Below are 57,671 nucleotides of genomic sequence, written 5' to 3'. Positions count from 1 at the left end.
GAATTCCAGATCTTCCGGTTCGAGCGCACGTAAAAAAATGGTATTGCCTTTTAGTGTATACATTCTTTGTTATAAAAGATCCTTCGACAAGCTCAGGATGACATTGAATTATTAGATTTTTTTTTGTAGCATCACAGACAGCCCATTAAAACATCTCTGCCTTCTGCCTTTTGCCTTCTGCTTTCTATTCTACTGAAATTTCTCCTTTGAAAACAAACGTTGCCGGTCCTTTCAGAAAAACATGTGTAAAAAAACCATTTTTCTCGGTAAACGAAACTTCCAGATTTCCGCCTTCGACCTGCAATTCGATTACAGAACTGTTGGTTTTCCCAGTGGCTCTCATGGCAATTGCTACAGCCGTAGCGCCGGTGCCACAGGAAAGCGTTTCATCTTCCACACCGCGTTCGTAGGTGCGCAAACGAAATTTATTTTCATCGGTTTGCGAAACAAAATTCACATTACTTCCCGCCTTCCCGTACAAATCGCTGTATCGGATTTTAGAACCTTCATTCCGTACATCGAAAATATGCAAATCCTCTACTAATTGAACATGGTGTGGTGAACCGGTATTCAGAAAAACATGCGTATCGTTTTGCTGTACTTCATCAACATCTTTCATTTGCAAGGACACGATATTTTCATTGGAAATCGTCGCAAAATGTAAACCGTCTGTTGCAATAAAAGTAGTTTCGGCTTCAATAATCCCCAATTGTTTTGCAAAAGCGACCAAACAACGACCACCATTACCACACATAGAGCTTTCATTTCCATCGGAATTATAATACACCATTCTGAAATCGGTCGATTCGTCATTTTCCAATAAGATGAGTCCGTCGGCACCAATGCCAAAACGACGGTCGCACAATTTCTCTATTAAATTGGTATCATTTTTGGGGAAATGTAAATCACGATTATCAATCATGACAAAATCGTTTCCGGTTCCTTGATATTTGTAAAAAGTATAGCGCATCTGAAAGTCAAATTAATAACAAAAGTACGAATATTAACGAGAAGTTAAAGAGTGTTAAACGGGCGTTAAACCCTTTTTTCTAATCGATGAAGTTTTTAATTTTACTGTTAAATAATTAAACATACTTTGTATTATGAATAAATTTTCAAGCTTATTAGTCGTATCTCTGTTAAGCGGAACAATAACGCTTGGCGCCTACAAATTACTTTTTGATACAAATTCTGCTTCAGGAAGCAAATTATCCGTCGCCTCCGACAACTATTCCAGAAACGTAGGTTTGGGAGCAGAAAACGTTGATTTCACTACTGCGGCTGAAAACGCCGTACATTATGTGGTACACGTAAAAAACGTTTCGGTTTCTGAAGTCCCTTCTAACCCGATTATGGAATATTTCTATGGCTATCGTGGCGGACAACAGCAAACGCAAATCGGAACCGGTTCTGGAGTAATCATTTCCGAAGACGGGTATATCGTTACCAATAACCACGTGATTCAGAACGCTACCGAGCTGGAAGTCACTTTAAACAACAACAAAACCTACAAAGCAAAATTAGTGGGAACCGACAGTAAAATGGATGTTGCCCTTTTAAAAGTGGAAGCCGATGAAAAACTGCCGTATGCCACTTTCGGGGATTCCGACAACATAAAAGTGGGCGAATGGGTATTGGCCGTTGGAAACCCGTACAACCTGAATTCTACGGTTACCGCGGGAATTGTATCGGCGAAAGCCAGAGATTTAAGCAATACCGGTATTCAGTCGTTCATACAAACCGATGCTGCCGTAAACCCCGGAAACAGCGGTGGAGCATTAGTTAATACCCGAGGAGAACTAGTGGGTATCAATACGATGATTTCTTCACAAACCGGCTCTTATGTAGGGTATTCTTTTGCAGTTCCTTCAAACATTACCCGAAAAATCATTGAAGATTTAATGGAATACGGAAACGTACAACGCGGTGTATTGGGTGTTGCCGGTGGCGAACTGAACAGTATGGCCGCAAAAGAATTCGGCGTAAAAGAAACACAAGGTTTTTACATCAATTCCATTTCCAAAAATTCGGGTGCTGAGAAATCCGGTTTGAAAAAAGGCGATATTATTGTACAATTGGACAACCAGCAAATTAAAGGTTATTCGGATTTAACCGCTTACATTAACACCAAACGTCCTAACGATGTGGTTCAGGTGGGTATTCTCAGAGAAGGAGACCGAAAAACCATTCCGGTAAAATTAACCAAAAAAGAATTGGTCAATGTAGATTATGAAGGCTTTGAATTTGAAGAAATTGATGCCGCCGATAAAAAACGATTCAAATTAAATGAAGGCGTAAAAATTAAAGATGTGACCAACGAACGTTATCTCGAGTATGCCAATATATTGAAAGGAAGTATTATTTTGAGAATCGATGGCGCAAAAATCAGCTCTATGGAGCAGGCCTCCCGAATTTTAAACTCGAAATCCAACAATCAGAAATTCCGCGTCGAGGTAATTACACAATCCGGAGAACGCTTACAAATGCTATTATAAAAATTAAAATTATCCACCAAAGCCCAATCGTTTGATTGGGCTTTTTTTATAACAATTTCACAAAATAATTTTCTGCAATCTGATTAAAAATCAATATTTTTGCACCAAATTTTAACAACACACTTTAATATATGGACAATTCAGCTTTATACGAAAAAGAATTGGCTTTTCAGGCAGACAGAAGAAGAGCTGGCGTAGAATTAATTAAGATTATCAGCGATTTATGGTATGACAAATCTATCGAATTGGTGCTTTTCAGAAACCAGTTAATCGACAGAAACGTTAGCGACATCATCAATTTGCATGAATATGCGGTTGAATTCGTTCAAAAACCAATCAATGTTTTTGACTCTGTAGAAATAGCAAGAGCTATTCAGGCTTTAGACTTACCTCCTTCCCGAATTGATATTGGTAAATTAACCTACGAATACCATTTAGAAGACGACAAATACAACGATGCTACAGCATTTGTAATCGACAAATTAAAACACGCTAAAGACACTTCTGAAATCAAACCAAAAGACGTAGTATTATACGGATTTGGACGTATCGGACGTTTATTGGCTCGTGAAATGATGTCGAAAATCGGAAAAGGACAACAATTGCGTTTAAGAGCAATCGTTACCCGCGATAAAAGTGATGCGGTTTTATTAGAAAAACGTGCTTCATTATTGCGTTATGATTCGGTTCACGGTGACTTTGAAGGATCCGTTTCTGCCGATGTTGAAAACAATGCCTTAATCATCAACGGATCTACCGTTCACATCATTACTGCAAATGCTCCGGAAGAAATTGACTATACTGCTTACGGAATTCACGATGCTTTGGTAATTGACAATACCGGCGCTTTTACAACCGAGGAAGCCTTAAGCCGTCACTTAACTTCAAAAGGTGTTGAGAAAGTATTATTGACTGCTCCTGGAAAAGGAGTTCCGAATATTGTTTACGGTGTAAACCACGAAGATTACAATCCGGATGAAGTAAAAATCTATTCTGCTGCTTCTTGTACTACCAACGCAATTACTCCGGTTTTAGCTGCAATGGAAGAAACGTTAGGGGTTGTTAAAGGACACTTGGAAACCATCCACGCGTATACAAACGACCAGAATTTGGTGGACAACATGCACAAAAAATACCGTCGTGGTAGAGCTGCAGCTTTAAACATGGTTATTACTGAAACGGGTGCTGGAAGCGCTGTTGCAAAAGCATTACCGAGTTTAGCCGGAAAACTAACATCGAATGCTATTCGTGTTCCGGTTCCAAACGGATCTTTAGTGGTTTTAAATCTTGAAGTTGGTAAGAACACCACTAAAGAAGAACTAAACGCTATCATGAAAAAATATGCTTTAGAGGGTAACTTGGTAGAGCAAATCAAATATTCTCTGAATAACGAATTAGTATCGTCGGATATCGTTGGAACTTCGGCTCCGGCTATTTTTGACAGCAACGCTACGATTGTTTCTGCCGATGGTAAAAACGTGGTAATGTATGTTTGGTATGATAACGAATATGGTTACAGCCATCAGGTGATTCGCTTGGCGAAATACATCGCTAAAGTAAGACGTTACATGTACTATTAATCGTCAGAAAATAAATAATAAAGAAATCCGCTTCGAGAAATTGAGGCGGATTTTTTGTTACTTTTGAAAGACATCATCAATTCCTTTCAGATGAAAAAAATACTATTTTTATTTATACTCCTTTTCGGAACATCCATCACATTCGCACAGAAGAAAAGCGACAAAAGTCAAGCAGAAAAAAAGCCTTTCGTTTTGGGTGAAATCCGGACAATCGACTCCAAAATCCTTTCCGAAAAAAGAACCTTAAACATTTATTTACCCGAAAGCTATAAAGAAACGGACACGATTAAATATCCGGTTATTTATTTGTTGGACGGTGCTGCTGATGAAGACTTTATTCACGTGGTAGGATTGGTGCAGTACAACACGTTTCCTTGGATTAATCGCATTCCCGAATCTATTGTGGTCGGAATTGCCAACACCAACCGAAAGCGTGATTTCACTTCCCCTGCCACTATTGAAATACTGAAAAAACAAATGCCGAACAATGGTGGTTCTGAAAAATTCATTTCCTTTCTGGAAAAAGAACTTCAACCTTATATTGACAACCATTTCAAAACTTCGAATTCCAAAACCATTATCGGACAATCGCTGGGCGGACTACTGGCAACAGAAATCCTCTTTACCAAACCAATGCTTTTCAACAAATACATTATCATCAGTCCGAGTCTTTGGTGGAATGACGGCGCATTATTAAAAACAAATCCTTCGCTTTTAGAAGATACTTTTTCAAACCAAACCGATATCTATATCGGCGTGGGTAAAGAAGGCTTGAGTCCGTTTTTCGACAACCATGTAATGGAAGTCGATGCTAATATTTTATGCGACAAAATTAAGTCGGGCAAAAGCAAATCGGTAAAAGTTCATTTTGATTATTTACCCGAAGAAGATCATGCCACGGTTACCCATCCGTCGATTTTTAATGCTTTCCGAATATTGTATCCTAAAAAAAATTAGCGAATGAACCTTCAACCCATTCTAGAAAACGAAATCGTACAACTAGTTCCGTTGCAGGAATCGGATTTTGAAATTTTGTTTCAGGTTGCCTCCGACCCGTTAATCTGGGAGCAGCATCCTAATAAAGACCGCTACAAAAGAGAGGTTTTCCAAAACTTTTTCGAAGGAGCGATACAATCTGAAGGAGCGTTTAGAATTATCGATAAAGCTTCAGGGGAAACCATCGGAAGCAGTCGTTTTTATGATTATGACGAAGCGAATAAAAGCGTTCTCATCGGCTATACCTTTTACGGAAGAAACTATTGGGGTTCCCATTACAATCCGTCCGTAAAAAAACTGATGTTGGAGTATGCGTTTCAGTTTGTGAATACTGTTTATTTCCACATTGGAGCCGAAAACATTCGTTCGCAAAAAGCCATTGAACGATTAGGCGCTGTAAAAGTGCGAGAAATCAGCGTTGCTTATCACGGCGAACCCGAGAAACTGAATTTTGAATACCGAATTGAAAAAGAGCACTGGACTTAATTCAACACGCGGTTTATCTGTACAAAACGTTTGGAATAATACGGTTCTTTCGTTGAGGAAATTATCACACCGGCACTGGTGGAAGAGTGAATAAATTTGATTTCATCATCGGTGATTTCCGTAATCATCCCCACGTGACCAACCCATCTTCCGCGGGTGGCAAAGAATATCAAATCGCCTTTTTGGGCCTGACTTCTATCAATTTTTACTCCCGAATTGGCGGCCATATCGGATGATGATCTGGGCAGAGTCATGTCCAGATTTCTGAAGGTAGTAAACATTAATCCGGAACAGTCAAAACCATTTTTATCGGTTCCGCCGCCACGGTAGCGCACCCCTAAATTTTCAGAAGCTTTGGCAATTAAGAAATCAGCTTTCATGGCTGCATCTGCTGACAAAGGCAAAACCTCTCTTTTTGCTTCCACAAAATCAGCTTCAGAAGTCGAAGCAACATCATTGGCATCAGTAGTTGTCAAAATTTCTTTAGTCGTTTTAACCTCCTCTTTTTTAACTTCACCTCTAACAACTAATTGTTGTCCGACTTCTAAACCATTGGTAATTTGCGGATTTAATTTTTCCAATTCAGCGATTGAAATCCCGTAACGTTTTGAAATTCCGTATTTGGTTTCTTTGGCTACTACTTCATGAATTGTTCCGAGAGTTTCATTGCCTGTGCTCTTTTTTTCTTCCGTAACAACAACAGGGGTTTCAACTTTTATCTTTTCAACTTCTTTCTTCTTTTCTTCTTTAGCCTTCTTATCTTTTACAACAACATTTTCAGTACCGGGAATAAACACAACATCCTTAATATCCAATTTATCATTTTCAACTTGCGGATTAGCCTTTTTTAATTCCTCTACTGAAATATTGTATTTTTTGGCAATTACATAAAACGATTCCCCTGAGGCTACGGTATGTTTCTGTAATTTACTTTGAAGCTTGGCAATTTTGGCACTTTCAGCTTTTGAAGGTTTATCCTCGACTTGCTTTTTAATTCCTTTTGGCAATGCCAGCAACTCACCCAATTGCAGATTATCCGAATCCAGTTGCGGATTGGCTTCCCTAAGCTTATCCATTGGAATATCGTATTTTTTGGCAATTGTATACAATGATTCACCCGACTCTACTTTATGAGAAGGTCCTTTAGGAACAAATTTAGCCTTTTTGTCTTCTGCCTTTTTTTTAGAATTCTTAGGAATCGAAAGCACCATATCCAACTGCAGTAACCCTTTGGCTTTAGGATTGATTTCGATGATTTCAGCCTCCGTTACATTGTACTTTTTGGCAATGCTGTAAACCGATTCACCACTAACAACCTTATGACTGATTGTTTTTTGCGCAAAACCGGACACTGACAGCAGCAGAAAAAGAAAGAAAAGTGATTTTGGAAATCTCATTAATCTGGTATTTATTTAAACTTCAAACGCAATGTATTGAAATTTGTTTTGTGTAAAATATTAAAAATCAATATTTTCAGGTTTCAGTTATTTTTTGTTTTTTATCAACTCATCTAAAAATGCCCTGAAATTCTTTGAATTCCAATTGGCAGCTCCAGTATGATTTACGACAATTCTGCCTTTTTTAGTAATCATATATGTTTTAGGAGCTTTGTCAAAAACCATGGAACGCAAAGGAGTACCGCCCGAATAATACATTGGAAAAACATACTCCTTTTCTTTAAAAAGTTTCGTTGCGTCAACCTGTGAATCCTTGGTTACAAAGATAAAAAACACATCGTTTTTGTAATCTTCGTACAACTTTGCCCATTGTTCCAGCTCTTCAACCGATTCGGGTGAATTAGCAGACCAATAGTTTATAATTACATTTCGATTCATATATTCCACAAATGAAATCGCTTTTCCGCTAGGCCCTATTAATCTCCAATCGTATGAATATAATGGCAACTGCTTTTCAAATTGAATTGTGGTTGGTTCGGGCAAATCTGAAGAATCGAAAGCTTCCTTAATTTTATCAATATAAAGAACTGTTACAAGTCCGATCAGGACAATTCCAATCACAAGTATTTTTTTCATTGAATTCAGAAGTTAAAAGTGTAAATATAGAAACTACCATTTAGACCAACAAAAAAACGCTCCAAAACGGAGCGTTTTTAATATAATTTTAATACAATTAAGCTTTTCCGGCTGCAATCAGGTTCAAAGCAGAACCGGCAACAAACCACCCAATCTGACTGTCATTATAGGTATGATTTGCCAAGATTACATCTTTGGCACCGTCTGCATGAAGAAATTCCAATGTTAATGGTTTTCCCGGTGCAAATTCGGTCAAATCCAAGAAATTGATTGTATCGTCTTCCTGAATTTTATCGTAATCCGCTTCGTTAGCAAACGTTAAAGCCAGCATTCCTTGTTTTTTAAGGTTCGTCTCATGAATACGGGCGAAGGATTTGACTAAAACCGCTTTCACCCCTAAGAAACGAGGTTCCATCGCGGCATGCTCACGGGAAGAACCTTCTCCGTAATTGTGATCGCCCACCACAATGGAAGGAACTCCAGCCGCTTTATACACTCTTTGTACTTTTGGCACCTCATCGTAGGCTCCGGTCAACTGGTTTTTAACCGAATTCGCTTTTCCATTAAACGCGTTTTCCGCACCAATTAACATATTGTTAGAAATATTATCAAGGTGACCACGGAAACGCAACCATGGACCCGCCATAGAAATATGATCCGTAGTACATTTTCCATACGCTTTGATTAACAACTTCGCACCAGTAATATTTTTTCCGTCCCACGGATCAAATGGCGCTAACAATTGCAAACGCTCCGATGTTGGCGAAACAATTACGGAAACAGAAGAACCATCAGCGGCAGGTGCCTGAAATCCGGCATCTTCTACATCAAAACCTCTTTTCGGCAATTCGTCCCCGGTTGGCGCTATTAATTTAACTTCTTCCCCTTTATCGTTTAACAAGGTATCGGTAATCGGGTTGAAATCCAATCGTCCTGAAATCGCTAAAGCCGCCACCATTTCCGGTGACGTTACGAAGGCATGGGTGTTCGGATTCCCGTCGGCTCTTTTGGAGAAGTTACGATTGAACGAGTGCACAATGGTATTTTTCTCCTGTTTGTCAGCTCCTTCTCTGTCCCATTGTCCGATACAAGGTCCGCAGGCGTTGGTAAACACTTTGGTTCCCATTTTTTCAAAATCAGCAATAATGCCGTCTCTTTCAATGGTGTAACGAATTTGTTCGGAACCTGGATTTATTCCAAATTCTGCTTTCGGAGTAATGCCGTGTGCAACCGCTTGTCTGACAATGGAAGCGGCACGCGACATATCTTCATAAGAAGAATTCGTACACGAACCGATTAGCCCCCATTCTACTTTGATCGGCCAACCGTTCGCAGCAGCTTCTTCCTTCATTTTAGAAACCGGTGTACCTCTATCCGGCGTAAATGGTCCATTGATGTGTGGCTCTAATTCAGATAAATTGATTTCGATTAATTGGTCGAAATATTGTGTTGGATTCGCATACACTTCGGCATCTGCAGTTAAATATGACGCTACTTTATCGGCAGCATTTACTACATCCTGACGACCGGTTGCCGTTAAATATCTTCGCATGGAATCGTCGTAACCAAATGTAGAAGTTGTTGCTCCGATTTCCGCTCCCATGTTACAGATGGTTCCTTTTCCGGTACAGGACATCGACTCGGCACCTTCACCGAAATATTCTACGATGGCACCGGTTCCTCCTTTTACAGTAAGAATATCCGCCACTTTTAAAATAACGTCTTTTGGGGCAGTCCAACCGTTAAGTTTTCCTGTCAATTTTACACCGATCAGTTTTGGAAATTTCAACTCCCAAGACATTCCGGACATTACGTCTACAGCATCGGCACCACCGACACCAATCGCCAACATCCCTAACCCTCCGGCATTAACCGTGTGTGAATCGGTACCGATCATCATTCCGCCCGGAAAGGCGTAGTTTTCCAATACAATTTGGTGGATGATCCCGGATCCCGGTTTCCAGAACCCGATCCCGTATTTGTTGGATACCGACGACAAGAAATCGAAAACTTCTTTGGATTGTGTATTGGCCACTTGCAGGTCTGTAGCAGCACCCACTTTGGCTTGAATTAAGTGGTCACAGTGTACCGTTGTCGGAACAGCGACTTTATTTTTTCCGGCATGCATGAACTGTAACAAAGCCATCTGAGCCGTTGCATCCTGACAGGCTACTCGGTCAGGCGCAAAATCCACGTAATCTTTTCCTCTTGTAAACGCCTGTGTAGGCATCCCTTCCCAAAGGTGAGAATACAAAATCTTTTCCGACAAGGTAAGCGGACGTCCTACCAACTCTCGTGCTTTGTCTACACGGGCAGCCATAGTCGCGTACACTTTTTCAATCATTTCAATATCAAAAGCCATAGTATCTAATAATTATGTTGTTATTGTTTTAATCCTACAATTTACGAAAAATAGCTTTTCGGTAACAAAAAAAGCCCAAGTTTCTCAACTTGGGCTTTGGGATTAACAGCAAATACTCACTGCAATTATTTCACCAACAACTTGTGTGAAGGCGCGAACTTGGTTAAGTTAATTCCTTCCACTGCTGCTGTATATTCTTCAATGGTTGGGGTTCTTCCCAAAATTGTAGACAATACTACAACCGGTGTAGATGAAAGTAAGGATTCCCCTTTTTTCTCCTCCGAATCTTCTACTACACGACCTTGGAAAAGACGTGTTGAAGTCGCCATTACCGTATCTCCCTTAGCCGCTTTTTCCTGGTTCCCCATACAAAGGTTACAACCCGGACGCTCTAAGTACAACATGTTCTCATATTCGGTACGTGCTGCTCCTTTAGGCGCATCATCGTTAAATTCGAAACCGGAATATCTTTGTAATACTTCCCAGTCGCCTTCCGCTTTTAATTCGTCAACGATGTTATAAGTTGGTGGCGCTACAACCAATGGAGCATTGAATTTCACTTCTCCTTTTTGTTTTTCCACATTCTTAAGCATTTGTGCTAAGATTTTCATATCCCCTTTGTGTACCATGCACGAACCGATAAAGCCTAAATCGACTTTTTTCGTTCCGCCGTAGAAAGAAAGCGGTCGGATGGTATCGTGTGTATAACGTTTGGAAACATCAGCATTGTTTACATCCGGATCGGCAATCATTGGTTCTGCAATTTGATCTAAATCCACCACAACCTCAGCGTAGTATTTCGCATTGGCATCAGGGCGCAACGCTGGTTTTTCTCCTGAACGGATTTCAGCAATTCGCTTGTTGGCTTTATCAATCAATCCTTTCAATACTTGCTTCGCATTATCCATTCCTTTGTCGATCATGATCTGGATTCTGCCTTTTGCAATTTCCAAGGATTCGATTAACGTTTCGTCTTCCGAAATACAGATAGATGCTTTTGCTTTCATTTCGGCCGTCCAGTCCGTGAAGGTAAAGGCTTGGTCTGCTGTTAAAGTCCCAATATGAACTTCGATGATTCTGCCTTGGAATACATTTTCACCGCCAAATTGTTTCAACATTTGTGCTTGTGTCGCATGAACCACGTCACGGAAGTCCATGTAATTTTTCATTTCCCCTTTAAAGGTCACTTTTACCGATTCCGGAATTGGCATGGAAGCTTCTCCAGTCGCTAAAGCAAGAGCAACCGTTCCTGAATCTGCACCGAAAGCAACTCCTTTAGACATTCTGGTATGGGAGTCACCACCAATAATGATGGCCCATTCGTCAATAGTGATATCGTTTAGTACTTTGTGAATTACATCGGTCATTGGGTGGTAAACGCCTTTCGGGTCACGCGCTGTGATTAATCCGAAGTCGTTCATGAATTGCATCAATTTCGGAATGTTCGTCTGTGCTTTTTTATCCCAAACCGATGCCGTGTGACATCCTGATTGGTAAGCACCGTCAACGATTGGCGAAATTGTGGTAGCCGCCATCGATTCTAATTCCTGAGCGGTCATCAAACCTGTAGTATCTTGCGAACCTACAATGTTTACCGTCACACGAACGTCTGAACCGGCATGCAATACTTTTCCTGGTGTAGTACCAACGGCATTTTTGTTGAAGATTTTTTCAACGGCTGTTAAACCTTGACCTTCATGAGAAACTTCTTTGGAAGGCGCGAACACCACTGGCGCTTGAATTCCAAGTGTTTTAGCAGCGAACGTTTGAATTTTTTTACCAAAAACGATCGCATAAGAACCACCCGCTTTAATGAATTCCATTTTTTGAGGCGTGAATGCCTTCGAAATATCAATCAGCTCTTTGTCTCCGTTGTATAATTTTTTTGTTTTTGTATTGATAGTAAGCACCGTTCCTGTTGCAACAGAATACACTTGTTCCAGAATAGGCTCACCGTTTTCATCGCGAACCAATTCTCCATTTGCATCGGTCTTTTTTACCCAGTTTTTAAGGTCTAAACCAATACCTCCCGTTACATCCACAGTAGTTAGGAAAATTGGAGAGATACCGTTTGTTCCTGCCACAATCGGAGCAAAATTTACAAACGGAACGTAAGGACTTGCTTGTTTCCCCGTCCAAAGTGCCACGTTGTTAACACCCGACATACGAGAAGAACCAACACCCATCGTACCTTTTTCTGCAATTAACATCACCGATTTATCAGGATGTTGTTCCTGTAAAGCCTTGATTTCAGCTTGTGCTTCAGGGGAAATCATACATTTTCCGTGTAGCTCACGGTCGGAACGTGAGTGTGCTTGATTACCCGGAGATAATAAATCGGTTGAAATATCACCTTCACCAGCAATAAATGTTACTACTTTAATTTCTTCCGCTACTTCAGGAAGTTTGGTAAAGAATTCCGCTTTTGCGTAACTTTCCAATATGTCTTTCGCTACAGCATTTCCGTTTTCATAGGCCACTTTCAAACGATCCATATCAGCATCGTATAAGTACACTTGTGTTTTCAACACCTCACCGGCAGCATTAGCGATAGCCACATCATTTCCTAAAGCCAAATCCAACAATACTTCGATCGAAGGTCCGCCTTTCATGTGGGATAATAATTCGAAGGCAAAAGCAGGTGTGATTTCTGCTACAGTTGCTTCTTCTAAAATAATTTCTTTTAAGAATTTTGCTTTAGCACCAGCCGCAGGAGTAGTTCCCGGCAACGTATTGTAAATAAAGAATTTCAGGGAGTCTTCGCGATTTGGATTCGCTGTGTCTTTGATTTGCGCAATGATTTCACTTAGCAATTCGGCACCATCAATGGGTTTAGGATGAAGTCCTTGTCCTTTACGCTCTTCGATTTCTTTGATATAATCGTTATAAATATTCATTGTAACAGTATTTGAATCAGTTATGTTAGTACTTGTTTTATTTTAAAGTCGCACAAATTTAACCATTCTTAACTGAATTAAAAAATATTTAGCATTTCATTAATTTACAAAGAATATTATTTATAAACGTTCTATTTTAATGCAGATACCTCAACAAAAGAACATAAAAATATTAATTTTTTACGAATTCTTAATTTTTTAATTTTATTTTGAGAAATCGCAAAAAAACAGGCTTTATTTTTGACAAATCAACAGGATTAGCTATTGTCACGTAGGTTCATTAATGGTTTTTCATAGTACTTGTACAGTAGAAAACTAAGTCCGAAAACCACAAACAAATAAAACAAAAGAAACCCGAGCAGCCCGAATGAAGAAAATTTCGAAACATCGAAAAACTGTTTCATAAGCACCGTAACTATACTGTAATGCAGCAAATACACACTATAGGAAACCTTGCTGATAAATTCAACCGGTTTACGAAGAAGGTTTCCGGCTGTTTCCCAATTGATGAAAAACGGAAGCCCTAAAGCAATCGTTAGCGACGAAAAAGTAAAGTAGAAAACCATAAAATAAAGTGGTTTCGAGATAATATCTACTCCCAATACGTTAAGAACCACAAATTGCAAAAAGAACAAATGAAGGGAAATAATAAACAGGTAAACACAGTATTTTTTGATTGTTTCCTTGTAATAATAATGTCCCCAAGCCATCAAAAAACCTATCAAAATAGAGTCAATTCTATAAATCGTTAATGATTTCACGGCCAGATTCCATGCCTGCATGTCTGAAATTGTTATATGCAGATATAAATTAAAACGCAACAAATGAAAAAACGCAATCAGAAGCACGATAAGGACTAAAAAACCGAACTTTTTATTGTTCTTAAAAACTTTATAACCAAAGAACAACACTAATGGCGTTATTACATAAGTCCACTCCTCCACCGACAAGCTCCAGGATTCCGTAAAAATGACAATATCGTATGTTGAGAAATTCTGAATAAAAACAAAGTATTTCCACCAGCCGCTGATATCGTAGGCAAAAAAAACAGCAATAACGATATTCACAATCAAAACCAGATAATAGGCCGGTAACGTTCGAAACCATCGTCGCTTCAAAAAAATGAACAGACTGCCAACTGAAAAATCATCGGCCAAAAACATTTTCAGCAAAATTGTTCCGATTAAAAAACCACTCAGCACAAAGAACAATTCCACTCCGGCAAACCCGAAAAGTCCGCTAACAGAAATCAAAAGCGGATTACTGCTACCAATCAGATAATAAACATGCGAAAACAGCACCAGTAAAATCGCCAATGCTCTAACAACGTCTAAACCAAAGATTCTCTGATTATTGTGTTTTTCTAAACTCATTTCTATTATTTTTGTGACTATTCTTTTCACTATGTTCAAACGCTCAAAGATATATAAATATTTAGCCTTTAGTTTTATCCTTTCAAGTCTTTTTGGAGTGGTAATTTACAGCCAACTCAGCAACCGCCACAAAGCGATTGTTAAGACACTTGCATTGCATAAAACTGGTTTGGTAGACAACGATTGGCTGATAAACAACAGTAAAAAAGAATACAAAATGCTGTCGCCGACATTTATCATTGACGGCATTTACAAATCGATGGAAGGTCCGAAAGCCTCGCGTTATATTCAACTGGATCAATCGGATAAAATTTTATGGATTACCGGATTCAAGGTAAAAGCAGTGGATGCGAAAACCAACGAAGCGCTCTCCAACGACTACATCTGTCATATGAATGTAGACATTAATGACACACAATATTACACCCAATGGCATCTTGAAGACCGCATCGGAAAACAATATCCGAGAATGACCTCGTTATCGCACGGATTGGAACATTTCGATTTTCCGAAAGGCTATGGCGTACCGATTATCGGGAAAGATTATCTGTTTGTAACCACACAAACGCTCAATCACAACCAACCCGATATTTTCAAAAAAGTCAAACATGAAGTTTCGGTACGTTATGAAGCCTACGATAAAACGCAAAAACCTTTGATGAGCAAAACGGTTTACATTCAGTTGCCGTTTGACAAACACGATCCTTTTAAAGGACCGCTGGATCCGGCCAGTAATCAATGTATTCCGGTGGAAACCAAAAACCACACTTATTGTGATAAAGCCGGAAACATGCTATCCGGACATTGGGTTATTCCATCGGGAATTAAAACCTACAGAAGTTCCATAACAGAACAATTACAGATTAAAGACAGCGCCCGATTGCATTTTTCGGCGCCGCACGTACATCCGTTCGCCACTTCGATAAGTGTGGTTGACAAGACTGAAAACAAGATGCTCTTTACCTGCAAGGTTACCAATTATACCACTAAAATCGGCTTACAAAACATTGAGACCTTCAGTTCTAAGAATGGTATTTGGCTGTATGAAAACCACGAATACGAATTGGTAATGACCTGCAACAACACTTCAAAAACCGATCAGGACATGATGGGCAGTATGTTTTTGTTCTTTTACGACAAAGAATTAGACCGTACGATTTCAAAACTTTAATCCCTTTTAAAAATAATTTTAAAAAAACTAGCGTGGTTTCAAATTATAATTAACTTTGTAATTCAAAGTACTTTTAATTTAATTGTTTATTTTATGAACCACCACTTTGCAGTATTAAAAAACTACACACGTAAAACAGGCGTTGCAACCAGTATAACCGTGACGCTTTTCAGCATCTTTTTTCTAACGGTTTCACTTTTGGGAATTGAATTCAAAAATGATGTTTTAGAGCCCATTTGCTTTTTGAGTTTGATTGTGGAATTTATTTACGGAGTCATAGTTTCTTTTAAAATTTTAAAAAACCGAACAAAATACCTTCACTTAACTCCGTTTCTATTTCTTAACTGGTTTATCGGTTGTTTCTGCACTAATGTTTTCATAAATATTTTTGAAAATCTACCTATCTGGGTTTATGGAGTGACTTTCTTATTCTGCCTCAGCAACTTCTTCATCTATGGTTCTTATAAAGACAAATTTATCACGCCACTATCTTATTTCTGCAATGGAATTTCTTTTCTGCTTATTGTTTATTACATGATTTATCTGGTTCCATTCGCACCTATTTCATTTGTAGGGATTTTGGCTTTAGGTTTTGGCTTCTACGGATTGGTTCCTGCCATCGTTTTCATATGTCATTCGGTAACATTGACAAAAATTTTTTCAGAATCCCGAGATAATCTGCGCTGGTTTGGTATCGGATTTTCAACCATACTGATCAGTCAACTTCTTTTTACAATCCTTCTAAACATCGAAAGCAGAAAGATCAGTGAAAATTTCATCACAAAATCATTTGAAACCAACAACGACCTTCCCACATACATTACCATTTCACAAAACCTTAAACCCAACTTTTTCAATGAAATACTCCTGAAAAAAGACATTGTATATATATGCGTTGACAATATATTTGAATTCAGAGGTTTTGATTCCTTTGGCGGAAAGCAATACAATGAAAGAAAAACACACAATCCCTTAATAAACGTTGCCTATTTATTTACGAAGAACATAGTTTTAAGCGATGATGATAAAATCAATATTTTAAAATCGAATTTCGACAAACGCCTGGAAACGGAAGAACAATTGTGGAGCGGAAACGATTTAGTAACCCGAAACATAAAAGAAGATGTAAAAATTTATGCCGACAGTCGTTTGGCGTATACCGAAATCACCATGGATATCGCCTGTGAGAAAGACTCCTGGGGTGATAAGGAAGCCATCTATTCTTTTCAGCTGCCGGAAGGTTCTGTAGCGACTTCCCTTTCGTTATGGGTGAATGGCATGGAGCGCCAAGGTGTTTTAACTACCAAAGAAAAAGCAAAAAAAGCATACGATCAAATCGTTGGTGTGGAAGCCAGAGATCCGTCCTTGATGCAATGGAAAGAAGGAAATAAAGTGGTCGTAAGAGTCTTTCCTATCAACAAAGACCTGCCCAGAACTTTTAAATGCGGATTCACTACTCCTTTGAAAGTTGACAATTCCCATATGAAATACCAAAGTCTGAATATCAAAGGCCCAAACCTTTCCAATGCAGAAACCTTATCCCGAATACAGTTGGTTGGAAACCAAAAATTTGAAGCTGACAAAGCATTTGAATTAAGAAACAATTTTTACATCAACGAATCAAAAGGTTTGGACAAATGGGAAGCGGTAATACCGATAAACAATGCTGTTTTTTCAAATTCCTTTATCTGGAAAAATAATGTTTATGAGATTAAACCAATTAAAAGAACAGCGGTTGCATTTACGCCATCAGAAATTATTTTGGATTTGAACAGCAACTGGACAGAAGAAGAGGTAAAAGCCTTTACCGACAAAAACGATACAAAATACAGTGTTTTCATCAATAATCAGAAACAGGAAATAACCAATGCAAATTACGAAAGCATCTTGCCCCAATTTGAGAACCTGCATTATTCGTTATTACCGTTGTACAAACTAAAAGAAAACAGTCTGATTGTAACCAAATCCGGCACATTTTCAGCCAATTTCGAAGAATTGGAAACTTCCGACTATCTTAAAAAAATTAAATCCGGAACAAAACAGAAGAACATCAAAGTCATCAACATTTCGGAAGACATCAATCCGTTCTGGCAGACGATTAAGGAACAGAAATATGTGGATTTCATTCAAACCGATTTACAAAATTGTCAGAAACTCCTTGATGAAAATCAGTTTATCACCTTAAAAACAGCTGAAAACCGCATCAACATTGAGCCAGCCAATATTGCCATTGAAGAAAATCTAAAAACCAAAGAAACCGACAGCAATGGCCCCAATCACATTTACAGAATGTATGCCTTTGGAAAAGTTTTGGAGGAACAGGTTACCATTCAAGAAGATTCCTTAGCAACCAATAAATATGTTGCTCTGGCAAAGGACGCTAATATCGTGACGCCAATTTCATCGTTAATCGTCCTTGAAACGGATGAAGATTATGAAAAAAACGGCATTGAAAAAAATGTAAACACGCTTGGCAATGCTTCCATAAACAATGACGGTTCTGTTCCTGAGCCTCATGAATGGGCGCTGATTCTGATTACTTTAACTGCAGCGCTTTTCTATTACAAAAAACACAGAAAACAAACTTCATAAATGGATTTCCTGATAAAAAATACCAAAACGGTAACGGTTCTGGCCATAATCAGCATTATGGCCCTGAACGGAAACACTGTAGCCTTCGGACTGGAAAATGACTTTTTCGGGGTCATTTTTTCGGTGGCTTTATTTTTTATCGGCGGAAGAAAAACCAATTACAAAATAAACTATTTGCTCATCGCATTACTTCTGGTTTTTGAATTTATAAGCTACCGACTGCATACAAAATCATTGCATTTTTTGTCCTTGACGTTGCTCGTTTGTTTGGTATTCTATTACTTCACCAACCGATTTTCGTTCATCGCCTTCATTTGTATTTTATTGTTTTCATCACTGTTCAACAAGTTTTTTGACCATTTAACAACCGAAATCAAACAGGCATTGTGTTATATGGTTTTCATGACCCTGAAAAACGTCTTACACATCGACCGGATTGAAGGCGTAACTTTTTACGCTAACAATGCCAAAATAACCATTGATACCGCCTGTATGGGATTATCGATGTTCAAAACCGGATTATTAACAGGTGCTTTGTTGCTTACTTTGGAAGAAAAAAAACAACGCCTTTATTTTGGAATACTGCAAATAACGGGGTTCTGTTTCATAATTATAATACTGAATATTATCTCGAATTATTTCAGAATCATAACGCTGGTTTTGCTTAATTGTACTAAGGAAAACATGCTGCATCACACCGTCGGCTTAACTTGCTTTGCACTTTATCAGGTAGTGCCAATGTTGATCATAATACGCTTTTTCAAACCCAAGATAAAAGAAATTACCACAGTTGATTTACAACCAAAAATGTATCCGGTAGCCGTTGTATTCGGAATTGTAGCAATCACCAGTCTGGAAATGAAAAACGAGACGAATGATAACATCCTTACCAATCTGAATCCTAAATACGATCCATCCAAAGGCGTTTGGGTCAACAAAGAAGTGTTTAAAATTGTAACACCGGAAAAACTCATTTACATCAAAACACCATCACACAAACCTTTAATTTGCTGGACAGGAGATGGCTATACGATTACCGAATCAAAAGAAATCACGAATGAAAATGAAAAAATATGGGTAGCGACAATGGAAAAAGATTCCGTACACTATCATTCCTATTGGTGGTACGAATGCGGCACTAAAAAATACACTTCTTTTATTGAAGTAATGTTGATGAAACTCGTTTACAACAAACCGATAAGACTAATCAATGAGACTTATAGAATTAACCTGAAAGAAGCTTAGAAAAACAATCGTCAAAGAATCCACTACATCTACTTCAAAGTATTTTTTCAACGAAAGAGAACTATAATTCAAAATTCTAAGCCTTAAAAAACCAGTCAAAAAAACAATAGACAGCAATTGCACAGATCAGAAACAACGCTGAATTAAAAAACCATCCGTTACATTTCGGACCGGCTTTAAAAAGCAGTAAAATTACTTTAACAACTCCAAACAAGGTAAATACCGAAAAAAGAAAGGCTAGAAAAACAACAATTGTTATCCCTAGCCCTAATTCTAAAAACATAGTATATTAAAACAATTTCTTAATAATCATTTCTTCCGATATCCCCTCCGCATCCGCTTTGTAGTTTTTGATGATTCGATGACGCAAGATTCCGGTTGCAACCGCCTGAACATCTTCAATATCCGGAGAGTATTTCCCGTTTAAGGCCGCGTTGGTTTTCGCTGCTAAAATTAAATTTTGAGAAGCGCGGGGTCCGGCGCCCCAATCCAGATAGTTTTTGATATAATCTGTGGCCAGAGCATTATCGGGACGGGTTTTGGACACTAATGTTACCGCATATTCAATTACGTTATCCGCCACCGGAATACGACGGATCAACTGCTGAAAATCGATAATTTCCTGAGCGGTAAATAACGGATTCACTTTTATGGTAAAATCAGTGGTTGTGCTTTTTACCACCTGCACTTCTTCGGCAAATGAAGGGTAATCCAATTTAATGGCAAACATAAACCGGTCCAGTTGCGCTTCAGGTAACGGATAGGTTCCTTCCTGCTCAATCGGGTTTTGAGTTGCCAATACAAAAAACGGCAAATCTAATTTATAATGATGTCCGGCTATGGTTACCGCTTTTTCCTGCATCGCTTCCAATAAGGCAGCTTGCGTTTTTGGCGGAGTACGATTGATTTCATCGGCCAGAATAATATTGGAAAAGATTGGACCTTTCAGGAATTTAAAACTTCGGCTTTCATCTAAAATCTCACTTCCTAAAATATCAGAAGGCATCAAATCGGGTGTAAACTGAATTCGCTTGAAATCCAAACCCAAAGCCTGTGAAATTGTATTTACCATCAAGGTTTTTGCCAAACCGGGCACACCAACTAAAAGCGCATGTCCGCCGGAAAAAATGCTAAGTACGATTTCATTTACCACCTCATCCTGACCTACAATTATTTTGGCAATTTCTTCTTTAAGGGCTTTTTGTTTCTGAACCAGATTCTGAATTGCTGCTACGTCCGACATTTGCGTATAATTTAAATTAAAAAGAGTTAGTGTTATGATTCCATAAAACTAACTCTTTTGGGTGTTTTTTAAAAATTTATTTTTTCAACCAATTGTTAGTGAATTTACAATCTCTGTATTCACCGTTGATTTTAATATACGTTTCTTTGATTTTTGCTTCGGTCCATTTTGCCACAGCTTTGAGTTGTTTTTCTTTCAGAGCCAAATCCTTAATTTTCAGGTAATCTTTGGCAAAATCAGCCGTATGCTCTTCAAAACGATTGGTTATTGTAATTAATTTGAATTTTTTATTCCCGTTTTGCTCTTCATCCGTTAAAGGTAATGACACCTCATTGTCTTTCAGTTCAGAAACCTGACCGTATAATGCCGGATCCATTTTCGTCAATTCGAAACGAGTTTCCATAGTTCTTGGATTGATTAAAATACCACCACTGTTACGGGTTTCTTTTTCATCGGAAAACTGACGGGCTGCCTCGGCAAATGAAATATTACCTTCAACAATACGTTTACGGATATTCTCAATTTTGGTTTTGGCTTCCGCTAACGCTTCATTAGTAACTTTTGGCGCAATCAGAATATGACGCACATCCAATTCCTGTCCGCGGATTTTTTCAAGATAAATGATATGGAATCCGTATTCGGTTTCAAAAGGATCTGAAATTTCACCTTCCTGCAAACTGAAAGCCACATCTTTAAATTCTTTTACAAATTGTGTTTTCTTGGTTAATTTGTAATATCCTCCATTTGACTTCGATCCCGGATCTTCTGAATACAATACCGCTCTACTGAAAAAACTGGAACCTTCCTGAACTTCTTTCTTTAACGCTTTTAACTTATCAATTACTTTTTGTTTCTCAGCCTGACTGATAACGGGTTTCACTACAATTTGTGCCACTTCCATTTCAGCACCGAAAACGGGTAAATCTTCTTTTGGGATAGACGTAAAAAAGGTTCTTACTTCTTCTGGTGTAATTTCAACTTCTTCAAAAATTTTACGTTGCATCTGTGAGGTAAGCTTATTCATTTTTACCACATCAAAAAAGTACGTTTTAAAATCTTCCAGGTTCTTTTTGTTGTAAAACTTGATTACTTTATCTACAGAACCCACCTGTTCCACCATTTGGTCTAACTGCGAATTCATGAACTCGTTTACCTCACCGTCACTCACAACAATACTGTCCTGAATTGCCTGATGCGCATACAATTTGTCCTCTAACAATTTACCCAACATCTCACAACGGGTAATATTTTTCACCTCAACTCCCTGGGCTTGTAATTCAATAAATGTTTTGTCTATATCGGAATCCAGAACAACATAATCTCCAACAACAGCAACAACGCCATCAATTTTCTTTTTCTGACTCGGCTGTGCGTACATTGTAGCGCATGTACAGATTAGTACTCCGAAAATCAGGGCAACTTTATTGTTCATCAACTTCATGTTTCTCTTTTTAAATGGCATCTGCTTTTATTAAATTTTATATTTATTTTGTTTGTAACTGACTTTTAATTTTAGTGAACACCTCCTGATTAACTTTAACGGTGAATTCTTTTTTCAACTCATCCACCCAATTCGCTTCAAGGTATTGCTGGTAATCGTTAATTGCCTTTCCTCTGGTTTCTTCCAGTTTTTTAGGGCCTTTGTCTAATTTTTTATTTACCTGAGTAATGAAATAATAATTTCCTTCGTGACTGATGTCTGTAATTCCAAGGTTGAAATTCTGATGTTTCGGTAAAGCGGCATCGCCAATTTCAAAAATTCCGGATTTCACCATGATGGAAACGGATCCGTTCGTGTTTAAGTGCTCTTTTATGAAATCAATGGACTTTTTCTTTTTCAGGAACTTTTCGGCTTTTTTAATCGCATCTTCTTTGGTTGATGAAAACACATTTGCCTCAACACGATCTTTCCATTGGTAGTTGGCTTTATTTTTTTCGTAGAAATTTCTAAGTCCTAAAGTGTCGGTTTTTGCTTTGGTCCAGATTTCTTTTTCCATCAGGTCAAACAATAACAAACCGTCACGGTATTCGTCCATTACGTTGGCAAAATCAGGAAATTCTTTCTCTAGATTATCGTTATAATAATTTGCCAGTTGCTCTTCTACAAATTTTGTGTACATTTTATCAACCAATTTAGAAATCGGCTTAAGAGTACTGTTTGTCTTTTGCTGCGCATAAACATAATTTAAAAATGCAGGAACCGTAACCGTTTTCTCCTTATTGATTGTAAATAATTTTTCATTCATACCCTTCATGTCTGAAGGAAGTTCCCATTCTTGTTTATAATATTTGTCCGTTACCAGAGAAAGTGCTTTTTTATAGGCTTTCTCCTCTCTTTTAACCGGGTATTTTTTTCTTAATTTCTCATTCAAAGAGGCATTAATCAATCGGGAACGATCGTCTTTACGGATTTTAGCATCGAAATCCATCTCAGTTTCTTCCAAAGGTTTTATCGGATGTTTGTCAATCAGTTTAATGATATGCCAACCGAACTGACTTTGGAACGGTTCTGAAATCTGTCCTTTCTCTTTAAGTGAAAAGGCCATATTTTCAAATTCTTCCGAACTTAACTCTCCTGAACCGAATCGTTGCAATTGTCCTCCTTTTCCGGAAGATGATTTATCCTGTGAAAACTGCTGAGCCAGACTTTCAAAAGCTTCTCCCTGTTTCAGTTTTTTATATACATCATCAATAGTTGATTTTGCAGCCGCCGCTTCAGTTTCATTTTGACCGTTGAGCGTCATGATATGTGCCACGGTAACCTGACCTCTATTGTCCCGAATGTCGTTTACCTTAATTAAATGGTAGCCGAAACGGGTTCTGACAGGCAAAGACACCTCTCCTTTTTTTGTTTTATAAGCAGCAGATTCGAAAGCATACACCATTCTGAAAACCGAAAACCAACCCAAATCGCCTTTATTTTCTTTTACAGAAGGATCTTGCGAATATTGAGTTGCCATGGTTTCGAAGTTTTCGCCGCCAAGAATTTTTTTGCGGACTTCCATAGCCTGATTGTACACTTTTAAAGTATCGGCAGGTTCTGCGTTTTCATCCAAAGTAAATAAAATATGGGAAGCTTTAATTTCTTTCAGTGACCGTTTGTAGGCCTCTTCGATAAGTTCTTTGGTCACTTTGGTATCCGTCACATAATTTTTGGAAAGTTGTGCACGATACGATTTCAACTCATTCTGATAAGCGGAATTATTTTGTAAACCAAGCTTATTGGCTTTTTCGACTTTTAATTTGTATCCGATAAAAAGATCAAGGTAATGATTCAGATCTTTTTGTGAATCGTCTTTAACCAAATCAAGGTTTTTTTTGTAAACCCTGGCAAACTCTTCAGTGTAAAAAGGTTTTTCATCTATTGTAAAAAGAACCTCTTTTTTATTATCCTGAGCAAAAGAAACTGCATTGGCAGCAATAAAAAGACCTATAAGAACCTGTTTTAATTTCATTTCTTTTATAACACTATTTAGTTTGAAGTTTTTTAAAAAATTTCAGCAATTTTAAACAAGGCACCATAAAATGCGGAACACCTGATTTGCAACCAACAAAAATAGCAATTCAAAGCTATTATACAACCATACTGATTACTATTAACAAAAAATTATGCGCAAAAAACAATATACAGGATCAAAGGCTATTTTTTTGATAATAAAACGAGTTCTCGCAAATTATAATTACTTTTGCACCCACTAATTTTTGTCTGATGAGTTTTCAAAAAGAAATACAACGAAGAAGAACATTCGGAATCATTTCCCACCCCGATGCCGGTAAAACCACATTAACGGAAAAACTACTTTTATTTGGAGGAGCAATCCAGGAAGCAGGAGCCGTAAAAAGTAATAAAATCAAGAAAGGAGCCACTTCCGACTTTATGGAAATTGAGCGCCAAAGAGGGATTTCGGTAGCGACATCGGTATTGGCTTTTAACTACAAAGACAAAAAAATCAATATCCTGGACACTCCGGGACACAAAGATTTTGCTGAAGACACTTTCCGAACTTTAACTGCCGTAGACAGTGTTATTGTAGTTGTCGATGTGGCAAAAGGAGTCGAAGAACAAACCGAAAAATTGGTAGAAGTTTGTCGTATGCGAAACATTCCCATGATTGTTTTCATCAATAAATTAGACCGTGAAGGTAAGGATGCTTTTGATTTGATGGATGAAGTGGAAAAAAAATTAGGCCTGCATGTTACTCCGCTGAGTTTCCCGATTGGTATGGGATATGACTTCAAAGGAATTTACAACATCTGGGAGAAAAACATCAATCTTTTCGAAGGCGACAGTCGTAAAAACATTGAGGAAACTATTGCTTTTTCCGACATTGACAGCCCTGAACTGGAAAAAATCATAGGAGAAAAACCGGCAAACAAACTTCGTGAAGAATTGGAATTAATTAACGAAGTATATCCGGCTTTTGACAGAGACGCTTATTTGGCAGGCGATTTACAACCCGTTTTCTTCGGTTCGGCATTGAACAATTTCGGAGTACGTGAGTTGTTGGATTGTTTCATCGAGATAGCACCTTCCCCAAGACCTAAAGATTCCGACACCCGTGAAGTAAAACCGGACGAGCCTAAATTCTCCGGCTTTGTATTTAAAATTCACGCCAACATGGATCCGAAACACCGCGACCGTTTGGCTTTTATAAAAATTGTTTCCGGAACTTTTGAAAGAAACAAACCGTATTTGCATGTTCGTTTGGGCAAAAATCTGAAATTTTCGAGTCCGAACGCCTTCTTTGCGGAGAAAAAAGAGATTGTTGACATTTCCTATCCGGGCGACATTGTAGGCTTGCACGATACCGGTAACTTCAAAATCGGAGACACCTTAACCGAAGGCGAAGTGATGCAATTTAAAGGAATCCCAAGTTTTTCGCCGGAGCATTTCCGTTACATTAACAATGCAGATCCGATGAAAGCGAAACAATTGGAAAAAGGAGTGGATCAGTTAATGGATGAAGGAGTAGCACAGCTATTTACATTGGAAATGAACAACCGTAAAGTCATCGGAACTGTTGGAGCGCTGCAGTATGAAGTGATTCAATACCGTTTGGAACACGAATACGGCGCAAAATGTTCGTATGAAAACTTCCCGGCATACAAAGCCTGTTGGGTAAAACCGGAAGATCCTAAAAACGAAGAATTTGCCGAATTCAAACGTATCAAGCAGAAATTTATGGCAAAAGACAAATACGGACAATTGGTTTTCCTTGCCGATTCTGATTTTTCGATTCAGATGACCCAAAGTAAATTTCCAAGTGTAAAATTACTTTTCACTTCTGAATTTGAATAATTAACATTTTGAAAATCAATTTCTTAAACTTAATTTATACTTTTACACCCCAAATAAAAACTTATGAAGTCGAATTTATTAAAAATATACATTTTCAGCTTTTTATTCCTGTCTGATTTTGTAATGTTTGCACAGCCCGGAACGGATGATGGTAGTGGTGGACTTGAAGGTGATGATCCTCCTCCGGCACCCATAAACACCAAATTGATTTGGTTGGCTGTTTTCGGAATTGCCTTTGCTTTTTATCATTTCCGAAACCGAACAAATAAAACCGCTTAACATAAAAAATCCACCAATTGGTGGATTTTTTATGTTTTATATTTAAGAGTTCTCCCTAAAAAACAATTTTCTTATTTACCACAGCGCCATCAGCTGCAACGATTTTAACCAATAATACTGCATTGTCAACTTTTAGTTCAGAAACTGATACGGTAGAACTGTTTATTGCTGATTTACGTATCAGTTTTCTTCCTCTAACATCGTAGACCTCTAAGTTATCCAATACAACTCCATTGGCATTTACATTCAGATTACCGTTTGCATCTTTAAACACCACAACCGAATTTTCATTGAAATCACTTTGATGCGTTCCTAAAACACCGGTTTGGTAAATGATTTCAAAACGATTGGTAAAAGTCCCTACAGCGGATGTAAAAGAATAGGATCCTGTTTTTAAATCATGGGTAACATTCAACACGTTATCTTTCAGGTAAATATTCTGACTACCGGTAAACACCCCTCCCAGATGGTCAATTGAAATTGAATGTGCACCGGAATAGGAAGTTTTAAATCGTAACGGAACAACATCTGAAACATCAAAAGTTGGTCGGCCCTGAATCAGATAATTTACCCCAGCAATATCCATCGTCAAAGAAACCGGAGCGTCTTCAATTGCCTTACCATCTATACCAAAATCAACTCCCAACGTAGCACTTGAAAAATACCCTAAAAGCATTTGATTGTGTGCACCGGAAGTATTGGTTATATTCAGCCAGATTCGGTCGCCGTTTAATTCTCTGTCGGAAACAGCTTCACTGTTCTTAAAAAACTGATCGGCATTATCGGCTATACGCATCGTGTTGGTAAAAGAAACATTTGTAGCTCCCGAGGTCATTTCAACAATAAACCCCTGACCGGTTCTTAAAATACCGTTCGGATTCACTACCTGCGCCTCTCCATTACTCACAAAACCAGCAGTTGTCCAAGTGCAATACCCCGGATCCGTAGTACTGCTATTTGTTTTACGCCAGAAATATAACGTACCGGTTATGTTTCCGGCATTACCATTTACAAAACTACTCATGTCAACCGGTGAAGGATACGGATTTCCAACTCCGTTATAACGAAATCCTGCCCCTCCGTTGTAAGCACTAAAATTGATTGATCCATTGTTTGGCACACCTGTAAAAACTCCATCCCATTTGGTTGGTGTTGTTGGATGATTGTCCGGCATACGAATCAGATACGCTTTCCCCAATTGAAAATTTGTAGTACTTGGTGTCACTGTACTGTAAACATTTGTTGCCGAATTATACACATAAAATCGGGTTGTTACCGTTAATGGTGAAAATGCCAGTAAATTTTGTGAAGCTACCGGAGAAGACCAAAGCGTATAATCCAAACGCATTAAAGCAGAACTTTTTCGGTTAACAACAATATTTCCGGAATTCGGCACATTATTAATCTGAATCAGATTGGCGTTATTTTGCAGTGTCAAGTTAGCACCACTGGCTACAGTAACCGCATTGGTAACCGTTATATTATTTCCTGAATTAACCGTTAATGTAGACGTTCCGTTAAGCACAAGGGTATTGGCCAATGCATTAACTCCTGAAACTATTATTGCTCCTGAATTTATTGTCACATCAGTTGCAGCCGTCGGCAATGTTCCACAACTCCAGTTTCCCGGCGTACTCCATTGGTTATCCACTGCACCTGTCCAAACATTGGCATTATTCACAACAACTGTTGACGTCCCACTAATCGCCTGAGAACAAGATCCCAGCGTAACAGCAACCAACGATAGGGTTTGGTTTACTGAAGCGCCAACAACAGTAATGATTCCTACACCTCCTGTTAACACAACGGTTTGATTTGTGCCGCCGTTTATAGAATAAGTAAGCGTTGCCCCTGAAGAACCGGTTACGTTAAAAACAGCATTGGAACCCAAACAAATCGGACTGTTATTGGAAGCGATTGCTGCCGTAAGCATTGGATTCACTGTAATTGTTGCTATGGTACTGTAAGATGAACAATTAGCATTTACAACTACCACGCGATAATACGTTGTTGCAGTCAGGTTTGTAACGGTAAGCGTTGCAGCAGTATTGGCGATATCAACCACCCCGGAAGAAAAATCGTTCACGGGAGAAGATTGCCATTTCTGAATTGTATTGGTAAAACCGGTTAAAGTTAATGTGGTACTATTGGTTCCGTAACACACGGTTGCGCTTCCGGAAAGTGTTCCTCCTTTAGGACTGTTCTGAACCGTAATTCTTGCCGAAGTACTGTTTACGATGGAACATCCACCACTTTGCACAACCGCTCTATAGTAAGTCGTAGTAATTAAATTAGTAACCGTTAAAGTGTTTGTCGTATTGGCTATATCTACTGCGTTATTAAAATTTTGCATTGTTGATGATTGCCATTTGACAATACTTCCTGTATATCCTGACAGCGTAAGCACTGTAGAATTTATTCCGGAACATACTGTTGCATCCGACAAAACTGTCCCACCAACTGTTGCAGGAGAAACTGTTACGGTAACAACGGCACTGTTAACTACACCACATCCGCCGGTCACTACAGCGCGATAATAGGTTGTCACACTCAAAGTTCCCATTTGTACCGATGTCAGTGTTGTTGAAGTAGCTCCTATTATATTTGAAAATGCAATATTATCTGTGGAACGTTGCCATTGTATCGTTCCGGTACTACCGGCAAGAACTATGTTTGCAGGTTGCGTCCCAGAACAGATACTCTGATTGGAAGATACAGTCCCTGGATTAGGATCTACTGTTATGGTAGCTACAGCACTTTTTGCTGTACAGGTTCCGTTAGTAAGAATGACTCTGTAGTAAGTTGTCGTAGAAATATTTGTAACTGTAAGACTGGTTGTAACATTTGCTATGTCGGTAACCGATGACGAAAAATCACTCACTGGAGACGACTGCCATTTCACAACACTTCCGCTATGACCGCTCAGTGACAAAACCGTATTGTTTGTTCCGGGGCAAACGGTTGTTCCTCCTGAAACAACCCCTCCGTTTGGAGCAGCATTAACGGTAAAGTTGGGAGAAGATCCCACACCTGCGCTTGCATCAAAAGTTGGATTTACAGAACCAACGGCTATCTTATATGTCCCAGAAGCATTTGCAGGTAACGCAATTGTAGCCTGAACATTCAAATTAACGGCTCCATTATTCCCGGAAAACGTATACGGCAGCAAGGTCATAGAACCAAGAGACACATATGGTGCACTCCCGGTGTTATTACTTAAATAAGCCGTAAAAACGGTTGATGTTGTATATCGTCTGCTCGGACCATTGCCGTTTGTTGCATTAAAAGTAACCGTAACCGTTTCTCCACCACAGGCTGGATTTGGCGAAACACCGGTGACCTGCACCGTTTGTCCCATACCTGAAAAACCAGTAAGCAGTGACAAAAACAAAATCATCTGTACGATTATTTTATCTGTCGCTATTTTAAAAAAGGTAGTTTTATATCCCATAACAATTCCTTAATGATTTTTCACACTTAAATTTAACCATTAATTAAATAAAAAATAAAAAAAATATTTAAAATCGATAAAATACACTCTAAATCAGTATTAAACAAGATTTTTCAAACAACTTATCGAAAAAAAAGCCTCTTTAAATCTAAAGAGGCTTTTTTTTTACTTTCATACTAATAAACAATTTTCTTATTCGAAACCTGTCCGTCATCTGTAGTAATCTGAACCACTATCACTCCTTTACATTCATCCAAACGAAGGCTTGCTTCTGGAGCAGCAACATCATGCATCTCCGACAGCAATCTTCCTCTGACATCATAAACTTTTACGGCACTGATATTAACTTCCGATTTAACCGTTAGCATTCCGACATTTTTGTAAACTTGTACCACATTCGAAAACTGTTCCGCTGCAGGAGAATTACTCTTCTTATATGTCAATTCAAAACGATCTTTAAAAACACCGGACTCCGACACAAAACGATATTCAGAACGTTTCAGATTATGCAATTTTCCAGCAATTTTATCTTTAAGATATACGGATTGATTTGAAGCAAAAACACCGCTCAGTTCGTCAATCGAAATAACAAACTCCCCAGCGGTTTCCGACTTAAATCTCAGCTTAACCTCATCCGAATCGGAAAAAGAAGAACGGCCTTCAATAGCATACTCAAGATTATCGATTGTTGTTGTTAAGTCAATTGGATAATTATCCAACGATTTTCCATCGATTGCATAATCCACACCATTGGTTGCGTTTTCAAAATACCCTACAAGCAGCTGATTTTTCAATCCGGCAGAATTGCTGATACTCAATTTAACCTTATCGCCTGATAATTCAGACAATGTTTCTTCGTTTTCCGAATTTCTGAAAAACTGATCGTCATTATTTGCAACCCGCATAGTATTGTTAAAGGTAACCGATGTTTGAGTATTGATTGCCTCTACTAGAAAACCTTGTCCCGTTCTCAAAATTCCGTTAGGATTAAAAACTTGTGCCGCACCATTGCTTACAAATCCGGCCGTGGTCCAAGTACAATAACCCGGATCGACTGCAGTCCCGTTGGTTTTTCTCCAAAAATAAAGCGTTCCGGTAATTTTAGCCGTATTCGTACTGACAAACGAGTTTAATTTCACCGGAGACGGATATGGATTACCTATGGCATTGAAACGAAAACCTGTCCCGCCATTATACAGTGGTACTGTAATATTACCATTATTAGGAACCCCAGTAAAAACACCATTCCAAATGGTAGGGGTTGTAGGATGATTGTCGGGCATACGAATTAAATACCCTTTACCTAGTTGAAAACTATTTGAAGCGGGGGCAATTGCGCTATAGGCATTTGTAGCAGAATTATAAGTATAAAAACGGTTGGTTACTGTTTGCGGAGAAAAAGCTAGTAAATTTTGAGAAGTTACAGGCGAAGACCATAACGTGTAATCCAAACGCATTAAAGCAGAACTATTTCTAGCTACATTAATATTTCCGGCATTGGCACCGATATAAGAGCCCTGAAGAAGATTTGCATTATTCTGTAAAGTAAAACTTCCAGTACCCTGAACAGCAATCGAACCGTTAACAGTTAAATTGTTCCCTGAAGCAACTGTTAAAACCCCACCTGTCTCTACGATTAAATCTTTGATTTCTACCGTTGAACTGATTAGTGCAGGATTGGTACCTGGAGCAATGATTGCGTTCACACCAGTTGTAGGCACAAAGTTACAACTCCAGTTGGCAGGATCAGTCCAGGCAGAACTAACCGCTCCGGTCCATTTGTTTGATTTTACTGAAACCGATTCTGAGGCAGAAGTCGCCACAGAACATCCTCCGGTACCTTGTGCTAAAACACGATACTTAAGTACCATTTCCGCAGTAGCTTTGGTTGTCTTAACCGATAAATTATTGACAATAGCCGTACCACTTCCGTTGATAGTCTGCGACGTTGCATAAGTGATTCCGGAAATACTGTACAAATTAATATCTTGCCACACACCCGGAGAAGTTTCAATTTGCCAGGTAAATACAACTGAATTTACATTTCCCGCAAAATCATTACATGTCCCTTTGGAGACTGTTACGCCTATTTTCTTGTAACTTCCGGCACAGACTTCAAGTGTTAACCCATTCAAGTTTGTAGTAAAAGCCACTTGAGCATGGGAAAAAAGCACAAAAATTAGTGAAAGGAATATGCTGTACAGCAAACCTTTTTTATTAAAGAAGGAATTCATAAAAAGTAGTTGTTTATATCAAATTGGGGCTTAACTTTTTTTTAAAAAAAACGAGATGACTCTCTATGAACAAATATAAAATTAATAAATTGATTATCACCAACCGTACAAAAAAATAACAAAAAAAGCCTCCCTTTATCGGGAAGCTTTTTTGTATTAAGCTTGTCCTGTCGGCCCAAAGCTAAACGGAAGCTGTGGTTGTTCTGCTTCTTTGATTTCGCCGTGTGCACTTTCGAAACGGTGAATATTTTCGCCCAGAGCCATCAAAAGTCTTTTGGCGTGCTGAGGCGTTAACACAATTCTCGATTTCACTTTTGCTTTTGGCATTCCAGGCATAATGCTCACAAAATCCACAACGAATTCTGTATTGGAATGGTTAATTATTGCTAAATTAGAATAGGTACCTTCAGCCGTTTGTTCGTCTAATTCAATATTGATTTGTCCTTGTGGGTTGTTTTTATCACTCATTTTCTTAAGATTTTAAATAGTTGCTAAAATATAAAATCCTAACAGTAAAATACTGTTAGGATTTATAAATATAATGAGAATTTTATTTACTAGTAATTAAATTCTTCTTTTGCAGCCATCAATTCGTTGAACTCTTCTTTAGAACCTACAATCGTATTATCGTAGTCTCTCATACCGGTACCGGCAGGGATTCTGTGACCCACGATAACATTCTCTTTCAACCCTTCTAATCCATCAACTTTACCCGCTACAGCAGCTTCGTTTAATACTTTAGTAGTTTCCTGGAACGATGCCGCAGAGATAAACGATTTCGTTTGCAATGATGCTCTTGTAATACCTTGAAGAACCGGAGTTGCCGTTGCCGGAACTACATCTCTTGCCACTACAATGTTTTTATCATTACGTTTTAACAACGAATTCTCGTCTCTTAATTCTCTTGGAGTGATGATTTGACCTGCTTTTAAATTCTCAGAGTCACCTGCATCTTCCACCACTTTCATTCCGTATAACTTATCATTTTCAACGATAAAGTCAGAAGTATGAGCCAATTGATCTTCTAAGAATAGTGTATCTCCCGGATCTTCAATTCTAACTTTACGCATCATTTGACGAATTACCACCTCAAAGTGCTTGTCATTGATTTTTACCCCTTGTAAACGGTATACTTCTTGAATTTCATTTACCAAATACTGTTGAACAGCAGCAGGTCCTTTAATTCTCAAGATATCGTCCGGAGTAATTGCTCCGTCAGACAATGGTACACCCGCTCTTACGAAGTCATTTTCCTGAACTAAGATCTGACTTGATAATTTCACCAAGTATTTCTTAACCTCACCGAATTTTGATTCGATAACGATCTCACGGTTACCTCTTTTGATCTTACCAAAAGAAACAACACCGTCAATTTCAGAAACCACCGCCGGGTTGGAAGGATTACGAGCCTCTAACAACTCAGTAATTCTTGGTAAACCTCCGGTGATATCGCCTGCTTTCGAAGAACGACGCGGGATTTTTACTAAAATTTTACCTGCTTTAATTTTCTCTCCGTTGTCCACCATTAAGTGGGCCCCTACCGGTAAGTTGTATGAACGGATTAGTTCACCATCTTTTCCGTAGATTAATAAAGTCGGAATTAATTTTTTATTTCTACCCTCTGTAATTACTTTTTCCTGGAATCCGGTTTGCTCATCGATTTCAACCATGAACGTTTGTCCTTGCTCGATATCTTCATAAGCAACTTTTCCTGTAAATTCAGAGATAATTACACCATTATATGGATCCCATTTACAGATAACATCCCCTTTAGCTACGGTCTGACCATCTTTAACAAAAATGCTTGAACCGTAAGGAATATTATGAGTATTTAATAGGATACCTGTTTTCTCATCCACCAATTTCAATTCAGTTGAGCGGGAGATTACGATATCAACAGCGTTTCCTTCGTTGTCTTCTCCTTTAACTGTTTTCAAATCTTCGATTTCCAATCTACCTGCAAAACGAGTGATGATACTAGACTCTTCAGAGATACCTCCTGCAACCCCTCCTACGTGGAACGTACGAAGTGTTAACTGTGTACCCGGCTCACCAATGGATTGCGCTGCAATTACCCCAACGGCTTCCCCTCTTTGCGTCATCTTACCGGTTGCTAAGTTACGTCCGTAACATTTAGCACAGATTCCTTTCGGAGCCTCACAAGTAAGCGGCGAACGTACATCTACTTTTTCTACCGGAGAAGCATCGATAGCTTTCACAATAGCTTCTGTGATTTGTTCCCCAGCATGAATGATTACTTCTCCGTTTAGCGGATTTATCACATCTTGTAAAGCAACACGTCCTAAGATTCTCTCTCCTAACGATTCTACAATCTCTTCGTTTTTCTTTAAAGCCGTAACTTCAATACCTCTAAGCGTACCACAATCTACAGAGTTTACGATAACATCCTGAGATACATCATGTAAACGACGTGTTAAGTAACCCGCATCCGCCGTTTTAAGTGCCGTATCCGCAAGACCCTTACGAGCACCGTGCGTAGAGATGAAGTATTCTAAGATCGAAAGACCTTCTTTAAAGTTCGATAAGATCGGGTTTTCAATAATTTCACCACCACCAGCAGTTGATTTTTTCGGCTTAGCCATCAAACCACGCATACCGGTTAACTGACGAATCTGCTCTTTCGAACCACGCGCTCCAGAGTCAAGCATCATATATACCGAGTTGAAACCTTGTTGGTCTTCACGGATATTTTTCATTGCCAACTCGGTAAGCTGTGCATTCGCTGAAGTCCAAATATCAATAACCTGGTTATAACGCTCGTTATTGGTAATAAGACCCATGTTATAGTTCATGGAGATACCGGAAACTTGCTCTCTGGCATCAGCAATCAATTGAGTTTTTTGTTCTGGAATACGGATATCTCCTAATGAGAAGGACAAACCACCTTTGAAAGCGAATTTGTATCCCATATCCTTCATGTTATCCAAGAAGGCTGCCGTTGTAGGTACATCAGTAACACTTAAAATGTGACCGATAATATCACGCAACGATTTTTTAGTCAATACCTCATTGATATATCCAGCTGCTTCAGGTACTACTTCGTTAAATAATACTCTACCGGCAGTTGTTTGGATAATTTTGTATACCAATTCACCTTCTTCATTGAAATCCTTCGCTCTGATTTTAACGCGGGCATTCAACTCTACTCTTCCTTCGTTCAAAGCGATATTACACTCTTCGGCAGAATAGAACGTTAAACCTTCCCCTAAAATTGGGTGCTCTGGTGTAGACAAACGTTCTTTGGTCATGTAATAAAGACCAAGTACCATGTCCTGAGAAGGTACCGTGATAGGTGCACCATTCGCCGGGTTCAAGATATTATGAGAAGCCAACATTAACAATTGTGCCTCTAAAATAGCCTCTGGTCCTAGCGGTAAGTGAACCGCCATCTGGTCACCATCGAAATCCGCGTTAAACGCCGTACACACTAACGGGTGTAACTGAATCGCTTTTCCTTCGATCAATTTCGGCTGGAACGCCTGGATACCCAAACGGTGTAACGTAGGAGCACGGTTTAGTAATACCGGGTGACCTTTAATTACGTTTTCAAGGATATCCCATACTACCGGCTCTTTTTTGTCGATGATTTTCTTAGCCGACTTCACTGTCTTAACAATTCCTCTTTCGATTAACTTACGAATAACGAATGGTTTGTACAATTCAGCAGCCATATCTTTCGGAAGACCACATTCGAACAATTTCATTTCCGGTCCAACAACAATTACCGAACGAGCAGAATAATCCACACGTTTACCTAATAAGTTTTGACGGAAACGACCTTGTTTTCCTTTTAAGGAATCAGAAAGTGATTTCAAAGGTCTGTTTGATTCTGTTTTAACAGCAGAAGCTTTTCTTGTGTTATCGAACAACGAGTCAACAGATTCCTGTAACATACGTTTTTCGTTTCTCAAGATTACCTCAGGTGCTTTGATTTCCATTAATCGTTTCAAACGATTGTTACGGATGATTACACGACGGTAAAGGTCGTTCAAATCGGAAGTCGCGAAACGACCACCATCAAGCGGCACTAACGGACGTAATTCTGGCGGGATAACCGGAACAACTTTCATAATCATCCATTCCGGACGGTTCTCTCTGTTGTTGTTTGATTCACGGAAAGACTCCACTACCTGAAGACGTTTTAACGCTTCTGTTTTTCTTTGTTTAGAGGTTTCATTATTCGCAGCGTGACGCAATTGATAAGATAACTCATCAAGGTCAGTACGCGCTAATAAGTCCATGATACATTCCGCACCCATCTTAGCAATGAATTTGTTCGGATCAGTATCATCTAAATATTGATTTTCCATCGGAAGGGTATCTAAAATATTTAAATACTCTTCTTCAGTTAAGAAATCCAATCGTTGTAACGATTCACCATCAGCATTTTTAGCGATACCAGCCTGAATAACTACATATCTTTCGTAGTAGATAATCATGTCTAATTTCTTAGACGGTAAGCCTAAAATGTATCCGATTTTGTTTGGAAGTGAACGGAAGTACCAGATGTGAGCGATAGGCACCACCAAGTTGATGTGACCAACTCTGTCTCTACGTACTTTTTTCTCAGTTACTTCAACACCACAGCGGTCACAAACGATTCCTTTGTAACGGATTCTCTTGTATTTACCACAAGCACATTCGAAATCTTTTACAGGTCCGAAGATGCGCTCACAGAAAAGTCCGTCACGCTCTGGTTTGTGCGTACGATAATTGATGGTTTCGGGTTTTAGAACCTCACCTCTTGACTCGGCCAAGATAGATTCTGGAGATGCCAAACCGATCGAAATTTTATTAAATCTCTTGATCGTGTTTTTATCTTTATTTCTATTATTCATCATAGTTTTTACTATTGATTTACGTGCAATTAAAATTGATTTTAGACTTATAATTTCCTCTTATAAAAGAGACAAATCATTACGCTGCCACCTCGAATTACTTCTCTAAACTTCAGACTCTCCTCTGAAGTGCTAGTTATACAATGCCCTGCACTGGTATAAAAAATCGGAACGGGTTACGGGTATAAATCCTTAAAAACTCTATAAATGAGTAATCAGCCCCGAAAAAATCGGGACTGAAAACTGCTTTTTTTGTTATTCTTCTAATCTGATGTCTAATCCAAGACCTTTCAATTCATGCATCAATACATTGAATGATTCAGGTAATCCTGGTTCCGGCATAGTTTCTCCCTTAACGATTGCTTCGTAAGTTTTTGCTCTACCGATAACGTCATCCGATTTCACGGTCAAGATCTCTCTTAAAGTACTTGAAGCACCATAAGCCTCAAGAGCCCAAACCTCCATCTCTCCAAAACGCTGACCTCCGAACTGTGCTTTACCTCCTAAAGGCTGCTGCGTGATCAATGAGTATGGACCGATAGAACGTGCGTGCATCTTATCATCAACCATGTGTCCTAATTTCAACATGTAAATTACACCCACGGTTGCCGGCTGATGGAAACGCTCTCCAGTTCCTCCATCATACAAATAGGTATGACCGAATCTTGGAACACCTGCTTCGTCAGTTAAGGCATTGATTTGGTCAAGAGAAGCTCCGTCAAAAATTGGCGTTGCATACTTTCTTCCTAATTTTTTACCTGCCCATCCTAAAACGGTTTCGTAAATCTGACCGATGTTCATACGAGATGGTACCCCTAGTGGATTCAATACGATATCTACCGGTGTTCCGTCTTCTAAGAATGGCATATCTTCCTGACGAACGATTTTCGCAACGATACCTTTGTTACCGTGACGACCTGCCATCTTATCTCCCACTTTCAGTTTACGTTTCTTAGCGATGTATACTTTAGCTAATTTCAAGATACCTGATGGTAATTCATCTCCAACAGTAATCGTGAATTTCTCTCTACGTAATGCACCTTGCAAATCGTTCAACTTAATTTTATAGTTGTGGATCAAGTCATTTACCATAGCATTTGACTCGTCATCTGTAGTCCACTGACCTTTAGTTAAGTGAGCAAAATCTTCTACTGCGTAAAGCATTTTTTGCGTGTATTTCTTACCTTTTGGCAATACTTCCTCACCCAAATCGTTCATTACACCCTGAGATGTTTTTCCGTTAACGATCTCGAATAATTTCTCAACCAACTTATCTTTCAACTCGTTGAATTTCACTTCAAACTGCGTTTCAAGAACTGCTAAATCGTCTTTATCTTTAGAACGTTTACGTTTATCTTTTACCGCTCTCGCGAATAATTTTTTGTCTAAAACCACACCGTGTAATGATGGAGACGCTTTTAACGAAGCATCTTTCACGTCACCCGCTTTATCTCCGAAGATCGCTCTTAACAATTTCTCTTCCGGAGTTGGATCGGATTCTCCTTTTGGTGTAATTTTTCCGATTAGAATGTCGCCAGGCTTCACCTCGGCTCCGATTCTGATCATACCGTTTTCATCCAAGTCTTTAGTTGCCTCTTCAGAAACGTTCGGAATATCATTCGTCAACTCCTCGTTACCCAATTTCGTATCACGAACTTCTAATGAATAATCGTCAACGTGGATGGATGTAAAGATATCATCACGAACAACTTTTTCAGAAATTACAATCGCATCCTCGAAGTTGTACCCTTTCCAAGGCATGAACGCTACCTGTAGGTTTCTACCTAAAGCTAACTCTCCATTTTGCGTTGCATAACCTTCACACAATACTTGTCCTTTAGTAACTCGGTCCCCTTTTCTAACGATAGGTTTCAAGTTGATAGACGTACTCTGGTTGGTTTTTCTGAATTTAATTAACTGATAAGTTTTCTCATCCGGATCGAAGCTTACCGCACGTTCTGCATCTGTTCTATCGTATTTGATAGTAATCATGTTTGCATCAACATACTCAACCACTCCTTCACCTTCTGCATTAATCAATACTCGAGAATCGGTAGCTACCTGACGCTCAAGACCGGTTCCAACAATTGGTGCTTCAGGACGTAACAATGGTACAGCCTGACGCATCATGTTTGATCCCATCAACGCACGGTTCGCATCATCATGCTCTAAGAACGGAATCAACGAAGCCGAAATCGAAGCGATCTGGTTTGGTGCTACGTCGGTATAATGAACCGCTGATGGTTCTACAACCGGGAAGTCACCCTCTTCACGAGCAATAACATTCTCAGCCGTAATTTTACCAGTTTGGTCCATTTCGATGTTTGCCTGAGCAATCATCTTACCTTCTTCTTCTTCTGCACTTAAATAAACAGGCGTTGAAACTAAATCTACAGTACCGTTAGTTACCTTACGGTACGGTGTTTCGATGAAGCCCATTCCGTTTACTTTCGCGTAAACACCCAAAGATGAAATCAAACCAATGTTTGGTCCCTCTGGTGTTTCAATCGGACATAAACGTCCGTAGTGCGTATAGTGAACGTCACGCACCTCGAATCCGGCTCTTTCACGGGAAAGACCTCCAGGTCCTAGGGCAGACAATCTTCTTTTGTGTGTAATCTCTGCCAATGGATTCGTTTGGTCCATGAACTGAGACAACTGGTTGGTTCCGAAGAAAGAGTTGATAACCGATGATAATGTTTTCGCATTGATCAAATCGATTGGCGTGAACACCTCGTTATCACGAACGTTCATTCTCTCACGGATGGTTCTTGCCATACGAGCAAGACCAACACCAAATTGTGCCGACAATTGCTCACCTACTGTTCTGACACGACGGTTGGATAAGTGGTCGATATCATCAATCTCTGCTTTAGAATTGATTAGTTCGATCAAGTATTTCACGATAGTGATAATATCCTCTTTGGTCAACACTTGTTTTTCCATTGGGATATCCAAACCTAATTTTTTGTTCATTCTGTAACGACCAACTTCACCTAAGTTATAACGTTGATCGGAGAAGAACAATTTATCGATGATACCACGAGCTGTCTCTTCATCAGGCGGTTCTGCATTACGCAACTGACGGTAGATGTGCTCAACAGCTTCTTTTTCTGAGTTTGTAGGGTCTTTTTGTAACGTGTTGTGGATGATGGCATAATCCGCTTGGTTGTTATCCTCCTTGTGTAACAAGATTGATTTTACGTTAGCGTCTACGATTTCTTCCACGTTATCTTTATCTAACAAAGTGTCACGATCTAAGATAATTTCGTTACGTTCGATAGATACAACTTCTCCTGTATCCTCATCCACGAAATCTTCGTGCCAAGTATTCAATACACGAGCAGCTAATCGACGACCAATATATTTTTTAAGACCTGATTTTGAAACTTTGATTTCTTCTGCAAGGTCAAAAATTTCAAGAATATCTTTATCACGCTCAAATCCGATAGCACGGAAAAGAGTCGTAACCGGTAATTTTTTCTTTCTATCGATATACGCATACATTACGCTGTTGATATCGGTAGCGAATTCAATCCAAGAACCTTTAAAAGGAATTACTCTGGCAGAGTATAATTTTGTTCCGTTGGCGTGGAAAGATTGTCCGAAGAAAACACCCGGTGAACGGTGCAACTGAGATACTACAACACGCTCTGCACCATTGATAACAAATGTACCGCTTGGTGTCATATACGGGATAGTACCTAAGTATACATCCTGTACAATTGTTTCGAAATCTTCATGTTCAGGGTCAGTACAGTATAATTTCAAACGTGCTTTTAACGGCACACTGTACGTTAAACCTCTGTCTATACACTCTTCAATTGTATAACGGGGTGGATCAACAAAGTAGTCAAGGAATTCCAATACGAACTGATTTCTGGTATCAGTGATTGGGAAGTTTTCCATGAAGGTATTATAAAGACCTTCGTTTCCTCTTTCGTCGGACTTGGTTTCCAATTGGAAAAAATCCTTAAAAGATTTTACCTGAATATCCAGAAAATCCGGATAGTCTGGGATGTTTTTCGTCGAGGCGAAATTTAATCTTTCAGTCTGATTTGTTAACATCAATGGACAAAATTTTGATTAAAAAAAGTAGATTTTGTGTAAACACACAGTTTTATTTTACTTTCTTCTTAATAACCGATACATCTTTGAAAATGAACAGAAAGTTATAATTTCATTTTCTTTCTTCGTATTGACTATTATTTACGCTTTCAAACTATTTTCAAAACAAATTTTAAGAATAATTATTATACGCAAAATGGTTTAGGCCTTGGAAAGTACTTCCAAAGGCCTAAACCTAAATTATTAAACTTAGTTTAGCTTATTTAAGCTCAACTACAGCTCCAGCTTCTTCTAAAGCTTTCTTAAGACCTTCTGCTTCGTCTTTAGAAACACCTTCTTTAACGTTAGTTGGTGCAGCATCTACTAAATCTTTAGCTTCTTTAAGTCCTAAACCAGTTAATTCTTTAACCGCTTTAACAACTCCTAATTTAGAAGCTCCAGCATCTTTCAATACTACAGTGAATTCAGTTTGCTCTTCAGCAGCACCAGCATCACCTCCACCAGCAGCAACTACTACTGCTGCAGCAGCTGGCTCGATACCATACTCGTCTTTTAATATTGTTGCTAATTCGTTAACTTCTTTAACTGTTAAGTTAACTAATTGTTCTGCGAATTGTTTCAAATCTGCCATTTTTTCTATCTTTTAAAATGATTTGTAAAATATAATAATTAATTAGTGCGCAATTTATTCAGCTCCCTCTTCGTCTTTGAATTGGTTCTTAAGAGCAGAAATAACTCTTTGAGCTGGGGATTGTAATAATCCGATGATTTCTCCAATAACCTCTTCTTTCGATTTAAGAGATGCTAATGTATCAAGTAAGTTATCTCCAATGTAGATTTCTTCGTTGATGTAAGCCCCTTTCAATAAAGGTTTATCAGATTTCTTACGGAATTCTTTGATAATTTTTGCAGGACCGTTTGCAGTCTCAGCAATTAATATAGAAGTATTTCCTTTTAAAACGGTAGATAACTCACCGAAGTTGCTTTCAGAAGCTTCCATAGCTTTTTCAAGCAATGTGTTCTTAACAACCTCTAATTTGATACCTGCTTTAAAACAAGCTCTTCTTAAGTTTGAAGTAGTTTCTGCATTAAGTCCAGAAATGTCTGCCAAATAAACAACATTCACCCCAGCTAACTGTGCAGTTAAATCTTCAATCGCGATTGATTTTTCTTCTCTAGTCATACTAAAAATTTTTAACTACCAATTAAACTGCTTTAGGATCTAAAGCAATTGCAGGGCTCATTGTTGATGAGATGTGGATACTCTTGATGTAAGTACCTTTTGCTGCAGTTGGTTTCAATTTGATTAATGTTTGAATAATTTCGTGAGCGTTCTCCGTGATTTTTTGAGCATCAAAAGAAATTCTTCCGATTCCAGCGTGAACGATTCCTGTTTTGTCAACTTTAAAGTCGATTTTACCAGCTTTAACTTCTTCAACAGCTTTCGCTACATCCATAGTTACAGTACCTGTTTTAGGGTTTGGCATTAAACCTCTTGGACCTAAAACACGTCCTAAAGGACCTAATTTACCCATAACAGCAGGCATAGTGATGATTACATCAATATCCGTCCAACCGTCTTTGATTTTTTGTAAATAGTCGTCTAAACCAACGTGGTCTGCACCAGCAGCTTTAGCTTCTGCTTCTTTATCCGGAGTAACTAATGCTAATACTCTAACATCTTTTCCAGTACCGTGAGGTAACGTTACTACGCCTCTTACCATTTGATTCGCTTTTCTAGGATCTACCCCTAATTTCACTGCGATATCAACAGACTCATCAAATTTTGCAGAAGCAACTTCTTTAATTAATGCAGATGCATCTTTTAAAGAGTATAATTTGTTCTTCTCAATTTTTGCTGCAGCCTCTTTTTGCTTTTTTGTCAATTTTGCCATGTCTTTTTCTTTTTACGATTAAAAAGGAGCTGTTCCTGATACTGTTATACCCATAGATCTAGCTGTTCCGGCAACCATACTCATTGCTTTTTCGATTTCGAAAGCATTTAAGTCAGCCATTTTGTCTTCAGCGATAGCTCTAATTTGATCCCAAGTAACATTAGCTACTTTTTTACGGTTTGGTTGCCCTGAACCAGACTTTAATTTAGCTGCTTCTAATAATTGAATTGCAGCAGGTGGCGTTTTAACAACGAAGTCAAAAGACTTGTCTTTATACACAGTAATCTGTACTGGTAAAACTTTGCCAGGTTTATCTTGTGTTCTCGCATTGAACTGCTTACAGAACTCCATGATGTTAACTCCAGCAGCCCCCAAAGCAGGTCCAACCGGTGGCGAAGGATTCGCGGCACCTCCCTTAACTTGTAGTTTAACTACTTTACTAATTTCTTTAGCCATTTTTAAAAAAATTTAGCACATCTATCAATTGGAAGCGATTGATGTGGGTTTATTATATGTAACGATATTATACTTTTTCAACCTGCATAAAACTCAATTCCAATGGTGTTTTTCTTCCGAAAATCTTCACCATCACCTCAAGTTTACGCTTCTCTTCATTCACTTTTTCAACCGTTCCGTTGAATCCATTGAATGGTCCGTCAATTACTTTTACGGTTTCACCAACTGAATACGGTATAGCACCTTGATCTACCTTTACAGATAACTCATCCACCTTACCTAACATTCTGTTTACTTCTGCCTGACGTAACGGAACAGCTTCTCCTCCTTTTGTTTCACCCAAAAAACCAATTACACCGGTAATCGATTTAATGATGTGAGGAATCTCTCCGGCTAAGTTAGCTTCAATCATAACGTATCCCGGAAAGTACACACGGTCTTTGCTTATTTTTTTTCCATCACGCACGGTTACCACTTTTTCAGTCGGAACCAATACCTGTGAAATAAAATCACCCATACCCAAACGGTTAATTTCCGTCTCGATATAGTTTTTGACCTTATTTTCCTGTCCGCTAACCGCTCTAACTACATACCATTTTTTGACATTATTATCAATCATATCAAAAAAATTAAGCTTTTAACCAATTAAAGAAAAATCCTAATGCTTTAGCAAATACGGAATCCACTCCCCAAGTTGCCAATGCAAATAAAATAGAAAATAAAGCTACTATTATAGTTAACTTTTGCACTTCAGCCCATTCCGGCCAAGTAACATTTGATTTTAACTCTTCAAATGCTTCCGTTATGTAATTAACAACTTTTGTCATTATATATTGCTTTTGCACGGGCGGAGGGATTCGAACCCCCATCAACGGTTTTGGAGACCGCTATTCTACCCTTGAACTACGCCCGTTTGTTAAAAAAACCAGCAGCTTACTGCTGGTTTTTAGTATAATTGACTATGAATTAGTCTAAAATTTCAGTTACCTGACCAGCACCTACTGTTCTACCACCTTCACGGATAGCGAAACGTAAACCTACTGACAAAGCGATTGGGCTTAACAAAGTTACATCAATTGTTAAGTTATCACCTGGCATAACCATCTCAACACCTGCTGGTAAAGAAATAGTACCTGTTACGTCAGTTGTACGTACGTAGAACTGTGGACGGTAATTGTTGTGGAATGGAGTGTGACGTCCACCTTCTTCTTTTTTCAAGATATATACCTCAGCTTTGAAGTGAGCGTGTGGTTTTACAGATCCTGGTTTAATGATAACCATTCCTCTTTTGATATCTTCTTTGTTGATACCACGTAACAACAAACCTACGTTATCTCCAGCTTCACCTCTATCAAGGATTTTACGGAACATCTCAACTCCAGTAATTGTAGAAGTCAATTTCTCAGCTCCCATACCGATGATTTCAACAGCATCTCCTGTATTAGCAACACCAGTTTCGATACGACCTGTAGCAACAGTTCCACGACCTGTAATTGTAAATACATCCTCAACTGGCATCAAGAAAGGCTTATCAACGTCACGAGCAGGTAACTCAATCCAGTTATCAACCGCTTCCATCAATTCCATTACTGTAGCAACCCATTTCGGCTCACCATTTAAAGCTCCTAATGCAGAACCTTGAACTACTGGTCCGTTATCACCATCATATTGGTAGAAAGACAATAAGTCTCTGATTTCCATCTCAACAAGCTCTAACAATTCAGCATCATCAACCATATCCACTTTGTTCATGAATACTACCATTCTAGGCACACCAACCTGACGACCTAAAAGGATGTGCTCACGAGTTTGCGGCATTGGACCATCCGTTGCAGCAACTACAAGGATAGCACCGTCCATCTGAGCAGCACCAGTAACCATGTTCTTAACGTAATCCGCGTGACCTGGACAGTCTACGTGAGCGTAGTGACGGTTAGCTGTAGAGTACTCTACGTGAGAAGTGTTGATAGTAATACCTCTTTCTTTTTCTTCAGGTGCGTTATCAATCTGATCGAATGATTTAGCTTCTGATAAACCAGCATCAGCTAATACTTTAGTAATAGCAGCAGTTAAAGTTGTTTTTCCGTGATCTACGTGTCCGATAGTACCAATATTTAAATGGGGCTTCGAACGATCAAAGGTTTCTTTTGCCATGATTTAATAATTTAATCTTAGTTATATAATTAGTGTTCAAATTTACATAATTGAGCCAATGACGGGAATTGAACCCGTGACCTCTTCCTTACCAAGGAAGCACTCTACCCCTGAGCTACACCGGCTTTTGTGCATTCAGGAGTCAGCTTTCAGAATTCACAAAACAAATCCTTACTTCTAAATCCCTAATCCGACAACCATCGCATTACTTTGATGATTTTTGTGGGGAGAGCAGGATTCGAACCTGCGAAGATGTAATCAGCGGATTTACAGTCCGCCCTCGTTGGCCGCTTGAGTATCTCCCCAACTTTTCTTATTATCAGTACATTGAACTTCCAGAGCCGATAGAGGGACTCGAACCCACGACCTGCTGATTACAAATCAGCTGCTCTAGCCAGCTGAGCTACACCGGCAATTACAATAAAAAAAGTCCGCTATTTCTAACGGACTGCAAATGTAGGGAATTTATTTTTGAATCAAAATAAAATCTGTTTTTTTTTCACATTTATATATGTGCTCTTATTTTTTCTTTTCTTTTCAACAAAAGTCGCTCTAACGAATCTACCGATAAATCCACAGCTTCCTCAAACGTTTTGCTCTGTTTTTTAACCACAAAATCATCTCCCGGCACCATCACTTTAACTTCAACTATTTTATTTTCCTTATCACTTGTGTTATCCAACTTTAAAAAAACATCGGACGACACCACTTTGTCATAATACTTTTCTAATTTATCTAATCGCTCCTGAACAAAATCTACTAGTTTTCTATCAACGTTAAAGTTAACAGCATGAACATTTACCTTCATAATAAAAATTTTATTGGGTTACACTTTGAATTATTTTCGGTTCCGCGGATGCGCATCTTGATACACTCGTTTCAATTCAGCCAGACTGCTGTGGGTATAGATTTGAGTAGAAGATAAACTTGCGTGACCTAACAATTCTTTTACTGAATTTAAATCGGCACCATTGTTAAGCAAGTGGGTTGCAAATGTATGCCTAAGAACGTGGGGACTCTTCTTTGTTTTTTCAGAGACAGTACTAAAGTAATCATTTATTAATCGATAAACAAACGATTCACTTACTTTATGACCGTTTTTATTTAATATTAACAAATTCTTATTTTCGATGACAGTTAATCGATTTCTTTCAATAAGATAACGATTTAATAATGCCGCCGTGCATTCCAAAAGCGGCAAAACCCTTTCTTTATTCCGCTTCCCCAAAACCTTCAAAGTCTTATTATAAACACTGTAATCCCCAACCTGAAGCGCTATCAATTCTGCACGACGCATGCCTGTGGTATAAAAAAGTTCAATAATCAACCTATTCCGCACCCCTTCAAAATCACCAGGATAATCATTTTCCTCAAACACCATCTCGAGTTCTTTTTCCGAAAACGGTATTTGTACTTTTTTAGGAGTTTTTAAAGACTTGTGCTTCTGAAGCGGATTTACCTCAATTTGCTTCGATTTCATCAAAAATCTGTAAAATGATTTTAGTGACGACATTTTTCGGTTTACCGAGTTATTAGACAACCCATTCTCCACCAAAAAAACAATCCAACTGCGTATTTGCGAATAGACAACCGTTTCCAAAATCACATCGGCATCGTGGGTTTTCAGAAAACTTTCAAATTCAGCGACATCATTTAAATAAGCAGTAAGCGTATGCGGAGAATAATTTTTCTCTTTCTGTAGATAATCGCAAAACGCTTGTTGGGAAGTAATCATAAAAAAAACCGTTAGCTACAAAGTTATAAAACTTCATAAACTAACGGTTATATAGTCATTCAAAAAATATTAGTTCTCTAACGAGTCTCTTAATCCTTGGATGTATTGTGCTTTTTGAATCTGAGCTCTTCTGGTTACAGATGGCTTAGTGAAAGCTTGACGCGCTCTTAACTGACGAACAGTTCCGGTCTTGTCGAATTTTCTTTTATAGCGCTTTAATGCTCTATCGATATTTTCTCCGTCTTTAATTGGTATAATTAACATAATCTAGACACCTCCTCTCATTTAGGCCGCAAACTTATAAAATAATTACGAATTATGAATTATAAATTTTGATTTATTTTCCTCTACTCCACCAACATTACAATTTACAACAAAAAGAGCCAAGTGACTTTTTCCGTCTCTTGGCTCTTTTTATCTTATACCATCCTACCTGTTAATGTTTCACAGCCGGTTGGTAATTTTGCTTATCGATAATCATTTTCGACAAAATTTCTTTTAAGATTTCTGAAGTACCTCCTCCGATTGGCCCTAAACGACTATCTCTTAACAAGCGCGCCAACGGATATTCCTCCATATAACCATAACCGCCTAACATCTGCAAACAACTGTAAATGGTTTCATCTGCTACTTTTGTGGATTTCAATTTTGCCATAGTAGCTTCTTTCACTACATATTCCCCTTGATTTAATCGGGCTACAGCAGCATAATTAAAAATCTTGCAGTGCTCAACATCTGTTGCATGTTCCACCATCGTATGTCGTAACGCCTGAAACTTATTAATCGTGGTTCCGAATGCTTCACGTTCGGCCATATATCCAATAGTATAGTCAATGGCATATTCTGCCCTTGCGTGAGCATTAATCGCCATAATCAATCGCTCTAAAGCAAAATGCTGCATGATGTACGGAAATCCTTTTCCTTCTTCACCCATTAAATTGGCTACAGGAATTACCACATTATCAAAAGCAATTTCCGCTGTATCGGAAGCTCTCCAACCTAACTTATCTAATTTGGTAGCCGCAATTCCTTTTGTATCGGCATCTACCAAAAACATACTGATTACTTTATTTCCAAGCTCCGGACTTGTTTTCGCAGCTACCACATAATAATCGGCATAAACCCCATTGGTTATGAACGTTTTGGAGCCATTAATCACATATGTATCACCTTGTTTCACCGCAGTAGTTCGCATACCGGCAACATCACTTCCTCCAAAAGGTTCCGTAATGCACAACGCCCCTATTTTATCACCGGAAATACTTGGCGCCAAATACTCTTGTTTGATACGCTCATCGCCTTCAGCATTTAAATGCGTCATTGCCAAATAAGCATGCGCCCACATAGCCGCCGCAAAACCGGACGATTTAACCTTTTGCAGTTCTTCTAAAAAAACAACTGTATAAAACAAATCCAAATTCATTCCACCGTAAGCTTCAGGATAACGCAATCCAAAAAATCCCATCTCCCCGAATTTTTTCCATATGAACCGCTCAATAGTCCCCGTTTTTTCCCATTTTTCTATATGAGGAACGACTTCTTTTTGCAAAAAATCACGAAAACTTTCCCTAAATAATTGATGCTCTTCTGTAAAGTATGTTGAATTCATTTTAAAATTGTATTGTGGTTTGTTTGTTTAAAAGTCCAAATATAAGGCAATTATATCAACTTTTTCAACTGGAAAATCCTTAATTTTTATTAAATCTTCTTTACTTTTTATTGCACCATTCATACTTCGGTAGGTTACAATCTCTTTCGCAAGATAATACCTAAAAAAAGGCAACTTGGTCATTTCTTTAACCGAAGCATTGTTAATGTCCAATTTTGCTATTGTCGGCTTGACCAAAACTTTAAAATGCTTGTTCAGGCTTTCGATAACTTCCGGCGACAATCCCCAAACATCCTTCATTTGCTCCATCGACACAAAAGCGCCCAATTTCTCCCGCTCTTTCAAAATCCGTTCGGAAAGCCCTGGACCAATTCCGTATACTTTCATCAGCTCTTCCTGTGTAGCCACATTAATATCCGTCACCGTTATTTTTACTTTCTTATCAACCGTTTGCTTTGCATAACCGGCATAAAAATCATGTTTCTGTTTGTTTTTCACCCAATCCGGAAACTTAAAATATGGTGAAATCTCAGCCAACAATTCATCTGAAACTTTGGTTACCTTTTTAAACTCTTCAGCCGAATTCACAAATTTATTCCCTTTTCGAAATTCATGAAGGCGATCGATTTCAGTAACCGACATTCCCAAAGTATAGCCTTTGTAATCGGAAATAAAATTAGGATTGAACGGATAAATTTTATGTGACTCGATATTTTTCGCTTCTTTCAGACTGTCAATTTCGGATTGTACAGAAAGCCATTCCTTTGAAATATCATTTTCCGATTGCACATCCGAAGTCAACCGCGAGAAATAAAAATAATAGCTCAACTGAATAAAAATCATCAGCAAAATAAGCACAACAATACCGCTCCGCTGTTCGCGGGTGTATTTAAAATAATACGTTGTTTTCATGATATAAGGGCTATTTACAAATCAAAAACAGAACTGCGTTTCGTATAGACCATATCTTTTAAGCGAAGTAAAAATGCTAATGTAAGATAGACCCCGAACCAAAGTCCGACAGTAAAAAAGGAGATGTAAATAAAAAACAGACGAACACTGGTGGTTCGCATGCCCAAACGATCGGCGAAACGTGAAGAAACCTCGAAGCCGTGTTTTTCAAAAAAGTGACGTATAGTAGTTATCAGTCCCATAGTACAAATGTAATTTATTTCTTTAACAATTCTATTCCAATTCCGCATTGCAGGCATTTTTTATGATTGCAATATTCATTTTTAAGTTGCAAAAGCGTTTGGGAGTCGAAAGCATTATCAACTGAAACACCGAAATCCGTAAACTTGTCGACAATGGCATTTTTCTCGGGAGCAATGGCTTGCAGAAAATGAATCAGTTCTTCCGATATTTCTTTCCCCTGATGTTTGGCATACGCAAACTGCATTGGAATAACCGTATTTATAAGGAGTAAATCGATAAAAGATGCCGTCAGGGATTTGCGTTTTTTGGGACTTTCCTTATCGAATTGATAATGCGTTTGCCAATAAACGGAGACCTTCAAATCGAAAATCGCATACAATTCCGAAACCGATTTTGCCGTACAGATTTTAGAAAATAAATTATCCTGCAAATGGTAGAGTTGCGCCAATTGTGCCAACCGAATCGTTGGGAAATTATCGGGACGGAGTTTAAAAAAATGAAGCGGTTCAACAAAAACACTTTTCAACTGGTATTTTTCAAACAAATACTGCCATCGGAATTGCAAATCCCTGTAATAAAGATCTTCTTTTGCTTCCGTCAACAATCCGGCGCGGCCAAAAAACAGTGCCTCTAAATTTTCAATTTGAAACTTTTCCTTCCGAAGGACCGAAAACGGTATGGAATTGGCAATATCGAAAAACGATTCCCCATTAGCATTGAGTCCGAAGTTTTTCGCTAAAAAACTAAAAAGAGAAGCTTCCCAATCGTTTCCATTTTGCAATAACATTTTGAAAATTGGTTCCGACTTCCGCTCCAAACGTTCAAAAAACAATCGTTCCTGCCAATTTTTAAAAACAAAAGCATCAACAGCGCTCAAATCCCTTTCGCAATAAATCCATGTTTTGGTAACGGTAAGCGACAAATAATTCTCCAACACTTCTTTGGCAACATAATTTTTGAGTTCCAAAACCGGAATTTCTGTATTGTCATTGCGAAAAACCGCCGCATCATATTCCCAGACCACGTGTAGAATTACGCTATCATAAGCAGAATCATTTTGGTGTTGGTGTACATACCAATCCGAAGACTTGACGTGTATTTCGACATTTCCGGCCCACTTCTGATTGCCGATTCGAAGTTGAGCGTTGAAAAAATCAGGACCGGCCTGTTGTAAATAATATCCGGAATGCAGGATTTGAAGAGCTTCTCCCTGCTGCGTAGTTAGTGCGGTAACCGCAAATTTCTTGCGGTCCCAAATGTGGTGTAAAAAATCTTCCTGCATGGCGTATAAAATAGAGCACTAATGTATGAAAAAAATTATCTTTGTTGCACAACACAATTTAAAAAAATGAAAAAAAATCTTACAATTATATTTTTACTGCAGTTCGGACTAAGTTTTGCACAAATTAACAGTCATCCTTCGAAAGGCTATAAAATTAGTTACTTAAAAAGTTCTAACGGAAAACAGCTTGATAACCAGAATCCGATTTTGGTTTTTACCAACGAGACAGAAACATTAGTCACTTCTGAGGCGATTAACGCAAACAAAACATCATTTCCTTACGAGCAAACCTTAATCAATCATTTGAAAAATGCTTATTTACAGCTGGGACAAATGGATAAAACGAAATCGGTTACCACCTTAGACAGTGTTTCTTTGGCAAAACAAAACTTTGAAATTACCAACGATACAAAAAAAGTATTAGGCTACCAATGCCGCAAAGCAAAAACGATTATCAATTCAAATACTATCGAACTTTGGTACACTAACGAATTGAAAGTGAAAGGAGCCCCGACTGTTTTAGGACAGAATCTGGGATTGGTTTTGGAAATGGTTCGAAACGGAAATTTTGTAATAACCGCATCCAAAATTGAAAAGCAAAAATCCTTCAGCCCAGCACAAATGGTGGAGAACGCTATCCATGGAAAACAGGTAGATCAGCTGACCTATCGTGATTTATTATGGAAAAGCCGTTTTACAACCCTTGCCGTGTTTGAAAATGAAACCATCAACTTTTCCGATGCCTCTAAATCCAACGACAGTATTTTACGCTTTGCAAATGGCACAATAATCCTGAAAAAAATAAAGTTTCCGGAAATCAAAAACGGCAGTCAGATTTTTGTAGATGTTTTGGAACAGTCCAATGGAGATGCCTATGATCGTACTGGTTCTGTTTTTGTGATTCCAACCGACCAGAAAATTTCTTTCCTGGACGGATTGAAAAATGGTGCCAAAACCCTTCCGATTTATGAAAACGGGAACGGTAAAAAATACCAGGGAGTGGTACGCACCGAAAACTATGCTCCTTTATTGGAACTGATGCGTTTTTTCACTCCGTTCGGCATTAAGCAATACAATCATATTCAGCTAAAAGATAAAACGTGGCACGAAGTGGTGCCTTATCGTCAGGACATTTCTGAACTGCAATCCCAACTCAGCGGCAAAGAACTTTGGGTAGGCACTTTTATTGGAAACTACGACAAAGGCGGTCATAAAATCTCAATGAATATAACCATTCACAATGAAGAAAACCAAAGTCTGAAAAACACGTTTGCCTTACCGCTTTTCAACACGACCAATGTGATGGAAATGGCAGAACAGGAATACAGCACCATGTTTAATCATGAAAAAGGACTGGAAGTTACTTTTGTTCTGGATAAAGATGTGAAAAATGCCCGACTCCGTTATATTACAACCGGTCATGGCGGCTGGGAAAATGGCGACGAATACCTGCAAAAGAAAAACACCCTTCTTTTAGACCATAAAGAAGTATATGCTTTTATACCGTGGCGACAGGATTGTGGTTCCTACCGTTTATTTAATCCTGCCTCGGGAAATTTCCCTAACGGATTGTCGTCTTCCGATTACAGTCGGTCGAATTGGTGTCCGGGAATGGTAACCACGCCAACCCTAATCGATTTAGGCGATTTGAAAGCCGGGAAACACACCCTGCAGATTAAAATACCGCAAGGCGCAACCGAAGGAACAAGTTTCAGTGCCTGGAATGTTTCCGGAGTTTTGATCGGAAATTAAAATAAAAAAGCCGCTTTCTAAAAGCGGCTTTTTTATAATTTGACTTATAACTATTTTATCGAATTGATAATATCATGTTTGGTGATGATATGGTGTTTTCCGTTTCCTAAATCCACCAGCACGGCCTGATTGTCTTTGTTGATTAATTTGGAAACCTCTTCTACGGAAGTTCCTAATTTTACGATTGGAAATGCTGCGCCCATCACTTCACGAATTGGTTTTTCAGCCACATTTTTATCAGAAATGAAGCTTTGAAACAAATCCGATTCGTCTACCGATCCTACAAACCCATTGATGTCAATCACCGGGATTTGAGAAATCTTGAATTTACGCATACGATCAATTGCGTGGGAAACCAACTCTTCGGTACGGACAACCACCAATGGTTTGTCGATATGTTCTTTGATTAAATCTTCCGCTTTGGTGATTTCGTCTTCCAGATAACCGCGGTCACGCATCCAATCGTCATTGAAGATTTTCCCCACATAACGCGAACCCGAATCGTGGAATAAAACTACTACCACATCGTCCGGACCGAACTCGTCTTTTAACTGCAACAATCCTTTGATGGCAGAACCGGAAGACATCCCTACGAACAAACCTTCTTCCAAGGCTAATTTACGGGTATACACCGCTGCATCTTTATCGGTCACTTTGGTAAAACCGTCAATAAGATCGAAATTAACATTCTTAGGAAGAATATCTTCTCCGATACCTTCTGTTACATACGAATACACTTCGTTCTCATCAAAAATTCCGGTTTCCTTATATTTTTTGAAAACCGAACCGTAGGTGTCTACACCCCAAATTTTGATGTTCGGGTTTTTCTCTTTTAAAAATTTAGCGACACCCGAAATCGTTCCTCCGGTTCCAACACCAACCACAAAATGCGTTACTTTCCCATCAGTTTGTTCCCAAATTTCCGGTCCTGTTTGCTCGTAGTTTGCTTTGGTATTGGATAAGTTATCGTATTGGTTTACATACCATGAATTTGGCGTTTCTTCTGCCAAACGTTTGGAAACCGAATAATACGAACGCGGATCGGTTGGTTCTACATCGGTTGGGCAAATTACTACTTTGGCACCTACGGCACGCAGGATGTCCATTTTTTCTTTGGACTGCTTATCCGTAATCACACAAATTAATTTGTATCCTTTGATGATCGCTGCTAAGGCCAATCCCATGCCGGTATTTCCAGAAGTTCCTTCGATGATGGTTCCGCCTGGTTTTAAACGTCCGTCAGCTTCAGCATCTTCCACCATTTTTAATGCCATACGGTCTTTGCACGAATGACCTGGATTGAAGTATTCCACTTTTGCCAAAACCAACGCCGGTATTTCCGCGGTGATTTTGTTTAATTTCACCATTGGCGTATTCCCAATAGTTCCTAATATGTTTTCTACGTATTTCATTTCGATATTTTATCGTTGTTATTTCACAGCTTTTGAGCGTGTAAAGATATTGATTATTACCCTGTTTCCAAAAAGTAAAATGGTTTCCTGAATAGCCCCGATGGGAGCGGCATCCTTTTTCGGTGGCTGAAGTGTCATGCTGTGCTCGTCGAAGCTCTCACGAAGCCCCCGAAAAAGATAGAGCGGACAGCGGGAAAACGGATTCCAAAAAAGCCCGAACCCTTCGCTTCAAAAACTAACTGAAGAAATTCCAGATTACCCCGAAACGCACCATAAAATCACGGTACGGATAATTGGGTGCCGTATAATAATCGTATCCGGTAAAGCTGGAGTTGAAATGCTCTGCTTTCAAGAAGACGCGGAACGTTCTGATTTTGGCGTTGATAAAGAAGTCTAACATTGGAAAATCGCCGATTTCTTTTTGGTTTTGGATATAGAATTCGCCCAGTAGTGGGTTATAATCGTTGGCGTAGTATTTTGAAAAATAATTGAGGGTTACACCGGTTTGCAAAAACAATGCTTTTTTGAAAAAATGATTGTTATAATACAAAGTGTTACGAGTGGTGAATTTCGGAACATTCAGAATCGCATCAGATTGCTGTACCTGTTGAAACAAAACAGTATTGTCTAAACCGAAATTCCAAAATTTGAATTCTTTACCGGCTTTAACCGACAAATAGTTGATGGTTTTATCGTATTGAAACGGTTTAACGATTAATTTATCGGCGATTCCGAATTCGTTATAGGTTGGATTCACATTGGCAAAAAACAAGTGATCATTTAAAACGGTATACTGAACCGAGGCCGTTAACCATTGTGTTTGGGCTTCGAATTCGATGTTATTGATTTTTTCGTTTTTGAAATTGTTGAACCAATTGTATTCTTTGTAATCACTTTGGTATAAAACGTAATTGAGATTAGGCAATTTGTTCATGTTTTGATATTTGAACAAAAAGCAGTTTTTCTCATTCAGAGTATAACGGATTTGCGCTTCAAGGTTGGCCAACGATTGCTTCGTAATCGAGTTGGAAACCAAAAAAGTACCTTTCCAATTGTTTTTCTGATACACGTAATTGGCCCCCCAGGTATTTATTTTATCATTATTACTATTGGGAACGAAACTTCCAAAAGCCTGTGTAACGGTTCTGTAGTAGAAATAATTATACTGATAATCTTCGACAAAGAAATTAAAGTCGCCGATAGTTTTGTGCGAGTAAGCAACACCCAATTTATTGTACATACGGTTGTAACGGGTTTTGTTGCTGACATAAGAAGTATAACTATCGCCAAAACGCTGGTGTGAAGTCATAGAGTAATCAAAAAACTTATACTCATAGTTGAACTGATGGTTAACTACAAGACTACTTGGTTTTTTACTCAACTTAAACGAATGGTCTATAAAAAAGCGGTTCCCTTTTAAAAGCGATTTGGCATCACCAAAATAAACATCCAAACGCGGTCGTTCGGAATACAGATTATCGCCATCTTCAAACTGGGAAAGTGTTACAATTCCGCCGTTTTCCTGATTCAGGATGTCCTGACCGGTAAAATGAGCTTTGAGATAATACCGTTTATCAGAGGTATTGTAACTGGCACCGATTTTAAAATTCCCGGTACTGGACAATTGGTTTTTATATTTCCCCAACGAGCGAAGGCCTTTATAACCCGCAAAAAAATTCAGGTTTTTTGATGTATTGGCAGTGGCAAAAGCATCCAGATTTTGTCCTTGTTCCATAACGGATTTGAAATACAAATCGGAATAAGGGGTAGGCACATTGTAATACTGGATGTCGCGTACTTCAAGATAATTAAAATGTTTGGCTAGGAATCCGAATTCTGGAAAAGGATTGAAATGGGTTAAGCCAAAATCGAGCGTATTATAGGTTTGTCCTTCGTTTAAAAATTGCAACAACCCAAAAGTATCTTTACGAAGGTAATTAAACTTATACTCACGTTGTACGGTTAGGGAAGTATCCACAATAATAGTATCCCGTTCAATGGTAATTATTTTGTATAAATCAACGGGAGGTTTTGTCTCCGCAACGGTTTTTGACGAATTGTTTTTCAATACCAACTCATCGTCTTGTGCAAACACCGAAAAAGAAAACAACAACAATAAACAAAAAAGACCTTGTCTCATAAATTTTTATTAGAAGACAAAGGTAATCAGATTTGGATAAATTATTCAAATAAAAAAAGCCCCACAAAGTGGGGCTTTTATAAGAACTCAAAAAGAAATTATTTTCTTCTGATGTTTTTGATTGCTCTAATTCTTTCTCTTAATTGAGCTGCTTTACCAGAAGCTAACACATCACCTGTATTGAAATCAGATAAAGTGTAAGTAGTTCCTGATTTAGTAAGAATTGCAGCAAGAGTTTCACCTCCGTTCAACCCACTTGGAGCTGATACTGCATTATCACTGAAATATGTTAATGGCATTGAATGATACCAAACACCATATTTAGCAACTTTTAAGTTAATATCGAATTTGAATCTAACCGCTGGATCAGTTCCTGAATCGTATAAATCAGGGATGATGTAGTAATCTCCATCAACTAAATCAGCATCTAAAAGAACCGCTTTTTCAGGAGCATTTCCTGTTGCAGCAGCGAAACCTGTTACTTCATTGAAAGCCGCATCGAATACGTAGAAATCAAAATCGTAATCAGTGAAAGGATGTTCATCACCGGCAGCATCAAGATAAGTACCGTCAACTAAAGTACCGAAACGATCCGGTCTTGTTTTAGACCAATTCAATTCGATAGCGATGTCATTGCTAACATAATCCGCTACGTTAATGTTGATAATTTTATCAAGAGCACCGTTTGAGTTACCCATTGAATAAACTCTCAACTTCAAAGTTTCAGCTCCTTCTACGAACATATCAAGTTCCGGAGTGATTGTAAAGGAATAGTCAGTAGCATAAGCCGGGAAAGAAAATCTGTGCCCGATAATACCCATACCGTCATCCTCAACAGTCTCATCACCACTAGTAGTATAATCTCTGAAAGAACCAGTACCACCAATCAATTCAACTTTAAACTCCATCGTGTTATTGATAGGCTGTACAGTAGAAAGATTAATAGTAATTTCATCACCTTCAGTAACTGAAAATTCCGTTTGGTCAACTTCAATTACAGGTTTAGAAACTCTTTCGTTCTCAGTAGGATTATCCTGGTCACAAGACACTAAAACAGAAGAAGCTAATAGTACAGAAAGTAAAAACTTATTTCTATATATTTTTTTCATAAATATTTCTTATTAAAATTATAAATTTCTTGTGTAAGTACAAGTGAAACCTCTCCAAACCGTGTTACTTGTAAATCCGATTTGATATTTAGTATAGAAGTTATTCGGACCTGTTACTTCTCCATCCAAACCATTGTTAGCCGGATCAGGACGTAAGATGTTAGAATACACTTCATTTAACTGCATTTGAGGAACAGTAATTTCTCCACAAATATCAACAAAGTGGTAACCGTTAGTTCCTTGCAAAACTCCAATTTGGTAGTTACCAGATCTTTTTGATTTGAAATTGTTAACCGATGTCATAGTGAT

43 protein-coding genes and 4 tRNA genes (2 of these 47 cut by a window edge) are annotated in these 57,671 nt (G+C 38.5%); 10 read left to right on the top strand and 37 right to left on the bottom strand.

Features of this window, described 5'->3' with window-relative positions; genetic code table 11:
- Positions 1 to 63 carry the 5' portion of a GNAT family N-acetyltransferase gene (locus FCR2A7T_RS08480; protein ID WP_023570865.1) on the bottom strand. 471 nt of this gene lie to the left of the window's left edge, so the window shows 63 of its 534 coding nt (coding positions 1-63); it begins with the start codon at positions 61 to 63; the stop codon falls past the left edge of the window.
- A gap of 121 nt (positions 64 to 184) precedes the next feature.
- Entirely contained in the window at positions 185 to 970 is a 786-nt protein-coding gene (gene dapF / locus FCR2A7T_RS08475) for a diaminopimelate epimerase (protein WP_023570864.1), read from the bottom strand.
- Positions 971 to 1,103: 133 nt separating this feature from the next.
- Here dapF and FCR2A7T_RS08470 point away from each other — a divergent pair, with 133 nt between their 5' ends.
- The 4 genes from FCR2A7T_RS08470 to FCR2A7T_RS08455 all read left to right on the top strand — a co-directional run bounded on the left by FCR2A7T_RS08470 (position 1,104) and on the right by FCR2A7T_RS08455 (position 5,557).
- Entirely contained in the window at positions 1,104 to 2,495 is a 1,392-nt protein-coding gene (locus FCR2A7T_RS08470; RefSeq protein ID WP_023570863.1) for a Do family serine endopeptidase, read from the top strand.
- Between the two features lie 131 nt (positions 2,496 to 2,626).
- Positions 2,627 to 4,075: a glyceraldehyde-3-phosphate dehydrogenase gene (locus tag FCR2A7T_RS08465; RefSeq protein ID WP_023570862.1), complete on the top strand. Its 1,449-nt coding sequence runs from the start codon at positions 2,627 to 2,629 to the stop codon at positions 4,073 to 4,075.
- 90 nt (positions 4,076 to 4,165) lie between these two features.
- Positions 4,166 to 5,032: an alpha/beta hydrolase gene (locus tag FCR2A7T_RS08460; RefSeq protein ID WP_035118040.1), complete on the top strand. Its 867-nt coding sequence runs from the start codon at positions 4,166 to 4,168 to the stop codon at positions 5,030 to 5,032.
- Positions 5,033 to 5,035: 3 nt separating this feature from the next.
- Entirely contained in the window at positions 5,036 to 5,557 is a 522-nt protein-coding gene (locus FCR2A7T_RS08455; protein ID WP_023570860.1) for a GNAT family N-acetyltransferase, read from the top strand.
- On the opposite strand, the gene FCR2A7T_RS14995 is transcribed toward FCR2A7T_RS08455, so the two are convergent.
- The 5 genes from FCR2A7T_RS14995 to FCR2A7T_RS14780 form a co-directional block, all read right to left on the bottom strand.
- Complete coding sequence (locus FCR2A7T_RS14995; protein ID WP_023570859.1) at positions 5,554 to 6,954, bottom strand: C40 family peptidase; 1,401 nt, start codon at positions 6,952 to 6,954, stop codon at positions 5,554 to 5,556. The genes FCR2A7T_RS08455 and FCR2A7T_RS14995 overlap by 4 nt on opposite strands.
- Before the next feature lie 87 nt (positions 6,955 to 7,041).
- The gene (locus tag FCR2A7T_RS14785; RefSeq protein WP_023570858.1) at positions 7,042 to 7,590 is read right to left on the bottom strand and encodes a TlpA family protein disulfide reductase; all 549 of its coding nucleotides are present in this window, start codon (positions 7,588 to 7,590) and stop codon (positions 7,042 to 7,044) included.
- 97 nt (positions 7,591 to 7,687) lie between these two features.
- Complete coding sequence (locus FCR2A7T_RS08440; RefSeq protein ID WP_023570857.1) at positions 7,688 to 9,952, bottom strand: aconitate hydratase; 2,265 nt, start codon at positions 9,950 to 9,952, stop codon at positions 7,688 to 7,690.
- Between the two features lie 125 nt (positions 9,953 to 10,077).
- Positions 10,078 to 12,849: a bifunctional aconitate hydratase 2/2-methylisocitrate dehydratase gene (locus FCR2A7T_RS08435; RefSeq protein ID WP_023570856.1), complete on the bottom strand. Its 2,772-nt coding sequence runs from the start codon at positions 12,847 to 12,849 to the stop codon at positions 10,078 to 10,080.
- 257 nt (positions 12,850 to 13,106) lie between these two features.
- A complete protein-coding gene (locus tag FCR2A7T_RS14780) occupies positions 13,107 to 14,222 on the bottom strand; it encodes an acyltransferase family protein (RefSeq protein ID WP_023570855.1) in 1,116 nt (371 codons plus the stop codon).
- A 31-nt stretch (positions 14,223 to 14,253) separates the two neighbouring features.
- Here FCR2A7T_RS14780 and FCR2A7T_RS08425 point away from each other — a divergent pair, with 31 nt between their 5' ends.
- The 3 genes from FCR2A7T_RS08425 (at position 14,254) to xrtN (ending at position 19,230) form a co-directional block, all read left to right on the top strand.
- Entirely contained in the window at positions 14,254 to 15,393 is a 1,140-nt protein-coding gene (locus tag FCR2A7T_RS08425; protein WP_035117940.1) for a hypothetical protein, read from the top strand.
- Between the two features lie 93 nt (positions 15,394 to 15,486).
- Positions 15,487 to 17,985 (top strand): XrtN system VIT domain-containing protein, encoded by a 2,499-nt coding sequence (locus FCR2A7T_RS08420; RefSeq protein ID WP_023570853.1) that lies wholly within the window; start codon positions 15,487 to 15,489, stop codon positions 17,983 to 17,985.
- Positions 17,986 to 19,230 carry an exosortase N gene (gene xrtN / locus FCR2A7T_RS08415; RefSeq protein WP_023570852.1) on the top strand — a complete coding sequence of 415 codons (1,245 nt, stop codon included), beginning with the start codon at positions 17,986 to 17,988 and terminating at the stop codon, positions 19,228 to 19,230.
- 289 nt (positions 19,231 to 19,519) lie between these two features.
- Here the strand turns inward: xrtN and FCR2A7T_RS08405 are convergent, their stop codons facing one another.
- The 3 genes from FCR2A7T_RS08405 to FCR2A7T_RS08395 form a co-directional block, all read right to left on the bottom strand.
- The gene (locus tag FCR2A7T_RS08405) at positions 19,520 to 20,473 is read right to left on the bottom strand and encodes an AAA family ATPase (protein WP_023570850.1); all 954 of its coding nucleotides are present in this window, start codon (positions 20,471 to 20,473) and stop codon (positions 19,520 to 19,522) included.
- Positions 20,474 to 20,549: 76 nt separating this feature from the next.
- The gene (locus FCR2A7T_RS08400; RefSeq protein WP_023570849.1) at positions 20,550 to 21,914 is read right to left on the bottom strand and encodes a peptidylprolyl isomerase; all 1,365 of its coding nucleotides are present in this window, start codon (positions 21,912 to 21,914) and stop codon (positions 20,550 to 20,552) included.
- A 43-nt stretch (positions 21,915 to 21,957) separates the two neighbouring features.
- Complete coding sequence (locus tag FCR2A7T_RS08395; RefSeq protein WP_023570848.1) at positions 21,958 to 23,928, bottom strand: peptidylprolyl isomerase; 1,971 nt, start codon at positions 23,926 to 23,928, stop codon at positions 21,958 to 21,960.
- A 254-nt stretch (positions 23,929 to 24,182) separates the two neighbouring features.
- On the opposite strand from FCR2A7T_RS08395, the gene FCR2A7T_RS08390 reads away from it, so the two are divergent.
- Together FCR2A7T_RS08390 and FCR2A7T_RS15125 are read left to right on the top strand one after the other, a co-directional pair.
- Positions 24,183 to 25,772 carry a peptide chain release factor 3 gene (locus FCR2A7T_RS08390; protein ID WP_023570847.1) on the top strand — a complete coding sequence of 530 codons (1,590 nt, stop codon included), beginning with the start codon at positions 24,183 to 24,185 and terminating at the stop codon, positions 25,770 to 25,772.
- Positions 25,773 to 25,835: 63 nt separating this feature from the next.
- The gene (locus FCR2A7T_RS15125) at positions 25,836 to 26,051 is read left to right on the top strand and encodes a hypothetical protein (protein WP_023570846.1); all 216 of its coding nucleotides are present in this window, start codon (positions 25,836 to 25,838) and stop codon (positions 26,049 to 26,051) included.
- A gap of 55 nt (positions 26,052 to 26,106) precedes the next feature.
- On the opposite strand, the gene FCR2A7T_RS08385 is transcribed toward FCR2A7T_RS15125, so the two are convergent.
- From FCR2A7T_RS08385 to FCR2A7T_RS08275, 23 genes are all read right to left on the bottom strand, one after another.
- On the bottom strand, positions 26,107 to 29,502 hold the full coding sequence (locus FCR2A7T_RS08385; RefSeq protein WP_131473109.1) for a hypothetical protein: 3,396 nt from the start codon (positions 29,500 to 29,502) through the stop codon (positions 26,107 to 26,109).
- 176 nt (positions 29,503 to 29,678) lie between these two features.
- Positions 29,679 to 31,736 (bottom strand): hypothetical protein, encoded by a 2,058-nt coding sequence (locus tag FCR2A7T_RS08380; RefSeq protein WP_023570844.1) that lies wholly within the window; start codon positions 31,734 to 31,736, stop codon positions 29,679 to 29,681.
- Positions 31,737 to 31,892: 156 nt separating this feature from the next.
- On the bottom strand, positions 31,893 to 32,204 hold the full coding sequence (locus tag FCR2A7T_RS08375) for a DUF3467 domain-containing protein (RefSeq protein WP_023570843.1): 312 nt from the start codon (positions 32,202 to 32,204) through the stop codon (positions 31,893 to 31,895).
- Between the two features lie 89 nt (positions 32,205 to 32,293).
- A complete protein-coding gene (gene rpoC, locus FCR2A7T_RS08370) occupies positions 32,294 to 36,598 on the bottom strand; it encodes a DNA-directed RNA polymerase subunit beta' (protein ID WP_035117934.1) in 4,305 nt (1,434 codons plus the stop codon).
- Between the two features lie 252 nt (positions 36,599 to 36,850).
- Positions 36,851 to 40,663: a DNA-directed RNA polymerase subunit beta gene (gene rpoB, locus FCR2A7T_RS08365; protein WP_023570841.1), complete on the bottom strand. Its 3,813-nt coding sequence runs from the start codon at positions 40,661 to 40,663 to the stop codon at positions 36,851 to 36,853.
- A gap of 259 nt (positions 40,664 to 40,922) precedes the next feature.
- Complete coding sequence (rplL, locus tag FCR2A7T_RS08360) at positions 40,923 to 41,294, bottom strand: 50S ribosomal protein L7/L12 (protein WP_023570840.1); 372 nt, start codon at positions 41,292 to 41,294, stop codon at positions 40,923 to 40,925.
- 54 nt (positions 41,295 to 41,348) lie between these two features.
- A complete protein-coding gene (gene rplJ / locus FCR2A7T_RS08355; RefSeq protein ID WP_023570839.1) occupies positions 41,349 to 41,846 on the bottom strand; it encodes a 50S ribosomal protein L10 in 498 nt (165 codons plus the stop codon).
- Between the two features lie 22 nt (positions 41,847 to 41,868).
- Positions 41,869 to 42,558 carry a 50S ribosomal protein L1 gene (gene rplA, locus FCR2A7T_RS08350; RefSeq protein ID WP_023570838.1) on the bottom strand — a complete coding sequence of 230 codons (690 nt, stop codon included), beginning with the start codon at positions 42,556 to 42,558 and terminating at the stop codon, positions 41,869 to 41,871.
- A gap of 18 nt (positions 42,559 to 42,576) precedes the next feature.
- Complete coding sequence (gene rplK / locus FCR2A7T_RS08345; protein WP_023570837.1) at positions 42,577 to 43,014, bottom strand: 50S ribosomal protein L11; 438 nt, start codon at positions 43,012 to 43,014, stop codon at positions 42,577 to 42,579.
- A gap of 67 nt (positions 43,015 to 43,081) precedes the next feature.
- Entirely contained in the window at positions 43,082 to 43,633 is a 552-nt protein-coding gene (gene nusG / locus FCR2A7T_RS08340) for a transcription termination/antitermination protein NusG (protein ID WP_023570836.1), read from the bottom strand.
- Positions 43,634 to 43,643: 10 nt separating this feature from the next.
- Complete coding sequence (secE, locus tag FCR2A7T_RS08335; protein WP_023570835.1) at positions 43,644 to 43,841, bottom strand: preprotein translocase subunit SecE; 198 nt, start codon at positions 43,839 to 43,841, stop codon at positions 43,644 to 43,646.
- Between the two features lie 15 nt (positions 43,842 to 43,856).
- A tRNA-Trp gene (locus tag FCR2A7T_RS08330) sits at positions 43,857 to 43,927 on the bottom strand.
- A gap of 53 nt (positions 43,928 to 43,980) precedes the next feature.
- Positions 43,981 to 45,168: an elongation factor Tu gene (tuf, locus tag FCR2A7T_RS08325; protein ID WP_023570834.1), complete on the bottom strand. Its 1,188-nt coding sequence runs from the start codon at positions 45,166 to 45,168 to the stop codon at positions 43,981 to 43,983.
- 53 nt (positions 45,169 to 45,221) lie between these two features.
- Positions 45,222 to 45,293, bottom strand: a tRNA-Thr gene (locus FCR2A7T_RS08320).
- 98 nt (positions 45,294 to 45,391) lie between these two features.
- Positions 45,392 to 45,473: transfer RNA gene (locus FCR2A7T_RS08315), tRNA-Tyr, on the bottom strand.
- A 34-nt stretch (positions 45,474 to 45,507) separates the two neighbouring features.
- Positions 45,508 to 45,581: transfer RNA gene (locus FCR2A7T_RS08310), tRNA-Thr, on the bottom strand.
- Positions 45,582 to 45,673: 92 nt separating this feature from the next.
- The gene (hpf, locus tag FCR2A7T_RS08305; protein ID WP_023570833.1) at positions 45,674 to 45,976 is read right to left on the bottom strand and encodes a ribosome hibernation-promoting factor, HPF/YfiA family; all 303 of its coding nucleotides are present in this window, start codon (positions 45,974 to 45,976) and stop codon (positions 45,674 to 45,676) included.
- 30 nt (positions 45,977 to 46,006) lie between these two features.
- Positions 46,007 to 46,903 (bottom strand): tyrosine-type recombinase/integrase, encoded by an 897-nt coding sequence (locus tag FCR2A7T_RS08300; protein WP_023570832.1) that lies wholly within the window; start codon positions 46,901 to 46,903, stop codon positions 46,007 to 46,009.
- Positions 46,904 to 46,972: 69 nt separating this feature from the next.
- A complete protein-coding gene (rpsU, locus tag FCR2A7T_RS08295) occupies positions 46,973 to 47,167 on the bottom strand; it encodes a 30S ribosomal protein S21 (protein ID WP_023570831.1) in 195 nt (64 codons plus the stop codon).
- 172 nt (positions 47,168 to 47,339) lie between these two features.
- Positions 47,340 to 48,512 (bottom strand): acyl-CoA dehydrogenase family protein, encoded by a 1,173-nt coding sequence (locus tag FCR2A7T_RS08290; protein ID WP_023570830.1) that lies wholly within the window; start codon positions 48,510 to 48,512, stop codon positions 47,340 to 47,342.
- 27 nt (positions 48,513 to 48,539) lie between these two features.
- The gene (locus FCR2A7T_RS08285) at positions 48,540 to 49,424 is read right to left on the bottom strand and encodes a ComEA family DNA-binding protein (protein ID WP_023570829.1); all 885 of its coding nucleotides are present in this window, start codon (positions 49,422 to 49,424) and stop codon (positions 48,540 to 48,542) included.
- A gap of 14 nt (positions 49,425 to 49,438) precedes the next feature.
- A complete protein-coding gene (locus tag FCR2A7T_RS08280) occupies positions 49,439 to 49,666 on the bottom strand; it encodes a hypothetical protein (RefSeq protein ID WP_023570828.1) in 228 nt (75 codons plus the stop codon).
- 14 nt (positions 49,667 to 49,680) lie between these two features.
- Positions 49,681 to 50,949 (bottom strand): DUF2851 family protein, encoded by a 1,269-nt coding sequence (locus FCR2A7T_RS08275; RefSeq protein WP_023570827.1) that lies wholly within the window; start codon positions 50,947 to 50,949, stop codon positions 49,681 to 49,683.
- A 66-nt stretch (positions 50,950 to 51,015) separates the two neighbouring features.
- Here FCR2A7T_RS08275 and FCR2A7T_RS08270 point away from each other — a divergent pair, with 66 nt between their 5' ends.
- Positions 51,016 to 52,701 carry a GLPGLI family protein gene (locus FCR2A7T_RS08270; RefSeq protein ID WP_051369538.1) on the top strand — a complete coding sequence of 562 codons (1,686 nt, stop codon included), beginning with the start codon at positions 51,016 to 51,018 and terminating at the stop codon, positions 52,699 to 52,701.
- 50 nt (positions 52,702 to 52,751) lie between these two features.
- Here FCR2A7T_RS08270 and FCR2A7T_RS08265 read toward each other — a convergent pair whose 3' ends face one another.
- From FCR2A7T_RS08265 to FCR2A7T_RS08250, 4 genes are all read right to left on the bottom strand, one after another.
- Entirely contained in the window at positions 52,752 to 54,113 is a 1,362-nt protein-coding gene (locus tag FCR2A7T_RS08265) for a pyridoxal-phosphate dependent enzyme (protein WP_023570825.1), read from the bottom strand.
- A 235-nt stretch (positions 54,114 to 54,348) separates the two neighbouring features.
- Positions 54,349 to 56,253: a putative porin gene (locus FCR2A7T_RS08260; protein ID WP_023570823.1), complete on the bottom strand. Its 1,905-nt coding sequence runs from the start codon at positions 56,251 to 56,253 to the stop codon at positions 54,349 to 54,351.
- 98 nt (positions 56,254 to 56,351) lie between these two features.
- Entirely contained in the window at positions 56,352 to 57,362 is a 1,011-nt protein-coding gene (locus tag FCR2A7T_RS08255; RefSeq protein ID WP_023570822.1) for a hypothetical protein, read from the bottom strand.
- An 18-nt stretch (positions 57,363 to 57,380) separates the two neighbouring features.
- Positions 57,381 to 57,671, bottom strand: partial view of a hypothetical protein gene (locus FCR2A7T_RS08250; RefSeq protein WP_023570821.1) — the final stretch only. The gene runs 552 nt beyond the window's last position; 291 of the gene's 843 nt are visible here — the last part of the coding sequence; the start codon falls outside the window, past its right edge — the gene reads right to left on this strand; it ends in the stop codon at positions 57,381 to 57,383.

Origin of the sequence: Flavobacterium cauense R2A-7, assembly GCF_000498475.1 — a bacterium.
Classification (GTDB): Bacteria; Bacteroidota; Bacteroidia; order Flavobacteriales; family Flavobacteriaceae; genus Flavobacterium; species Flavobacterium cauense.
This window is presented reverse-complemented; position numbering and strand designations above follow the sequence as displayed.

What these genes read in the sequence shown, in the direction of transcription:
- dapF (WP_023570864.1), bottom strand. Translation starts at nt 970, where the DNA reads ATGCGCTATACTTTTTACAAATATCAAGGAACCGGAAACGATTTTGTC.
- FCR2A7T_RS08470 (WP_023570863.1), top strand. Translation starts at nt 1,104, where the DNA reads ATGAATAAATTTTCAAGCTTATTAGTCGTATCTCTGTTAAGCGGAACA.
- FCR2A7T_RS08465 (WP_023570862.1), top strand. Translation starts at nt 2,627, where the DNA reads ATGGACAATTCAGCTTTATACGAAAAAGAATTGGCTTTTCAGGCAGAC.
- FCR2A7T_RS08460 (WP_035118040.1), top strand. Translation starts at nt 4,166, where the DNA reads ATGAAAAAAATACTATTTTTATTTATACTCCTTTTCGGAACATCCATC.
- FCR2A7T_RS08455 (WP_023570860.1), top strand. Translation starts at nt 5,036, where the DNA reads ATGAACCTTCAACCCATTCTAGAAAACGAAATCGTACAACTAGTTCCG.
- FCR2A7T_RS14995 (WP_023570859.1), bottom strand. Translation starts at nt 6,954, where the DNA reads ATGAGATTTCCAAAATCACTTTTCTTTCTTTTTCTGCTGCTGTCAGTG.
- FCR2A7T_RS14785 (WP_023570858.1), bottom strand. Translation starts at nt 7,590, where the DNA reads ATGAAAAAAATACTTGTGATTGGAATTGTCCTGATCGGACTTGTAACA.
- FCR2A7T_RS08440 (WP_023570857.1), bottom strand. Translation starts at nt 9,952, where the DNA reads ATGGCTTTTGATATTGAAATGATTGAAAAAGTGTACGCGACTATGGCT.
- FCR2A7T_RS08435 (WP_023570856.1), bottom strand. Translation starts at nt 12,849, where the DNA reads ATGAATATTTATAACGATTATATCAAAGAAATCGAAGAGCGTAAAGGA.
- FCR2A7T_RS14780 (WP_023570855.1), bottom strand. Translation starts at nt 14,222, where the DNA reads ATGAGTTTAGAAAAACACAATAATCAGAGAATCTTTGGTTTAGACGTT.
- FCR2A7T_RS08425 (WP_035117940.1), top strand. Translation starts at nt 14,254, where the DNA reads ATGTTCAAACGCTCAAAGATATATAAATATTTAGCCTTTAGTTTTATC.
- FCR2A7T_RS08420 (WP_023570853.1), top strand. Translation starts at nt 15,487, where the DNA reads ATGAACCACCACTTTGCAGTATTAAAAAACTACACACGTAAAACAGGC.
- xrtN (WP_023570852.1), top strand. Translation starts at nt 17,986, where the DNA reads ATGGATTTCCTGATAAAAAATACCAAAACGGTAACGGTTCTGGCCATA.
- FCR2A7T_RS08405 (WP_023570850.1), bottom strand. Translation starts at nt 20,473, where the DNA reads ATGTCGGACGTAGCAGCAATTCAGAATCTGGTTCAGAAACAAAAAGCC.
- FCR2A7T_RS08400 (WP_023570849.1), bottom strand. Translation starts at nt 21,914, where the DNA reads ATGAAGTTGATGAACAATAAAGTTGCCCTGATTTTCGGAGTACTAATC.
- FCR2A7T_RS08395 (WP_023570848.1), bottom strand. Translation starts at nt 23,928, where the DNA reads ATGAAATTAAAACAGGTTCTTATAGGTCTTTTTATTGCTGCCAATGCA.
- FCR2A7T_RS08390 (WP_023570847.1), top strand. Translation starts at nt 24,183, where the DNA reads ATGAGTTTTCAAAAAGAAATACAACGAAGAAGAACATTCGGAATCATT.
- FCR2A7T_RS15125 (WP_023570846.1), top strand. Translation starts at nt 25,836, where the DNA reads ATGAAGTCGAATTTATTAAAAATATACATTTTCAGCTTTTTATTCCTG.
- FCR2A7T_RS08385 (WP_131473109.1), bottom strand. Translation starts at nt 29,502, where the DNA reads ATGGGATATAAAACTACCTTTTTTAAAATAGCGACAGATAAAATAATC.
- FCR2A7T_RS08380 (WP_023570844.1), bottom strand. Translation starts at nt 31,736, where the DNA reads ATGAATTCCTTCTTTAATAAAAAAGGTTTGCTGTACAGCATATTCCTT.
- FCR2A7T_RS08375 (WP_023570843.1), bottom strand. Translation starts at nt 32,204, where the DNA reads ATGAGTGATAAAAACAACCCACAAGGACAAATCAATATTGAATTAGAC.
- rpoC (WP_035117934.1), bottom strand. Translation starts at nt 36,598, where the DNA reads ATGATGAATAATAGAAATAAAGATAAAAACACGATCAAGAGATTTAAT.
- rpoB (WP_023570841.1), bottom strand. Translation starts at nt 40,663, where the DNA reads ATGTTAACAAATCAGACTGAAAGATTAAATTTCGCCTCGACGAAAAAC.
- rplL (WP_023570840.1), bottom strand. Translation starts at nt 41,294, where the DNA reads ATGGCAGATTTGAAACAATTCGCAGAACAATTAGTTAACTTAACAGTT.
- rplJ (WP_023570839.1), bottom strand. Translation starts at nt 41,846, where the DNA reads ATGACTAGAGAAGAAAAATCAATCGCGATTGAAGATTTAACTGCACAG.
- rplA (WP_023570838.1), bottom strand. Translation starts at nt 42,558, where the DNA reads ATGGCAAAATTGACAAAAAAGCAAAAAGAGGCTGCAGCAAAAATTGAG.
- rplK (WP_023570837.1), bottom strand. Translation starts at nt 43,014, where the DNA reads ATGGCTAAAGAAATTAGTAAAGTAGTTAAACTACAAGTTAAGGGAGGT.
- nusG (WP_023570836.1), bottom strand. Translation starts at nt 43,633, where the DNA reads ATGATTGATAATAATGTCAAAAAATGGTATGTAGTTAGAGCGGTTAGC.
- secE (WP_023570835.1), bottom strand. Translation starts at nt 43,841, where the DNA reads ATGACAAAAGTTGTTAATTACATAACGGAAGCATTTGAAGAGTTAAAA.
- tuf (WP_023570834.1), bottom strand. Translation starts at nt 45,168, where the DNA reads ATGGCAAAAGAAACCTTTGATCGTTCGAAGCCCCATTTAAATATTGGT.
- hpf (WP_023570833.1), bottom strand. Translation starts at nt 45,976, where the DNA reads ATGAAGGTAAATGTTCATGCTGTTAACTTTAACGTTGATAGAAAACTA.
- FCR2A7T_RS08300 (WP_023570832.1), bottom strand. Translation starts at nt 46,903, where the DNA reads ATGATTACTTCCCAACAAGCGTTTTGCGATTATCTACAGAAAGAGAAA.
- rpsU (WP_023570831.1), bottom strand. Translation starts at nt 47,167, where the DNA reads ATGTTAATTATACCAATTAAAGACGGAGAAAATATCGATAGAGCATTA.
- FCR2A7T_RS08290 (WP_023570830.1), bottom strand. Translation starts at nt 48,512, where the DNA reads ATGAATTCAACATACTTTACAGAAGAGCATCAATTATTTAGGGAAAGT.
- FCR2A7T_RS08285 (WP_023570829.1), bottom strand. Translation starts at nt 49,424, where the DNA reads ATGAAAACAACGTATTATTTTAAATACACCCGCGAACAGCGGAGCGGT.
- FCR2A7T_RS08280 (WP_023570828.1), bottom strand. Translation starts at nt 49,666, where the DNA reads ATGGGACTGATAACTACTATACGTCACTTTTTTGAAAAACACGGCTTC.
- FCR2A7T_RS08275 (WP_023570827.1), bottom strand. Translation starts at nt 50,949, where the DNA reads ATGCAGGAAGATTTTTTACACCACATTTGGGACCGCAAGAAATTTGCG.
- FCR2A7T_RS08270 (WP_051369538.1), top strand. Translation starts at nt 51,016, where the DNA reads ATGAAAAAAAATCTTACAATTATATTTTTACTGCAGTTCGGACTAAGT.
- FCR2A7T_RS08265 (WP_023570825.1), bottom strand. Translation starts at nt 54,113, where the DNA reads ATGAAATACGTAGAAAACATATTAGGAACTATTGGGAATACGCCAATG.
- FCR2A7T_RS08260 (WP_023570823.1), bottom strand. Translation starts at nt 56,253, where the DNA reads ATGAGACAAGGTCTTTTTTGTTTATTGTTGTTGTTTTCTTTTTCGGTG.
- FCR2A7T_RS08255 (WP_023570822.1), bottom strand. Translation starts at nt 57,362, where the DNA reads ATGAAAAAAATATATAGAAATAAGTTTTTACTTTCTGTACTATTAGCT.